Origin of the sequence: Janthinobacterium sp. DSP2-3-3 (assembly GCF_049897325.1) — a bacterium.
Lineage (GTDB): Bacteria > Pseudomonadota > Gammaproteobacteria > Burkholderiales > Burkholderiaceae_D > Janthinobacterium.
This window is the reverse complement of sequence record NZ_JAFCWA010000005.1, coordinates 229,196-286,711: the sequence shown is the minus strand read 5'-3', so window position 1 is coordinate 286,711 and position 57,516 is coordinate 229,196. Positions and strand designations below refer to the sequence as shown.

Genomic DNA, 57,516 nt, shown 5'->3' with positions numbered 1-57,516 from the left:
CTGTCGACCACGCACTGATCAAGCGCCGGGTCAAGGCCGCCATCGAGAAAAAATTGCCTGCCATCAAGAAGGCGGGCGAGAACCAGCTGTTGACCCTGATCAAGGGCGAAGACGAGGGCTTGCCGGGCCTGGTGGTGCAGCTGTTTGGCGGCGTGCAAGGCTACCTGATCTGCGAATTCAACGCGGGCGGCGTCGACGCATGGAAAGTGGCCATCGTGCAATCGCTGATGGCGTCCACCGGCTGCGCCAACGTGTACGAGCGCTGCGACGACCTAATGCGCAAGGGCGAAGGCTTGCCCCTGATTGACGGCGCCCTGGCGGGCGAAGAGCCGCCCGATGAAGTCATGCTGACAGACAACGGCGTGCGCTATGCGCTGGATTTGAAAACGGGGCATAAAAGCAAGTTCCGTTGAGAACGGCAGCCTGACATAAAAAAACCGGCGCTGCCGGTTTTTTTATTTTCGTATGCGCGCTACTCCAGGGGCACGCTGCGATACTTGTTGACCTCCAGCGCCGACACGGCCGGCGCATCATTGCCCCACGAGGCGCGCAGATACGTCACCACGGCGGCCACTTCGGCGTCATCCATGACGGGGCCGAACGGTGGCATGCCATAGGGGCGCGGGTTGCCGCTGGTTCCCGGCGCAAAGCCGCCGTTGAGCACCAGGCGGATGGCATTGACGGCCGAGTCAGTCGTCAGCGCGCGGTTGCCGGCCAGCGGCGGGTAGCCGGGTGGCAGGCCCTTGCCGTCGGCCTGGTGGCAGCTCGCGCAGTGCGCTTCATACAGTTTCGCGCCCAGCGCCAGTTGCTGCCTGGCTTGCTCCGACGTGTCGCGCGGTGCGCGTTGTGCGGGCTGCGCCGGGGCGGGCAAGCTTTTCAGGTACACGGCCATCGCCTGTACGTCGGAGGTGCCCATGTGCTGCAAGCTTTGCCGCACCACCTCGGCCATGGGGCCGAAGACGGTGGCGCGCGGCGAGACGCCCGTTTGCAGCAATTCCACGATATGCGCCGTGTCCCAGTCGCCCAGGCCCGCTTCCGCGTCCGACGTCAGCGAAGGCGCGTACCAGCCCAGCACGGGGATCAGGCCGCCCGACAGGCCGTCGTCGCTGCCGCCCAGGGTGCTGCGGCTGCTATGGCAGGCGCTGCAGTGGCCCAGGCCCTGCACCAGGTAGGCGCCGCGGTTCCATTCCATGCTTTGCGTCGTGAGTGGCTGGTACACGCCCGGCTTGAAGTACAGCGCGCGCCAGGCGGCCAGCGCGATTTGCTGGTCATAGGGGAAGCGCAGCGCGTGCGGCGCGTTTGCCTGCCTGTGCGGCGACAGGCTCTGGAAATACGCATACAGGGCATCGCTGTCTTCGCGCTGCACCTTGGTGTAGCTGGTGTATGGAAAAGCCGGATACAGCAGCCGGCCATCTTTCGACTTGCCGTTGTGGATGGCGCGCCAGAAATCGTCGGCCGTCCAGCTGCCGATGCCCGTTTCCTTGTCGGCCGTGATGTTGGGCGAGAGCACCTTGCCGAACGGCGTTTGCAAGGCCCGTCCGCCCGCGTACGGCACGCCGCCGCGCGTCGTGTGGCACGCCATGCAGTCGCCCGCCTTGGCCAGGTAGGCGCCGCGCGCGACCAGCTGTTCCTGGCTCAGGGTGCTGGCAACGGCAGGCGGGCCCGGGTCGTCGCTTGGGTACAGCACGAACTTGGCGCCGGCCGCGCCGATGGCCGCGATGGCGGCCACGATCATCCATTTTTTCATGGCGCCACCTGCGCGCTGGAACCCGGCACGCCGCCGCAGTGCAGCGGCAAGGGCAGGGCGATGCTGCTGGCGGGACGTGCGTCGGCGCTGGCCACTTGCGTGCCCAGCCAGGCCGAGACGGCGCCCACGTCTGCGTCCGACAGGCGCTGCGCCACTTGCGCCATACAATCGGGGGCATGGGCGCGGCGGATGCCATTCTTCCAGGCGCCCAGCTGGGCGTTGATATAGTCGCGCGGCAAGCCCAGCAAGCCGGGAATGGCGGGCGCCACGCCGGCCAGCTGCTGGCCATGGCAAGCGATACAGGCCGGGATTTTTTTTGCGCTATCGCCTTGCAGCACCAGTTGCTTGCCCCGCGCCAGGGCCGTCGTGCCGGCGCTGCTGGGCTGGGCCGGCGGCGGGGCAGGGTGCTGCGCCGCAAAATAGTCGGCGATTTCGCGCAGGTAGTCGTCCGGCAAGTGCTCGACCATGTAGTTCATCATCGGATACTGGCGCCTTCCCTCTCGAAAATTGAGCAGCTGGTTATACAGGTAGCCGGCCGGCTTGCCGGCGATGCGGGGAAAGAAGGCGTCGTGGCGTTCCTTTTGCGCATGGCAGGCCGTGCACGCCTTGATGCGCTGTTCCAGGCTGTCGTGGCGCGCCGGCAGTACGGCCGGTGCGGCCAGCGCCATGCCGGGCAAGGCGACGGCCAGGGTCAGGGCCAGTATGGAGAAGGAATGCAGTTGCACGGAAATTCGCATGGGAAAATAAGCTGTCTCGTCGGTCAATATGGCGTGCCGGTGTTGCTGCCCGGATGTTGTTACCCTAGCATATACCGGGTACTGTCATTGTGACCGGATCAGTTGTGCAATAAAACTACGGATCAGTTTGAGGAGCAGGGTTGAAACGATATGAAGAATTGGCGGAAGAAGTCGCCGCCATGATCAGCACGCAGCTGTTGTTGCCTGGTGATAAATTGCCCTCCGTGCGCCAGCAGCATGCGCGCAGGGGCGTGAGCCCGTCGACGGTGTTCCAGGCGTATTATTTGCTCGAAGCGCGCGGCATGATCGTCTCGCGCCCCCGCTCCGGCTATTACGTGGCGCCGCAGCGCGCCGCGCTGGCGCCCGAGCCGGACAGCTCGCGCCCGCTCGACGCCAGCACCACCGTCGATGTCAGCGACCTCGTCTTCGAGGTGCTGGGCGCTGTGGGCGCGCGCGATATCGTGCCCTTCGGCTCGGCCTTTCCCAGTCCGCATCTGTTTCCGATGGAACGGTTGGCGCGGGCCGTGTCGGCCAGCATGCGCCGCCTCGATCCGTGGAGCACCGTCACGGATTTATCGCTGGGTAATGCGGAATTGCGCCGCCAGATCGCCTTGCGTTACCAGCTCGATGGCGTGCTCGTCTCCAGCGATGATATCGTCATCACGAATGGCGCGCTGGAAGCGCTGAACCTGTGCCTGCAAGCCGTCACGCGGCCTGGCGACACGGTGCTGATCGAGTCGCCCAGCTTCTATGCCTGTTTGCAGGCGCTGGAGCGGCTGGAGCTCAAGGCCGTCGAGATCGCCACCAGCCCGCGCGACGGCGTCGACCTGGCGGCGCTGGAAGAGTTGCTGCAGCGTCACCAGCCCAAGGCGTGCTGGCTGATGACGAGTTTCCAGAATCCCCTGGGCAGCCTGATGCCGCCTGAAAAGAAACGCGCACTGGTGGAATTGCTGGCGCGCCATGGCGTGCCGCTGATCGAGGATGATGTGTATGGCGAGCTGTACTTTGGCAAGCAGCGCCCCGGCCTGACGAAAAGTCATGACAGCGCGGGGCTGGTGATGCATTGCAGTTCGTTTTCCAAGACCCTGGCGCCCGGTTTCCGGCTGGGCTGGGCCGTGGCGGGCCGCTACGCGCGCCAGGTCGAGCGCTTGAAACTGACCACCAGCCTGTCGGCGCCGATACCGCTACAGATGGCGCTGGCCGATTACCTGGCGCAGGGCGGCTATGACCGGCATTTGCGCCAGCTCCGGCTGACCCTGGCGGCACAGCAAAACACCATGCTGCAAGCCATCGCCGTGCATTTTCCGCCTGGCACGCGGGTCACGCGGCCGCAGGGCGGTTATTTTGTCTGGGTGGAAATGCCTGCCGGCGTCGATGCGCTGGCCTTGCACCGTAGCGCGCTGGCGGCCGGCATCAGCATCGCGCCCGGCCCCATCTTTTCCGCCACGCGCGCGTTTCGCCACTGCATCCGCCTCAATTACGGCCATCCGTGGAGTCCGCAGCTGGAAGACGCCATCGCCACGCTGGGGCGGCTGGCGCTGGCGGCGGCAAGCGGCGCATGAAAAAAAGTCGGCTCTGTCCCCGGCAAATAGGGAAAATGCCGGAATCTTCCCGCTGCGCAGCTGTCTGACTCTGCATACTCACCACGCGGGAGCGAATCATGCGGCCAGCCGAATGGAAGCCCACATTGTGAGAATTCCTACATCTGACGGTGACATAGGCAAAAAAAGTTCCTTGCGCCAGCAAGTGTTTCATTTCAAAAAGAAATATTGCTGTTATATTGAAGTATCTATAACTAATGATGGGAATGATAATGGATAACACGCAGCCGGAAGTGGCTCGTACGCAAGATACGACGATCGCCATCCTGTCCCATGTTGGCGGCCTGTTCACCAGCTGGGTGGCGCCGCTGATCATTTATTTGATCAAGAAAGATGATGCGGATAAATTCTCGGCCGAGAACGCCCGCGAAGCGCTGAATTTCCAGATCACCCTGATCATCTGGTATTTCGCCTGCTTCATCCTGTCGTTCGTGCTGATCGGCCTGTTCCTGTTCTGGGTGGTGGCGCTGGCCAACCTGGTGTGCTCGATCGTCGCGGCCGTCAAGGCCAGCAATGGCATCACCTACCGCTATCCCTTGACCTTGCGCCTCGTCAAATAAGGCAGCGCCGGCTGCCGGGTTTCATCCCAGGCGGCCCGGCAGTGCCAGGAATGCGGCAAAGTTGGGCGCCACAGTGGTGGTGGCGCCAGTTTCGTGCGACCATTGCACGACCGCCGGTGGGTACCGATGGACTTGCTCTTGCTGATGCTGCAGGAAGGCGCGCCGGCTCAGGCGGGTGAGGGCGGCGTGGCCGGCAGCGTGCTGGCGCGCGACGCTTTTTGCGGCGCTACCTTGCCGCCGTCGGCGATCCAGCGGCGGTACACGCGCAGGGCGACTTGCGCATCGTCCGCCGCGTACAGGATCTGCTTTTCCGTCAGGCGCGACGTCGCCCAGTTGGTGGTGGAAATCTTTTTCGACTTCTGCAAGTGCAGGCCGAAGAACTTGGCCACGGCCGTCTTGGCGCCCAGGTCGTTGCGCTGGCCGCCGCGCAGGGCCACGGACAGGTCGAGCACTTGAGCTGGAACAATGCCCAGCTTGTTGCGCAGGCGCTTGACATCGTCGGACAGGCCAAAGCCCACCTTCAGCGTGGTGGTCGATTCAAGGATGGCTTTCAGTTCAGCCAGGGGCGGCGTGGCGCCCACCTGGAACAGGTAGGCGATGTCGTCGGTGGCCAGCTGAATCAGGTGCGGCCCCGTGGATGACTCTCCCTTGACGAACGTCGGCTTCGATTCCGTATCGAAGCCGATGGCGTCCGCTGCCAGCAGGGCGGCCATGGCTGCCCTGGCTTCGTCACTGGTGCGTACCAGCTTAACGTGGTCGAGTGCAATGCCTTGATAGGGGGGCAGTGGCGATGCGGCAGCTGTGTCCATGAAACCGGATCAGCCTTTGCGCGAGAATTTCGCGGTCAGCTGATTCAGTTTTTCCAGGCGTAAACGGCTCGCTTCTTCGGCGGCAGCCGCGTCGCGCTCGGCTTTCTTGCGCTCGGCTTCTTTCTTGAAGCGCTGCTGCAATACTTGCGTGGCGTGGTCGCGGTGCGTTTGCGTCACTTCCGCGCCGGCCGTGCCGTCGAGGTCGTAGCGTACCTTGGCTTTTTCCATCATGCGCAGGTAGCGCAGCGAACCCGTGTGGATGCCCAGTGCCGTGCGCATCAGCTTGCGGTCCAGATCCGGCAGGCGCGCCAGGATCTGCTTGTCGATACCGATCGACAAGGGCAGGCAATCGCGGAATGGCGGGAATTGCTCCTGGAACTGCTTCAGCAGGGCGCGCGCGGTCAGGCCGGCAGGTGCCGGCGTGGTCGCTGCGGCCGCTGGGGCTGCATCGACTGGCGTGTCAGGAGTGGTGGCTTGCTGGTCTGGCGTGGAGCTGGTCATCGACATCATTGGTTGGGCTATAAAAGGGGAGCATAGCACGCGCCACAGGCAAGTGCATTGTCTTTTTTGGCAACTTGCGCTGAGATAAGCGGGGCCGTACTACAGTGCGTGCAGCGCGAAATGCTTGAAATGTGTATAATGTCGGCTTGCGCTGATGACTGGACTCAGTATTTGACGGTCTGGCTCAGGTGTGCAGGGGATAGGAGCAGTGCGGTGCAGGGCCATCATTATTGATATTTTTGATATCAGATATTTTGCTTATCAATTATCCAGATAATTGGCCTTCGTGCATAATCTTGCTCTCCGCTGTGTCTTCACTGAACAACAATAGATTCAAGCCCGTTCTGGTACGGGCTTTTTTTCATTCCGCAATGTACATCGCTTATTTATCTGACCCGGCTTCGGCCCCGCCGCCGCTGGATGCGCGGGCTTTGAACGTCCCGATAGACAGGCGCCGCTGCCTTTGACGGCAGCCGCAACAACACGCTCCATCGAGTCCGGTTTCGCAGGCTTAGGTGGAATCATTCACTTCGCGCCGACACTATCTGGTCTCGCATTAAGAGATATCTCATGAAGAATACGCCTAAAACTTTAACGTTGTCCGCCAAGGCGCCACGCCCAGCCGCGGCACCACTTGCCGTACCCAAAACGACTTTATCTTACTTCATCGATAATGCGCAAGCGAATCCGGAAGCCACCGTCACGACGGCGCCCACCGTCGTCACCGTGGTAAAGAAAAGCCGTTCGCGCCTGGCTGCCGTGCCACCGGCCGAGTCGGCTGCGGAAGCGGTCGTCAGCGCGCCAGACGCGGAGGCCGTTGCCGAGGTCGCCGAGGTCGCCGACGCCGCATCGGCGAAGGCCCCAAGCGTGAAGATCGCCCCTGGCGCCAAGGCCCCGGCCGCGCAACGCAAGGTTAGCGAAAGCGCCGCCACGAATAAAGTGGTGACGGCTGCCCGTTCGAAAGTCGTGCGCGCCAAGCCCGAAGCGGCGCCCGTGACCATCATCACCGGCGCGCAAGTGGTCAGCAAGACCACGGACGCCGATGCCCTGGCCGCCATCGATACCTCGAATTACTTCTTGCCGACCGTCAAGGTGCCGGGCCGCCGTGGCCGCAAACCAAGCGAATTTACGCCGGAAAACGATGAAGTGGCTGCACTCAACGCCGTCGAGCGCGCCGAACTGAAGGCCGTGTCGAAAGCGCGCGACCGCAAGGCCAAGGGCGGCCTGGCGGATGCGCTCGGTGATCCGGAAGCCTCGGCAGCGGACCTGGAACGCCGCCGCAAGCAGATCACGGGCTTGATCAATATGGGCAAGGAACGCGGTTTCCTGACCTATGCCGAGATCAATGACCAATTGCCGGAAAACATCATCGATCCGGAAGCCATCGAAGGCATCATCGCCACCTTCAACGACATGGGCATCGCTGTCTACGAGCGCGCCCCTGACGCGGAAAGCTTGTTGTTGACCGACAACGTCGCCACCGTCACCAGCGACGATGAAGTGGAAGCGGCTGCCGCTACCGCCCTGTCGACCGTCGACTCCGACTTCGGCCGCACCACCGACCCCGTGCGCATGTACATGCGTGAAATGGGCGCCGTGGCGCTGCTGACGCGCGAAGGCGAGATCGAGATCGCCAAGCGCATCGAAGGCGGCTTGAAAGACATGATCCAGGCGATTTCCGCCTGCCCCACCACCATCGGCGAAATCGTTGCCCTGTCGCAAAAAATCGCGCGCGACGAAATCAAGGTCGATGAAGTGGTCGATGGCTTTGTTGACTTGAACGAAAGCAATGCCCCGGCACCAGCCGCTGCCCCAGCGCCCGTCGCCGCCAGCGGTGACGACGAGGAAGAGGAAGAAGAAGCCGAGGAAGAAGACGGCGACGCCAATGGCGGCGCGGCCGGTTTCTCCAGCGAGCAATTGGCGCAGCTGAAAAAGAATGCGCTGGAGAAATTCAACGTCATTTCGACGCAGTACGACAAGATGCGCAAGGCGCCCGAGGGTTACAACTCGAAAGCCTACATCAAGGCGCAGGAAGCCATCTCGCAGGAACTGCTGGGCATCCGCTTCACGGCCAAGGTCGTGGAAAAGTTGTGCGACACGCTGCGCGGCCAGATGGAAGAAGTGCGCCACATTGAGCGCGCCGTGCTGGAGCTGTGCGTGAACAAATGCGGCATGCCGCGCGCCCACTTCATCAAGGTGTTCCCGGGCAATGAATGCGACCTGGAATGGGTCGACCGCGAAGTCGATTGCAAGTATCCGTACAGCGCCATCCTCAGCCGCAACGTGCCTGCCGTCAAGGAACTGCAAAAAAAGATGATCGACCTGCAAGCGCGCGTGGCACTGCCGCTGGCTGACTTGCGCAAGATCAACAAGCAGATGGCGGCCGGCGAAAAGCGTGCGCGTCATGCGAAACGCGAAATGACGGTCGCCAACTTGCGTCTGGTCATCTCGATCGCCAAGAAATACATCAACCGCGGCTTGCAATTCCTCGACTTGATCCAGGAAGGCAACATCGGCTTGCTGAAGGCAGTCGATAAATTCGAATACCGCCGCGGCTACAAATTCTCGACCTACGCCACCTGGTGGATCCGTCAGGCCATCACGCGTTCGATCGCCGACATGGCCCGCACCATCCGCGTGCCGGTGCACATGATCGAAACGATCAACAAGATGAACCGCATCTCGCGCCAGATCATGCAGGAAACGGGCAGCGAGCCGGACTTGGCGACCTTGGCCGTCAAGATGGAAATGCCGGAAAACAAGGTGCGCGAGATCATGAAGATCGCCAAAGAGCCGATTTCCATGGAAACGCCGATGGGCGAAGATGGCGATTCGCAACTGGGCGACTTCATCGAAGACAACACCACCCTGGCACCGCTGGACGCCGCATTGCACGCGTCGATGCGCAACGTGATCAAGGAAGTGCTGGATTCGCTGACGCCGCGCGAAGCGAAAGTGCTGCGCATGCGTTACGGCGTGGAAATGTCGAACGACCACACGCTGGAAGAAGTGGGCAAGCAGTTCGACGTGACGCGCGAGCGCATCCGCCAGATCGAAGCGAAAGCCATGAGCAAGCTGCGCCAGCCTTCGCGTTCGGACAAGTTGAAGACGTTCCTGACGCAAAACTAAGTGCGCGACTAAGCATTTGGCAAGAAAAAAGAGGCGCAAGCCTCTTTTTTTACGTCCGTCGCGTGCCTTGCCTACATAAAACGGGTACGCGCTCCCAGCAGGCCCATGCGATAGTTGCGCTGCAATTTGTACAGCACCACGCCGCTGGCGGAGATGAGGATGGTGATCACCAGCCAGTCCAATGGATTGCTGCGGTGCGGTGCGGGAGCCGCTTGCGACGGTACGGCGAAGGCCTGGAATTTATGTCCCGTATAGATGGCGCCGACCACCAGGCCCGCATCGGTGATCTTGTTGGTCAGGTACAGGCCGTCGTCGCGCCGGCGCACCGTCATCACGCCTTCCTTGTAGACAAAGGTCATCGGTTCAAAGCCGTTGATATTGACGCTGCCGACGACATGTCCGGCCGCGTTGACGGCCGTGGCGTAGCTGTCGCCCTGACCGATCAGGGCGCCCAGGTCGAGCATGCGCTTGCCGTCCCAGGCAAAGGCGTGCCAGCGGCGCTTCGCCGTTTCCGAAGCGCCCACGATCAGGCCAGCGTCATTGATGGCGGTGGCTGAACTGATGCGTCCGCCGGGCAGAGTGCCGATTTCCTGCATGCCCGTGCCGGGGCGGTAGACGAAGGCGCGGCGGTAGCCGTCGCCGCGCTGCGCCGTGCCCACCACCACGCCATGGTTGTTCAGGCCGCTGGCATAGCTGCTGGCGCCGCCCAGGGTGCCCAGGTCCTGCAGGCTGTGGTCGGCTTTCGTGACAAAGGCGTGGAAATCGCCGCCGCTGGTATCGGCATAGCCGGCAATCGAGCCGCCGCGCGTGATGGCCGTGGCATAGCTGCTGGTGCCGCCCAGGGTGCCCAGGTCGCGCATGCCGCCCGCTGCTTCAAAGCGGAATGCATGCCAGGCGCCACTGGGCGTCTGCGCCGAGCCCACCACCACGCCATGGGTATTGATGGCCTTGGTGAAACCTTCATTGCCACCCAGGGTGCCCAGTTCGCGGATGCGGCCATGCTGATAGGTCACGGCGCGGCGCCGTCCTTCTTCCTCCATGATGATGCCGGCCACCAGGCCGGCCGGGTTCAGGTCGGACGCGATGCTGCCATTGCCATCTTTTTCACCAAAGCCGCGTTCGGCATTGATGGTGGCGCTGGAGCTGGGAACGGCGGCTAGCAGGAGCAGGCCGAGCAGTGGAGCGGGAAAGCAGGCGAACCGTGGCGGCATGATAGTTTCCTCAAAGAAAAAACTTACTATACTTTTTTATGGCATAAATACATACCTAATTTACTACTTTTTTTAGTAATTTTTGTATTTCGTCATTATTGGCTGGCGCGGCTGCCTGCTGCGGCAGGTGGATGGCCAGCGCCGTGCCCCGGCCCGCCTGGCTGTCGATGCGCAGTTCCCCGCCCAGCGCGTGGACACGTTCGCGTATGCTTTTCAGGCCGAAGGCGGTCCGCTTGCCGTGGTCGCCCGGCTGCATGCCGATGCCGTTGTCGCTGATGCGCAGCACGATGGCGTCCGTATCTTGCGCCAGCGCCACTTCCACTTCGCTGGCCTGGGCGTGGCGCACGATGTTCGACAGCGATTCCTGCAGCACGCGGAAGATGGCCGACGTCTGGCGCTGGTCCAGGCCCAGGTCGGGCGCCTCGCTGTCGAGCGTGAGCCGGTAGCGGATGGCGCCACGGCCCTCCATCTGGCGGATCAGCCATTCGGCTGCCGGGCCCAGTCCCAGCGCCAGCGCGCTGGGATGCAAGTCATTGATGATGGTGCGCACCGAGCGGATGGTGGCGTCGATGGTGTCGAGCACGCGCTGCGCATGACGGTGCAGGCGCGGGTGGGTCTTAGCCGTGCGCGCGTGCAGCAGCGACACGTCGATGCGCAGCACCATCAGGTTTTGGCCCAGGTCGTCATGAATGTCGAGCGCGATGCGGCGCCTTTCCTCTTCCTTGATGGTCTGCTGGTGGTCGGTCAGTTCGCGCAGCTGGGCCAGGGTGCGCTGCAGGTTTTCCTCGTTGCGCTTGCTTTCCGTGATGTCGATGCCCATGGCGATGATCATCTGCGGCCGGCCTTGTGCATCGAAGATGGGTTTTTTATGCGTCTGCAGCAGACGGTTTTCCTGCAGCCGCGCATTCCACACCAGTTCTTCGCGGATCACCACCTTGCGGCTGGCAAACGCCTCCTGGTCCGCCGCGTGGAATCCCTGCGTCTGGTCCGCAGGAAAGTGCTGCACGTCGCGTCCTTCGGCGATATCCTGGAATCGCACGCCCCATTGCTGCTCGCAGGCCTGGTTCATCAGCAGCATGCGCGAATCGGCATCTTTCAGGAACAGCGACAGGGGCATCATGGAAATGATGTCCTGCAGCCGCTCTTCGCTACGCGCCAGGGCCGCTTCCGTTTGCGCGCGCATGGCGATTTCCGCGGACAGCTGGAGATTGACATCGAGCAGCTGGGCCGTGCGCAGGGCCACGCGGCTTTCCAGCTCCGCATGGGCCAGGCTCAACGCGTGCTCGGCCCGCTTATGTTCCGTGATGTCGCTGGCCATGACCAGTGCGCCTGTCAAGCTGCCGTGCCGGTCGTACAGGCGGCGTCCGCTGAGCATTGCCCAGCGCTCCGTGCCGTCGCCATGCCGGTACTGCAGTTCGCCCATGCAGCTATCCTTCACCGTTTGGCGCAGCGGACACAGGCGCAGCAAGGTGGCCTCGTCGTGGAATTCGTCCATGGAGTGGTCCAGCAGATGTTCGGCGGGAACGCCCAGCATGTCGCACAGGCGCTGGTTGACGTACAGGATGCGGCCGTGCGCATCCGTTTGCCACATGCCGTCCTGCGCCGTTTCGCTCAGGTGCTGGTAGCGCATGAGGCTTTCGTCGAGCTGCGCGCGCGTCATGGCGAGGTGGCTGCGCAGCTTGCGCATGAGCCAGATGACCGCGCCGGCGGCAGCGGCCAGCAGCAAGGCCAGCCAGACATGCTCCCAGAAGTCGAGCTCTTGCCAGGCCACGCCGGCCACCCAGCCCAGCATGATCAGGATAAGGGCGGCGCATGCCGCGCCCAGTGTTTCAATCGACCATTTGCTCATCCGCGTCCCTGGCGTCATGGTTGGCCGCTGCGGTGCGCATGAGGCCGCAGTGGGAAAGGTGTCAACCGCTAGTGTAATACCAATTGTTGCTTTCTTGAGAATATTTTGCCATCGAGCAAGCAAAAGGGCCGGCCCTTGCGGTGCCGGCCCCTGCCTGCCAAAGGTAGCCTGACGCGATCAGCCCGTGTTGCGCAGGCCCGCCGCCACGCCATTGATGGACAGCTGGATGCCGCGGTGGACCCTTTCGTCGATCTTGCTTTCCGCCGACAGGGCGCGGTTGCGCTTGATCAATTCCACCTGCAAGTGGTTCAGCGGATCGAGATAGGCGAAGCGGTTCTGGATCGAACGGGCCAGCAGCGGATTGCCCGCCAGGCGCTCGGTGTTGCCAGTGATCAGCTCCAGGCAGCGCAAGGTGTTGCCATGCTCGTCTGTGATGCTTTTGTAGATGCGTTCGCGCAAGTCCTGGTCTGCCACCAGTTCCGCATAGCGCGAGGCAATCGCCAGGTCCGTCTTGGCCAGCACCATGTCCATGTTCGACAGCAGCGTGGCAAAGAAGGGCCATTCGGCGTACATGGCGCGCAGGGTGGCGATCTTGTCATCTTTCGCGGCGCCCGCGTCATCGTTGATCCACGCCTCGATGGCGCTGCCGAAGCCGAACCAGCCCGGCAGCAGCAAGCGGCACTGGCCCCAGGAAAAGCCCCAGGGAATGGCGCGCAAGTCTTCGATGCGCTGGTTGGCCTTGCGCGAGGCGGGGCGTGAACCGAGGTTGAGTTCGGCGATTTCCGCAATCGGCGTGGCCGAGAAGAAATACTCGGTAAAACCCGGCGTTTCATACACGAGGTGGCGGTAGGCGTGGTAGGCGAGGTCCGACAGCTGCGCCATCACGTCTTCGAACTGCGCCAGTTGGCTCGCGTGCGCGGGATTGGCCGCCTGCGGCGCCAGGCTCGCTTCCAGGGTGGCGGCCACCAGCAATTCCAGGTTGCGCCGGCCGATTTCTGCGTTGGAAAACTTCGAGGCGATGATTTCGCCCTGTTCCGTCAGGCGGATCTGGCCGTTGACGGTGCCCGGCGGCTGCGCCAGGATGGCTTCGTAGCTGGGTCCGCCGCCGCGGCCCACCGTGCCGCCACGGCCATGGAACAGGCGCAGCTTGACGCCGGCCTTCTGGAAGTCGGACACCAGCGCCAGTTCCGCCTTGTACAGTTCCCAGTTCGAGGTCAGGAAGCCGCCATCCTTGTTTGAATCGGAATAGCCGAGCATGACTTCCTGCAACTGTCCCTGCTTGGCGATCAATTGCTTGACCAACGGCAAGGCCATGACCTGGCTCATGATGCCGGCCGCGCGCTGCAGGTCGGGGATGGTCTCGAACAGGGGGATGACCATCAGCTCGCAGGTGCTGTCGCCTTCGCCGCCTACCTTCCAATCGGTGCGCAGCAAGCCCGTTTCCTTTTGCAGCAGCAACACTTCCAGCAAGTCGGACACGGTTTCCGTGTGCGAAATGATGTAGTTGCGGATGGCCCGCGCGCCGTAGCGCTGGCGGATGTCGCGCGCCGCGCGCAGGATCGCCAGCTCGGAATCGGTTTCCGTGGCGTAGCCGATGTAGGGCGAGTACAGCAGGCGCGGCTGTGCCAGTTCGTTCAGCAGCAGCGCTTGCTTGTCTTCCTCGGACAGGCCCGTGTAGTCGGCGGCCACGCCGCTTTTCGCAAACAGGTCGGCCAGCACTCTTTCGTGCACGTCGGACGTCTGGCGCATGTCCAGCGACGCCAGGTGGAAGCCGAAGATGTCGGCCGCGCGCGCCAGGGTGGCCAGACGCGGGCGCACGAGCGCCGCGCCGTGGTGCGATTCGAGCGAGGCGACGATGGTGCGCAAGTCGGCGACAAACGCGGCCGCGTCGGGATAGGCGGCGGCCGGCCCCACTTCCTTGCGCAGGATGTTGGTGGCGCCCAGCGCGCGCGCCGTGGCGGCCAGGCGCGCATAGATGCCGATCAGGGCACGGCGGTACGGTTCGTCGCTGCGGTGTGGCGAGGCGTCCGGCGACTGGTCGGCCAGCGCTTGCAGTTCGGCGCTCACGCCCACCATCAGGGTCGAGACGGACAATTCCGCACCAAGCGTGTGCACTTCGTCGAGGTAAAAGTCGAGGATGGTGGTGGCGTGGCGCGCCAGCGCATGCTGCATGGTGCCGGCGTTGACGTTGGGGTTGCCGTCGCGGTCGCCGCCGATCCAGCTGCCCATCTGCACGTAGGCGGCGTTGATCGGTTCGATGGTGCCGTCGCCATTCGGGTATTCGGCGGCGATATCGTCCTCGATATCGTCATACAGGCCCGGCAGTTCGCGCAGGAAGGTGATGCGGTAGTAGGACAGGGCGTTTTCGATCTCGTCGGCCACCGTCAGCTTCGAGTAGCGCAGCATGCGCGTCTGCCACAGGGTGGAGACGCGTGAGCGCAGCAGTTGCATGTTGGCTTGCCGTTCTTTCGGCGTCTGTGGCAAGTCGCGCTCGGCCAGCAGGCGGGCGATGTCGTGCTCGGCGTCGAGTATGCTCTTGCGCTGCACTTCCGTCGGGTGGGCCGTCAGCACGGGGGCGATCAGCGCGTCCTGGAAGAAGGTGTCGACGGTCTTGCGCGGCACGCCGGCGGCGCGCAGTTTTTTCAGCGCAAAGCTGACGCTGCCCTTTTGCGCTGGCGAGCCGGCCAGCAGGTGAGCGCGGCGGCGGCGGATGTGGTGTTGATCTTCCGCAATGTTGGCCAGGTGCGAAAAGTAGGAAAAGGCGCGCACCACGGAAATCGTCTGTTCGCGGCTCAGTTCCTTGAGCATGGCGTCGAGTTCCAGCGCGGCGCCCGCGTCCGCTTCGCGGCGGAAGCGCACGGACGTCTGGCGTATGGTTTCCACCACATTGAAGACGGCGTCGCCTTCCTGTTCGCGCAGCACGTCGCCCAGCAGGCGGCCCAGCAGGCGGATATCTTCTTTCAGCGGCGCGTCCTTGTCGGAGCCGGCCGCTGTAACTATTTCTGGTGCTACTGCGTCATTGAGCATAATAAAGAACCAAAGTAAGTGTAAAAGCAAGGGAATGTGGATCGCACCGGGCGTTTGGCCGCAGAGGGGAGGGGGCGCATGATAAAATTTGTAGTCTTCAACATGGACGCTAGCCTGACTTGGCCTTCTAGGCAAAGGGATAACGATTATAGCGACGCCGGGCGCCATTTCGATACAAATTGATATCGGACGGGCGAAATGGCAACGCCAATCGCAATGACAATCGCAACGACAATGACAGCGAAAGAACTTGTTTTGAAAGCATCCGAATTGACCTCGAACGAATTGACGCCGAACGAATTGAAGCTCAAGATTCCCGCCCGACTGGTGATCGCCACGCGCGAGAGCCGTCTTGCCATGTGGCAAGCTGAACACGTGCGCGCACGCCTGGCCGCCCTGTATCCGCAGTGTAGCGTTGAAATTCTCGGCATGACCACACGCGGCGACCAGATTCTGGACCGCGCACTGTCCAAGGTAGGCGGCAAGGGCCTGTTCGTCAAGGAACTGGAGGTGGCAATGGAAGAAGGCCGCGCCGACCTGGCCGTGCATTCGTTGAAAGACGTGCCGATGGAGTTGCCGGATGGCTTTGCCCTGGCCGCCATCCTCGAGCGCGAAGACCCGCGCGACGCGTTCGTCTCGAACGATTACGCCAGCCTGGCCGAGTTGCCGCATGGCGCCGTTGTCGGCACCAGCAGCTTGCGCCGCCAGTCGCTGATCGCCGCGCGCTATCCGCACCTGACGATTTTGCCCCTGCGCGGCAACCTCGATACGCGTTTGGGCAAGCTGGACCGTGGTGATTACGCCGCCATCATCCTGGCTGCCGCCGGCTTGAAACGCCTGGGCCTGGCGTCGCGCATCCGCGCCGTGCTGGCGCCGGAAGACAGCTTGCCGGCCGCCGGGCAAGGCGCCATGGCGATCGAGATCCGCAGCGGGCGCGTCGATGGCGCCGACCTGGTACGCCTGCTGGCGCCGTTGAATCACATGGCCACGGCCCAAGCCGTGACGGCCGAACGCAAGGTGTCGAAGATCTTCGGCGGCAGCTGCCAGATTCCACTGGCCGCGTTCGCAACAATCGATGGCGAACAGATGCGTTTGCGCGCCATGGTCGCCACGCCCGACGGCGCGCGCATGGCCAGCGCCGATGTCAGTGGCCCGGCCGTTGCGCCGGAACAGCTGGGCGAACAGGTGGCCGAACTGCTGCGTGGACAAGACGCTGCCGGCATCCTCGCCTCGTGTGCCGTCACGCCCGACAACCATGAAGGCTTGGCGCCGCATGCCTGACACCGTGGTGATCACGCGGCCCGCGGCGCAAGCGGGGCCGCTGGCCGCCAAAATCGCGGCGCTGGGCTGGCCCGTGACCTTGCTGCCGTTGCTGGAAATCCACGCGCTTGACGGCGAAGAGGAATGCGCGCAGTTGCAAGCCGTGCTGGCGCGCCTGGGGGAGTACAACCTGGTGGCGTTTGTCTCGCCCAATGCCATCGACTGCGTCTTTGCGCACCTGCCCGCCTGGCCGTCCGGCCTGCCGCTGGCCGTGGTGGGCGAGGGCAGCCGCCTGGCATTGGCGACGCACAGCGTCACGGACGCGAACGCGACGATTACCAGCCCGCTCGATACGGCGCGCAGCGATTCCGAACATCTGTTACTGGCGCTGGACTTGCCGGCCCTGCGCGGCAAGCGCGTGCTGATCGTGCGCGGCGATGGCGGACGCGACTACCTGGCCGACGGCTTGCGCGCCGCCGGTGCCGAAGTCGAGTTCGTCACTGCCTACCGCCGCAAGGTACCAACGCTGACGCCGGCCTTGCGGGCGACCCTGGAAAAGTTGTTGCAGCATAATAATGACTGGATCATCACCAGCTCGGAAGCGCTGCGCGGTTTACTGGCGCTGCTCGAGGAACTGGATGGCAAAAAGATAGCTGTTGTGAAAATGCAACAGCAGCATCTGATCGTGCCGCACGCCCGCATTGCACAAACGGCGGCGGCCCTGGGTTTTGCCCGTGTCACCTTGACAGGATCAGGCGACGCAGGAGTGCTTGCCGCGTTACAATCACGATCATGAACGAAATGCCTACACTCTCCGAACCGAATGCAACGCCTGGCAGCGCCGTGAAGACGGCGCCGCAGGCGGCCGACCAACCCGCTGGCCGTGCGACTAGCCTGCTCGAACAGCTGCAAAAGCCCATGAGCATTGCCGTCATCGTGCTGGCTGTGCTGCTGGCTGCGCAAAGCTGGTCGACCAGCAAGCAAATCCGCAACCTGCGCGAAGAAGTGGCCAAGCGTCTGCAAAAGGGCGATGTCAGCAACGCCGAAACGGGCGTGCTGGCGCGCAACGTGCAAGAAGGCACGAAAGAGCTGGAAATCAAGGTGGGCGCGCTGGAAAACCGCCAGAGCGAAACGCAAAGCCAGCAGCTGGCCCTGGAACAACTGTATAACGACTTGTCGAAGAACCGCGACGAGTGGGCGCTGACGGAAATCGAGCAAGTACTGTCGACGGCCAGCCAGCAGCTGCAACTGGCCGGCAACGTGCCCGGCGCGCTGATCGCGCTGCAAAATGCGGACCGAAGCCTGTCGCGCTCGGACAAGCCGCAATTCATCACCATCCGCCGCGCCATCGGGCGCGACATGGAAAAACTCAAGGCTTTGCCCAGCGTCGATTCGACGGGCGTGGCCTTGCGCCTCGATGCCGTGATCGCTCAGGTCGACGCCCTGCCGATGCTGTCCGACGAAACGCCGGCCTTGCCGGCCGCGCCGGAAAAACCGGGCAAGGCCAAGCCAGTGCGCGATGCTAGCGGCAAGTTGGTGGGTCCACCGGCACCGGAACCGCTGCTGCAAAAAGTGCGCGACGGCTTCAATACCTGGAGCGGCGACATGTGGGCCGACGTGCGTCAGTTGATCCGCATCCGCCGTGTCGATACGCCGGAAGCGCTGATGCTGTCGCCGACGCAATCGTATTTCTTGCGTGAAAACGTCAAGCTGCGCCTGCTCAATGCCCGCATGGCTTTGTTATCGCGCAATGAAACCGCCTTCAGGAATGATCTGATCGCCGCGCAGGATGCGCTGGCCAAGTATTTCGACACCCGCGCCAAGAGCACGCAGACGGCGCAAGCCTTGCTGCGTCAAGTGCAGGGCAGCAACCTGGCCATCGAAATGCCAACCTTGTCCGACAGTCTGACGGCTGTGCGCAACTATAAAGCGAAGTCCTGAGCCCATGCGTCTATTTCTCTGGTTACTCGCCCTGATGGCCGCGGCGATCGGTATCGCCGTGACGGCCCGTTTCAACCCCGGCAACGTGGTGCTGTTCTATCCACCTTACCGCATCGACTTGTCGCTGAACTTCTTCCTGTTGCTGCAGGTGGTGCTGTTCGTGCTGCTGTACCTGCTGGTGCGCGCCGTGCGCGCCACCGTGCGCATGCCGGCGCAAGTGGCGGCCTACCGCCAGCGCAAGCGTGAGCGCGATGGCAACAAGGGCTTGCGCGAAGCCTTGAAAGCCCTGTTCGAAGGCCGTTTCGGCCATGCCGAGAAGGCCGCCTTGCGTGCCGCTGAACTGGAAGAAAACGCCGGCCTGGCCGCGCTGATCGGCGCGCGCGCCGCGCACCGCATGCGCCAGTCCGAACGCCGCGACAGCTGGCTGGCCCGTGTCGAAGGCGATGCCAGTCTGAAGACGGCCCGTCTGATGACGGTGACGGAATTGCTGGTCGACGACCACCAGCCGGAAGCGGCCCTGGCCGCCGTGCGCGAACTCAATGCCAGCGGCACGCGCCATATCCACGCCCTGCAATGGTCGCTGAAAGCCGAGCAGCAGGCGAAGAACTGGCCGGAAGTGCTGCGCCTCGTGCGTTCGCTCGACAAGCACCGCGCCCTGCATCCGGCCCTGTCGTCGCGCCTGCGCGAGCTGGCCTACGAGCATTTGCTGTCCGACCCATCGCATGACGCTGAATCCTTGATGCGCGTGTGGTCTACCGTGCCAAGCAGCGACCGGGTGAAGCCGTACATCGCCTGCCGCGCCGCCACGGCCCTGAATGCGCGCGGCCTGCATGACGAAGCGCGCCTCGTGTGCGAAGAATCGCTGGCCGCCGACTGGGACGACCGCGTCGTGCGCGCCTACCGCGAAGCGGCGGCCCCAAGTGGCACGCCGGCCCTGCTGCTGCAGATCGAACATTGCGAGCAATGGATGAAACAGCGTCCGCTGGACGCGGAACTGGCCCTTACCCTGGGTACCTTGTGCCTCAAGCAAAAGCTCTGGGGCAAGGCCCAGCGTCACCTGGAGCAAGCCCTGTCGGACGCGAACGAGCCGCCAATGGTACGCGACGCCCACCTGAAGCTGGCGCAGATGCACGATGCCTTGCAGCAGACGGAACAGGCTGCCGCGCATTACCGGCAGTGCGCGCTGGCCACCATTCTGTAAGCCAGTTAGTAAGCTGTTTCTCCAGACGTAAAAAAGCCGTTCAGTGCAGACTGAAGGGCTTTTTTCGTGGTGAGCCCATGCCAGGCGCACCATGAAAAAAGCCCCGGCAATTCACCCGCCGGGGCTTGATCTATTGCTGCAAATTCTGGTGGGCCTCCCGTGAGTTGAACCATGGCACCACGGATTATGGGTGGCAGGGTCAGGTCCGCCATTCAGACACAAGCCCAACCATAGCCGCGTTGAACAACGATGAAGACCTGTCGCGTATTCAATTGCGAATACAAGGTTGACGGCAAGCAAACTACGTAACGTCTCTTACGCGCTCCGTACTGCCATAAATAGGAATGTGTGAAAAGATGCAGCAAGCCTTCTGAACGACCAAACTTTGCGATGCTTGTCTCGCGATCTGCATAGTGCGGGCCGTGCATGGCATTGTTGTTGGCGTGAGGCACAAAACGCAGGCGGGCCGCTGCTGCATCGCACAAACTGCCTGTACTTCGCTATAATTACGCGGTTAAAACACAATCCGCTAATGAGGAACCCCATGAGTTTGAATAACGTCTCTTCCGGCCGCGACCTGCCGAACGATTTCAACGTCGTCATCGAAATCCCGATGAATGCCGATCCGATCAAGTACGAAGTCGACAAGGAAAGCGGCGCGATTTTCGTCGATCGCTTCATGGGTACCGCCATGCATTACCCGTGCAACTATGGCTATGTGCCTAACACCCTGTCGCCGGACGGCGACCCGGTCGACGTGCTGGTCATCACCCCGTTTCCGCTGATTCCAGGCGTGGTCGTGCGCTGCCGCCCTATCGGCGTGCTGAAAATGACCGATGAGTCGGGCGAAGACGCTAAAGTGCTGGCCGTGCCAGTCGACAAGGTCCTGTCGATCTACAGCCACTGGCAAAAGCCGGAAGACTTGAACGAACTGCGCTTGCGCCAGATCCAGCATTTCTTTGAGCACTACAAAGATCTGGAAAAAGGCAAATGGGTCAAGATCGACGGCTGGTATGGTCCTGACGTGGCCAAGGAAGAAATTCTGAACGGCGTCGCTGCGTTCAAGAAAGATGCTGAAAAAGCATAAGAGCACCCAGTAAAAAAACGCTCCCCGCCAGCCATGGCGGGGAGCGTTTTTTTATGCGCGAAACGGACTGTGTTCATTCAATTCATCAAGGTAGGCATCGATGCCGCCCCGCTCGCGCTCAAGGAAGCGCTGCACGGCGTCGGCAAAGGCCGGGCGGGCCAGCCAGTGGGCGGACCAGGTCTTTTGCGGCATGAAGCCCCGCGCCATCTTGTGCTCGCCCTGCGCGCCCCCTTCGAAGGTGGCGATGCCGTTGGCGATGCAAAATTCCAGCGGCTGGTAGTACGCCGTCTCGAAATGCAAACAGGGTACGTGCTCGAGCGCGCCCCAGTAGCGGCCATACAAGGTATCGGCTGTATGGATCACCAGCGAGGCGGCAATGGCCCGGCCTTCGCGCTCGGCGATCACCAGCAGGATGTTCTGCGGCATGCTGGCACCGATGCGCCGGAAGAAGTCCAGCGATAGATAGGGCGACGAGCGGTGTTCCGCATAGGTATTGCTGTAGCAGCGATGGAACAGTTGCCAGTCGGCGTACGTCGCCTCCACGCCGCGCACCTGGCGCAGCGTCACGCCCGCTTCCTGTACCTTGCGCCGCTCGGCGCGGATATTCTTGCGCTTCTTGTGTTCCAGGGTGGCGAGGAATTGCTCGAAATTCGTGTAGCCGGGATTGAGCCAGTGAAACTGCACGCCACTACGCATCAGGTAGCCGGCTTGCTCCAGCTGGCGCGCTTCGCTTTCCGGCGGGAACAGGATGTGGCAGGACGAGACGGTGCTGGCTTGCTGCTGTGCCTGCAGGAAGGCCAGCAGGGCGGCGCGCGCCTCGCCATCGCGTGCCAGCAAGCGCGCGCCGCTGACAGGCGTAAACGGTATCGCGGACAACAGTTTCGGGTAATATTCAAGGCCATGCTGCTGATACGCCTCGGCCCAGGCCCAGTCGAACACGTATTCGCCATACGAGTGCAGCTTCAGGTACAGGGGCAGGGCGGCGGCCAGGGTCTCGCCTTGCCACAGCACCAGGTAATTCGGCTGCCAGCCCGTGTCCGCGCTGGCGCAACCGGACTCGTGCAGTGCGTGCAGAAAGGCGTAGGAAAGGAAGGGATTCGCGTCCGCCTGGCTTGCCAAGAGTTCAGACCAGGCCGCTTCGCCAATATCAGCCAGAGTAGAGACGATAGCCGTGCGATAATTCATTGTTGTAGTGTGCATTCATCACTCTCGGGGCGCCACCGTCGGTCTGCGCGCCCCTGTCTTGTTTAATAGAACGAAATATCCATCATCATCATGACAGTCAAAGTCGCAATTGCTCAAATGAATAGTACGGTCGGCGATCTGGCCGGCAACCGTGCCAAGATCTTCGACCTTTCCCGCCGCGCGTTCGAGGCGGGCGCCGATATCGTGCTCACGCCGGAACTGTCGCTGGTTGGCTATCCACCCGAGGACCTGTTGCTGCGCAATGCATTCTACGCAAAAACGCAGGAAGCGTTTGCGGGGCTGGCCTTGGAACTGGCCCAGTTCAAGGATTTGCACGTGGTGGTGGGCTTGCCGCTGCAAGACGAGAAGGGCGTGCGCCACAATGCCGCCTCCGTGCTGCTGAACGGCGAAGTGCTGGGTACCTACCGCAAGCATGACTTGCCGAACACGACCGTTTTCGATGAAAAGCGTTACTTCACGTCGTCGGACCAGGCTTTCGTGTTTGGCGTGAAGGGCGTGCGCTTCGGCATCAATATCTGTGAAGACACGTGGTTCGAGCATGCACCGATGCGCGCCCGCGCGGCCGGCGCGCAAGTGCTGCTGGTGCCGAACGGCTCGCCGTACCACATGAACAAGCAGCATCTGCGCTATGAAACCATGCGCAAGAATGTCAGCGCGCAAGGCCTGGCCCTGGTGTACGCCAACCTGGTCGGTGGCCAGGATGAGCTGATTTTCGACGGCGACTCATTCGTGATGGATGCGGCCGGCACGATGTGCGCCCAGCTGCGCCATTTCGAGGAAGACTTGCAGCTGGTCGAGTTCGACGGCGCCACGCCCGTGCCGCAGCCGCTGGCCGCGCCGTTGACGACGGAAGCGCAGGTGTACCAGGCGCTGGTGCTGGGCGTGCGCGACTACATAGGCAAGAACGGCTTCCCGGGCGTGCTGATCGGCATGTCGGGCGGCGTCGATTCCGCCCTGACCCTGGCCATCGCCGTCGATGCGTTGGGTGCCGACAAGGTGCGCGCGGTGATGATGCCATCGCAATTTACGGCCGATATCTCGTGGATCGATTCGCGCGACATGGTAAAACGCCTCAATGTGCGCTACGATGAAATTCCGATCAAGCAAACCTTCGATGCCTTCCGCGCCACCCTGGCTGACGAGTTCGCCGGACTGGCGGAAGACGCGACGGAAGAAAACATCCAGGCGCGCATCCGCGGCACCTTGCTGATGGCCCTGTCGAACAAGCATGGCAGCATCGTGCTGACGACCGGTAACAAGAGCGAGATGGCCGTTGGTTACTGCACCCTGTATGGCGACATGGCGGGCGGCTTTGCCGTCATCAAGGATATCGCCAAGACCCTGGTGTACCGCCTGTGCGCCTGGCGCAACAGTGTGTCGGACGTGATTCCCGAGCGCATCCTGACGCGCGGACCGTCGGCCGAGCTGCGCGCCGACCAGCTGGACCAGGATTCGCTGCCGCCATATGAGGTACTCGACGGCATCATGCAGCTGTACATGGAAGAAAACCGGCCGATCGCCGAGATTGTCGAGGCTGGCTATCCGCCGGCCGATGTGGCCCGGGTCACGCGCCTGATCAAGATCAATGAATACAAGCGGCGCCAGTCGCCGGTGGGCATCCGCGTCACGCACCGTGGCTTCGGCCGCGACTGGCGCTACCCCATCACGTCGAAGTTTTACGAATAAGCAGCCATCTGTCCACAATCCAACAATTTTAAGGAGTAGCCATGAAACAGATTACCGCCATCATCAAACCATTCAAGCTCGACGAAGTACGCGAGGCCCTGGCCGATGTGAACGTGACGGGCTTGACCGTGACTGAAGTGAAGGGCTTTGGCCGCCAGAAAGGCCATACCGAGCTGTACCGTGGCGCCGAGTACGTGGTCGACTTCTTGCCGAAAGTCAAAGTCGAAGTGGTGGTGGATGACAGTGTGTCGGAACTGGTGGTCGACGCCATCATCAAGGCGGCCCGCACGGGCAAGATCGGCGACGGCAAGATCTTCGTGCGCGACGTGGAGCAGGTCATCCGCATTCGCACAGGTGAGACCGGTCCGGACGCAGTCTAAGTTTTCTTGCGGGGGCGGCTAGCCGTCAGCGCCCCAGCCGCATGTCGAATTTCCAGCATATCAGGCGCAAGATCGTGATGCCGCTGGCGCTGGTCCACAGCGCGAAGTCGTGCTCGGCGCCGAAGTGCATTTGCAGCAGGTAGGCCCAGCAGCCGAAAAACGCGCAGATGGCGTAGGGTTTGCCGTCACGAAACACCATCGGCACTTCATTGCAGACGATGTCGCGCATCACGCCGCCAAAAATCCCCGTAATCACCCCCATCATCGAGGCGATGAAGAGCGGCATGCCGGCGCGCGTCGCTTCGGCCACGCCCGCGATGGCGAACATGCCCAGGCCGATGGCGTCGGCAATGACGATCAGGCGTTCGGAGACGATTTGCCGCAAATGCTGGATCAAGGGCGCGGCCGTCAGGGCCAGCACGAAGATGAGAATGGCGTATTCCTGGTGCGAGACCCAGAACAGGGGCCGCTTGTCGAGCAGGATGTCGCGCAAGGTGCCGCCGCCAAACGCCGTAATGAACGCCACGACGAACACGCCGACCAGATCCATGCGCTTGCGGCGCGCTTCGATGAAGCCGGAAAACGCGCCCACCAGGATGGCGATGACCTCAATGATCTTGATCAGCGAGCCAGGCGGCAATTGGGGTGGCATCATGGGCGGAGCGCTAGGACAGGAAATAATTGTCACAGGTTAACATGACACGGCCCCGAATGGTGACAAACGGGGCCGTGTGCGGGGGCTAACTTGTTACTGAATTGTAATATCTTGCTGTCAAGGCTAGCGGATGGGCTGCAGGGCCGCTGAAAGTAAGACTACCAGCGCGCCATCGCCCCCTTCGGAGCGGCGCGCCTGGCAAAAGGCGATGACTTCATCCTTTTGCACCAGCCAGCTATGCACCATCGATTTCAAGACCGGTTCCTGGCCTTTCGAGCCGAAACCCTTGCCGTGGATCACGCGCACGCAGCGCAGCTTGCGCCGCGTCGCCTGGTTCAAAAAGGCGCCGATGCCGTCGCGCGCCTCGTCGCGGCGCAAGCCGTGCAAGTCCAGCTCATCCTGGATGGGCCAGTGGCCCTTGCGCATATTCTTCACCACGTCCGGTCCCACGCCGGGGCGGGCGTAGTTCAGCGCAGGATCGTTTTCCAGGTAATGGTCGACCTCGAACAAGTCCGACAGCGACTCGCGCAGCACGGCCGCATCGTCCTCGTCCGGCGTGAGCTTGCGCGCCGGCTGCTGGGTGCCTGTCGTACCCGCCTTGGGCAGGCTGGGCACGTAGCGGTCCGATTCGGGCAGGCGCTTGACGCCGCCGATGCTGGCCTTGAACAGATTGCTTTCCACGGCTTGCACCTTGACCTGCTGGGCGCGCTCAGCCGCGGCTTGTGCGCGCGCGTCCGCCTGCTCCTTGAGCTGCTTGCTGACCGCTTTCAGGTCGGCAAAGTCTTTCATCGACGCCATGCGACGCTTACTCCTGGCCTTCCAGGTAGCGCTGGGCGTCCAGTGCTGCCATGCAACCCGTGCCGGCGCTGGTGATAGCCTGGCGGTAGATATGGTCTTGCACGTCGCCGGCGGCGAACACGCCCGGTGCGCTGGTGGCGGTGGCCATGCCTTCCAGGCCCGTCTTGGTCTTGATGTAGCCGTTGTGCATTTCCAGCTGGCCTTCGAAGATGCCCGTGTTCGGCTTGTGGCCGATGGCGATAAACACGCCATGCACGGAGAGCGCTTCGACCTTGCCGTCGATGGTCGACTTGATGTTCAGGCCAGTCACGCCACCTTCGTTGCCCGTCACTTCGTCCAGAGTGTGGTTATATTTCAACACGATCTTGCCTTCGGCAACCTTGGCGTTCAGGCGGTCGATCAGGATGGCTTCGGCGCGGAACTTGTCGCGGCGGTGGATCAGCGTGACTTTATTGGCGATGTTCGACAGGTACAACGCTTCTTCCACGGCCGTATTGCCGCCGCCGACGACGGCTACTTCCTGGTTGCGGTAGAAAAATCCATCGCAGGTGGCGCAGGCGGACACGCCCTTGCCCATGAATTGTGCTTCCGATGGCAGGCCCAGGTATTGCGCGGATGCGCCCGTGGCGATGATCAGCGTGTCGCACGTGTATTCGTGGCTGTCGCCCTTCAGGCGGATCGGTTTTTCGTTGAGGAAGGTGGTGTGGATGTGGTCAAACACGATTTCCGTATTGAAACGCTCGGCGTGCTGCAGCAAACGCTGCATCAAGTCCGGACCTTGCACGCCCATCGGGTCGCCGGGCCAGTTTTCCACGTCGGTGGTGGTCATCAGCTGACCGCCTTGTTCCACGCCGGTGACCAGCATCGGGTTCAGGTTGGCGCGGGCGGCGTAGACGGCGGCGCTGTAGCCGGCTGGGCCGGAGCCGAGGATCAAAACGCGGGCGTGTTTGGTAGTGGTCATGGGAGGCTTCTCTATGAGTGGGGTCTATCCGAATTGGGGGCGTACGCGCGAAGAACAAGGGCGTATTGCGCTTGCGCAAGCAATCCACGATTATAGACCAAGCCGCCTGTGGCGACGAATCGTGGGGCCGTCCGGGGCATATATGGCTTAGAATACTTCCTTATTATGGGAAATTCCCTTTCAGAAACATTTTCACCTTGCAGCGCTTCCCAGAATGACTAAACCAGCCCAGGCCAATCAAAATAGCTATACCCGTAAACCGGTCGAACGCCGGCCCCTGCCGAACCGGCTGGTACGGCTGTTGTCCGAGGCGCGCTGGTTCGCGCTGGCCGCGTTTGCCCTGTATTTCGTGCTGATCCTGGCCAGCTTCAACAAGCTCGACCCGGGCTGGTCGCATGCGACCTCCGTCGACAAGGTGGCCAACCTCGGTGGCAAGCTGGGCGCGACCTTCTCCGATTTGTTGCTGTATATCTTCGGCTTTTCCGCCTGGTGGTGGTGCGTCTGGCTGCTGCGCACGGTGTGGAATGGCTATCGCCGGTTGAGCCGCCGCTTCCTGCTGGAAGAGGAAGAGGTGGAGCGCGAGCACCATGTCGAGATGCTGATCCGTATCGTCGGCTTCTCCATCATGCTGATCGGCAGCATGGGCCTGGAATACCTGCGCATGGCAAAAAGCCTGCACGTGCAACTGCCGCGCGAGCCGGGCGGCGTGCTGGGCCAGCTGGTGGGGCATTCGGCCCACGTGGCTTTTGGTTTCACTGGCGCCACTTTGCTGCTGCTGTTGCTGTTCGGCCTGGGTTTTAGCTTGTTCTTCCATGTGTCCTGGCTGCAAGTGGCCGAACGCATCGGCGGCGCCATCGAAGACGCATTCAACTGGTTCGTGCTGCGCTACCAGGACCGCGAAGACCGCCGCCAGGGCGAAGTGGCTGCCGTGCGCCGCGACGAGGTTGTGGTGATCGAACGGGCCAAGCATGTGGAGAAACACGTGGCCGCGCCGCCGATGAAGATCGAGCCGCAAGTGGTGACGGTGGTGAAATCGGAGCGCGTGGAAAAGGAGCGCCAGGCGCATTTGTTCGAAGGCCTGGGCGATGGCAAGTTGCCGCCGCTGTCGCTGCTCGATGAAGCGCCGCCCGTGGTGGAAACGGTCTCTGTGGAAACCCTGGAATTTACGAGCCGCCTGATCGAAAAGAAATTGTCCGACTTTGGCGTGGATGCCAAGGTAGTGGTCGCTTACCCCGGCCCTGTCGTCACGCGTTACGAAATCGAGCCGGCCACGGGCGTCAAGGGCAGCCAGATCGTGGGCCTGGCGCGCGACCTGGCCCGTTCGCTGTCCTTGACGTCGATCCGCGTGGTGGAAACCATTCCCGGCAAGAATTACATGGCGCTGGAACTGCCGAACAGCAAGCGCCAGATCGTGCGCCTGACGGAAATCCTCGGCTCCAAGGTCTACAACGATGGCGTGTCCAGCCTGACGATCGCGCTGGGCAAGGATATCGCCGGCAAGCCCGTCGTGGCCGACCTGGCCAAGATGCCCCACTTGCTGGTGGCCGGTACCACCGGTTCCGGTAAATCCGTGGGCATCAATGCGACGATTTTGTCGTTGCTGTACAAATCCGACCCGCTCGACGTGCGTTTGATCCTGATCGATCCGAAGATGCTGGAAATGTCTGTCTACGAAGGCATTCCGCATTTGCTCGCGCCCGTCGTCACCGACATGCGCCAGGCCGGCCACGCGCTGAACTGGGCCGTGAACGAGATGGAGCGTCGCTACAAGCTGATGAGCAAGATGGGCGTGCGTAACCTGGCCGGCTATAACGCAAAGATTGCTGACGCGAAAAAACGCGAAGAACACATCCCGAATCCGTTCAGCCTGACGCCGGATTCGCCGGAACCGCTGGAAAAATTGCCGACCATCGTCATCATCATCGACGAGCTGGCCGATTTGATGATGGTGGTGGGCAAAAAAGTCGAGGAATTGATCGCGCGTATCGCGCAAAAGGCGCGTGCCGCTGGTTTGCACTTGATTCTGGCCACGCAGCGCCCATCTGTAGACGTGATCACGGGTTTGATCAAGGCCAACATTCCCACGCGTATCGCCTTCCAAGTGTCGTCGAAGATTGACTCGCGCACGATTCTGGACCAGATGGGTGCAGAAGCGCTGCTGGGCATGGGCGACATGTTGTACATGCCGCCTGGCACCGGCTTGCCGATGCGCGTGCACGGCGCGTTTGTTTCCGATGAGGAAGTCCACAGAGTCGTCAGTTATTTGAAGCTGCAGGGCGAACCGAATTACATCGAGGGCATCCTCGAAGGCGGCACCCTGGAAGGCGACGGCGCTGAAGGCGGCGCGCCGGGCGAGGGCGGCGGCGAGGCCGATGCCCTGTACGACCAGGCGGTAGCGGTGGTGCTGAAAAACCGCCGCGCCTCGATTTCGCTGGTGCAGCGTCATTTGCGCATCGGCTACAACCGCGCCGCCCGTCTGCTCGAGCAGATGGAGCAGAGCGGGGTGGTATCAACCATGCAATCCAATGGCAACCGGGAAATCCTGGTGCCTGCGGCAAGTAGCGAACAAGGATAAACAGAATGAAGAACACGGCTTTCGCAACAAAAATAATGATCGGCGCGACCAGTGTCGTTTGCAGCCTGCTGTTTGCGGCCAGCGCCTCGGCCAGCGCGCTCGAGCAATTCAAGAGCTTTGCGGCCGGCACCAAGTCGGCCAAGGGCGAGTTCGTGCAGCGCCAGGTCAAGAAGGCGGACGCCAGCGGCAAGGCGAAAGTGTCGACGCCGGCCAGCGGCACGTTTGAATTTGCCCGTCCAGGCAAGTTCATCTGGACCTATCTGAAACCGTACGAACAGCTGCTGCAAGCCGACGGTGACAAGTTGTATATCTACGACAAGGACTTGAGCCAGGTGACGGTGAAGAAACTGGGCGACGCCCTCGGTTCCTCGCCGGCCGCCATCTTGTTTGGCAGCAATGACCTGGAAAAGAATTTCACCCTGGCTGAAGCAGGCACGCGCGACGGCCTGGAATGGCTGAAGGCTACACCGAAGGCCAAGGACACGACCTTCGATGAAATCACCATCGGCCTGCGCAACGGCGTGCCGGAAGCGATGGAATTGCGCGACTCGTTCGGCCAGACCTCGGTACTGGCGTTCAAGAACTTCCAGAAAAATCCAGCCTTGTCTGCCAATCACTTTAAATTTGTCATGCCCAAGGGCGCGGATGTCATCAATAATTGATTCTTGACGTCTTGTTGTTGACCGGCCTCGCAGCGATGCGGGGCCTTTGCATTCTTACCCGGTAAATATTATGGCGGATCTCTTTTCCACCGCACCGCGCCAGCCGCTGGCCGAAGCCTTGCGGCCTGCTACCCTCAACGAAGTCATCGGCCAGACGCATTTGTTGGGCGTGGGCAAGCCGCTGCGCCTGGCGTTCGAAGCGGGCAAGGCCCATTCGATGATTTTATGGGGCCCGCCCGGCGTGGGCAAGACCACGCTGGCGCGCTTGATGGCGAATGCCTTCGACAGCGAATTCATCGCGCTGTCGGCCGTGTTTGCTGGCGTGAAAGATATCCGCGCAGCCATGGACCAGGCGCGTCACAGCCTGGACCAGTTTGGCAAGCACACTTTATTGTTCGTTGACGAAATCCACAGGTTTAATAAATCGCAGCAGGACGCCTTGCTGCCTTTTGTCGAATCGGGCCTCGTGACCTTCATCGGCGCGACGACGGAAAACCCCAGCTTCGAAGTCAATTCGGCATTGCTGTCGCGCGCGCAAGTGTATGTGCTCAAGTCGCTCAACGAAGACGAAATGAAGCTGCTGCTGGTCAAGGCACAGTCGACGGCGCTGACGCATTTGAGCTTCGACGATGCTGCCGCCGACACCCTGATCGGTTACGCGGATGGCGATGCAAGGCGCTTTTTGAACTTGCTGGAGCAGGCCGAGACGGCCGCCAGCTCGACAGGGACGACGAAGATCGACGCGGCTTTTGTCGACAATGCGCTGACCCTGAATTCGCGCCGCTTCGACAAGGGCGGCGACAATTTCTATGACCAGATTTCCGCCCTGCACAAGTCCGTGCGTGGTTCGAACCCGGACGCGGCCCTGTACTGGTTTTGCCGCATGATCGATGGCGGCGCCGACCCGCGCTATTTGTCGAGGCGCATCGTGCGCATGGCCTGGGAAGACATCGGCTTGGCCGACCCCCGCGCCTTGACCATGGTCAATGACGCGGCGGAAACGTATGAGCGCCTGGGGTCGCCCGAAGGCGAGCTGGCCCTGGGGCAGGCGGTGATTTACCTGGCGATTGCTGCAAAAAGCAATGCCGGCTACAACGCCTTCAACACGGCCATGGCTTTCGTCAAGAAGGATAAATCGAAGGAAGTGCCCGTGCACTTGCGCAATGCGCCGACGAAGCTGATGAAGGAACTGGGCTACGGTCACGCCTACCGCTACGCGCATGATGAGCCCGATGCGTATGCGGCCGGCGAAACCTATTTCCCGGACGGCATGGCGGAACCGGGCTGGTACCAGCCCGTGCCGCGCGGCCTGGAAAGTAAAATAGCCGATAAATTGGCCTGGTTGCGCGAGCTGGACAGAAAAGCAGGAAAATCAGCCGGCAAGGGCTGAGGCTACAAGCCCAGCAAACTAAAACCGTCATCCTGCGGCGCGTAGCCGACCAGCTGGCGCGTCGCTGCTATCGACAGGCGTTTATAGCGGTTGTCGGACACCCCATGCACGACGTGGTAGCCGGTCGGCAGCTGTGCACTCACGCTGCGGGCCAGCAATTGCACCACATCGCGCTCGCTGATGAAGGCAGCGATGTCGCGTGCGCTGTGCTGTTGACCTGGCGCAAAGTTGGCCACGTTGGCGATGCGCACGGCTATCGCCGTCATGCCGTGTTGGTGCGCGAAGGCCGAGGCCACGCCTTCGCCGAAGGCCTTGCTGGCGCCATACATGTTGGCGGGCCGGGCCGGCATGTTTTCCTGCACTTGCACGTCCAGCGGATAGCCTTCCACGGCTTGCGCGCTGCTGGCAAATACGACTCTTTTCACACCTTGCGCCTGTGCCGCGCGGAAGATGTTGTGCGTACCGATGATGTTCGGCTGCAGCAATTGCGCATCGAAATCGGCGCTGGCGTGCGGTACGCCGGCCAGGTGCAGCACCACGTCGATGCCGGCGCAGGCGGCCAGGCAGGCGGCATAGTCGCTGACGTCCAGCGCGATAACCGGGCAGGGCGCTGGCGCCATGCCGTCCGTGTGCAGGTCGGCCAGGCGCAGGGAGAATTCCCCGTGCCGGCGCTTCCAGAAAGCGGTGCCGATGATGCCGGCGGCGCCCGTGACGAGGACGCGCAATGGTGTGGCTGCTTGACTCAGTGTTGCTTGACGCAGTGATGTTTGAATCATGTATTCCTTGTATCCACTATGTGAGGCAGTGCCAGGTTCAGCCAGCGCAGCAGGGCGGGGCGGGGTGCTGTGGTCCCATGCACGCGGATGTGTCCGCTACCCACGGCTTCGACCAGCACCAGGCCGTCATTCGGTATCGTGTAGCGTTCGCCGCTGCGCAGTACGCAATCCTCGAACTGGGCATAGGCCGTGATCCACGCCATGCCGGACAGGCATTCGATGACCCTGGCGTGCGCTTTTTCCAGGCGTAAAGGCCGTTCGCTGCGTAATTCATGGTCGGTATGCATGGCATCGCTCCTGTTGTGCTGACAGGAACAGCTTAGGTGCTTGCGGTGAACCATGACAGATGCAGGAAAACGAAATTGTCATGAATACAGTACATTTCGTCGTAGACTGTGCTTGTCAAAAAATCGGGCAACTGTATCTGTGCGGGCCGCGCGCGGCAGCCGCATACTGAAGGGAGGAACATGAGCGCGCATTTGAATCTGTATGAGCACCTGGCCAACGAGCTGGGCGCTTTGATCGACTCGCGCGTGTTTGCTCCCGGCGACCGCCTGCCGTCGATCCGCCACCTGGCGCAGCAAAAACGCATCTCCGTCAGCACGGTGATGCAAGCCTTGCGCCTGATGGAAGACCGGGGGCAAGTCGATGCGCGGCCCCAGTCCGGTTACTTTGTGCGCCACCGGGCGCCGCGCCGCCCGTGCAGTGCCGACGCCCAGCATTTGAAGGAGCCGGCCTTTGTCGGCATCAACAATCTCTTGATGCGCGTGCTGAAGGATAACGAGACGGCGAATATCGTGCAGCTGGGCACGGCCTGGCCGCCCGATGAGATATTGCCCGTCAAGCGCATGCAGCGCACCATCAGCGCCGTGGCGCGGCGCGAGCCCGCTTTATTGAGCAAGGTCAGCTGCTACGACGTCAGCGAAGGCAATTTCTTGCGCCAAGTTAAGCGCCGCGCGCTGGACTGGGGCAAGCTGGACCCGCACGAGATCGTCGTGACGAATTCCTGCACGGAGGCGATCAGCCTGTGCCTGCGCGCCGTCGCCAAGCCGGGCGACACCATCGCCATCGAGTCGGCCACGTATTTCGTGTTGCTGCAGATGATAGAAAGTCTGGGCATGAAGGCGCTGGAAATTCCCACCGACCCGAAGACGGGACCGTCGCTCGATGCGCTCGAGCTGGCCCTGCGCGCCGGCCTCGTGCAAGCGTGTTTGTTCGTGCCGAACGCCAACAATCCCCTGGGTTGCGTCATGCCGGAAGCAAACAAGAAGCGGCTGGCGGGCTTGCTGTCGGAATTCAATATTCCGTTGGTGGAAGACGATGTGTATGGCGACCTGTGCTTTGCCCCACAGCGGCCTTGGCCCGTGAAGGCCTACGACACGAGCGGCAACGTCTTGCTGTGCTCCTCGTTTTCCAAGGCCATCACGCCCGCGTCGCGCGTGGGTTACGTGCTGGCCGGGCGTTTCGCGCAGGAAGTGGCCTTGCTGAAAACCGTGTCGAGCGGTGCCACCAGTCATTTCTTCCAGGCCGTGCTGGCCGACTTTTTGGAAGGCAGTAGCTACGACCAGCAGCTGCGTAAGATGCGGCGCACCCTGGTGCAGCGCATCGCCCGCATGTCCGACGCCGTGGCGGCCAGCTTTCCGGCGGATTGCATGCTGTCCGAGCCGCAGGGCGGTTTCGTGTTGTGGGTACAGATGCCGCCGCAAATCGATGCGCTGGCCCTGCATGGCCAGGCGATCGCCGATGGCGTGGCGTATATGCCGGGCCAGCTGTTCTCGGCGTCGGGCAAGTTCAGCAATTATCTGCGCCTCAATTGCGGCAATGCCTGGACGCCGCGCATCGAGCAAGCGATCGGCCGCCTGGGCCGCCTGGTCAAGGATTCCCTGTAATACCTCTTTTCGCTTCAGCCCCCGTTTTTCACCGTTCGCTCCCTGTTTTTCGCCGCTGGTCGCAAGCCGATGGCGTTGTTTGTCGCCGTTGGCTAAAGTACCACCATACCAGCAGCAGTCAACGACGCAAACTAACCAGGAGTCACATCATGCACGCACTGAAAAACATGGAAATCACCTTTGTCGCCGCCGCCATTATCGCCATCGGCGCCAGCTTTGCCAGCGCCGGCGCGAATACGGTGGAAGTGAGCGCGAACAGCACCGTGATCGCCCAGGCTGCCGACAGCACGATGCCTGTCGTCACCGTCAGCGCCCGCCGCCTGAGTGCTGCCGAAAAAGCCGCCTTTATTTAAGCACTAAGCTAAGCAACAAATGTAAAGCGGGCGCGAGTGCCCAGCCAAGCTGCCATGACGATGGCCAGCCATGTGCAAAACTCCGAATGAACTGAACGGGTCTTGGTACAATGAGTGCTTTCGATACATCGGCACCGCCATCCACCCATGATAGATATCCAACTTCTCCGTAAAGACATCGCCACCGTCGCAGAACGCCTGGCGACGCGCAAATTCCAACTCGACGTGGCAGGTTTTACCGCCCTCGAAGCCGAACGCAAGGCGATCCAGACGCGCACCGAAGAGCTGCAGGGCAAGCGCAATGCGCTGTCCAAGCAAATCGGCATGTTGAAAGGCAAGGGGGAAGACACCTCGGCCGTGATGGCGCAAGTGGCTGGCCTGGGCGATGAACTGAAAGCTGATGAAGCGGCCCTGACCCTGGTGCAAGCCAAGCTGAGCGACTTCATCATGGCCGTGCCGAACTTGCCGCACGAATCGTCGCCCGTGGGTACGGACGAGTCGGGCAACGTGGAAGTGCGCAAGGTTGGCACGCCACGCACTTTTGACTTTGAAGTCAAGGATCACGTCGACGTGGGCGCCCCGCTGGGCCTCGATTTCGAAGTGGCCACCAAGCTGACCGGTTCGCGCTTCTCCGTCATGAAAGGCGGCATCGCCCGCCTGCACCGCGCGCTGGCGCAATTCATGCTGAACACGCACGTGGACGAGCATGGCTACACGGAATGCTATACCCCGTACATGGTCAATGCCGATTCGCTGCGCGGCACGGGCCAGTTGCCGAAATTCGAAGCCGATTTGTTTTCGGTGAAAAAAGGCGGCGCGGAAGGCGAGGGCGAGACCTTCTACCTGATCCCCACCTCGGAAGTGTCGCTGACCAATATCGCCCGCGACGAAATCCTGGCGCTCGATCAACTGCCCCTGAAAATGACGGCCCACACGCCATGCTTCCGCTCGGAAGCGGGCAGCTACGGCCGCGACACGCGCGGCATGATCCGCCAGCACCAATTCGACAAGGTGGAAATGGTGCAAGTGGTGCACCCGGACACTTCGTACCAAGTGCTCGATGAAATGGTCGGCCACGCGGAGAGCATCCTGCGACGCCTGGGCTTGCCATACCGCGTGATGTCGCTGTGCACGGGCGACATGGGTTTTGGCGCCACCAAGACCTTCGACCTGGAAGTGTGGTTGCCGGCGCAAAACACTTACCGTGAGATTTCGTCCCTGTCGAACTGCGAAGCCTTCCAGGCCCGCCGCATGCAAGCGCGTTTCCGCAACGCCGCCGGCAAGCCGGAACTGGCGCACACCCTGAACGGCTCCGGCCTGGCAGTGGGCCGCACCCTGGTGGCCGTGCTGGAAAACTACCAGCAAGCGGACGGCAGCGTCGAAATCCCGCCAGTGCTGCGCCCATACATGGGTGGCTTGACGCATCTGAAGGCGTAAAATAGTCCTTCCATTTTTTCAAGCGGCTGCTATAATCTTGCCTTCTCGCAGCAATGCGGGGAAAGACCGCAGTAAATGGAGAGGTGGCAGAGTGGTCGAATGTACTTGACTCGAAATCAAGCGTACGTTAAATCGTACCGTGGGTTCGAATCCCACCCTCTCCGCCAGAACAAATAGAGAAAGCTCCCGCAAGGGAGCTTTTTTTATTTGTGGCGGCGAAGAGGAGCAAGGCGCCTGCGCGCCTTGCGAGTGGGATTCGAAGCTCCGCGCATATTTGCGCGGAGCTTTCCGAATCGTCAAATTGGTTTTGACGCGTGCGCCAAGGCGGCAGATTCGAAGACGAGCGCGTACTCGCGCGAGGCTCCCCGAATCGCCCAAGTGGTTTTTGCTTTTCTAAAGCAAGATTAGCAATAACCCCCTACCCAACCCAACAACACCCATGCTAAAATAGCGCCTCGTTCAAACCGGCATGCCAGTTTGAACGAATAGACCGCAGTAAACGGAGAGGTGGCAGAGTGGTCGAATGTACTTGACTCGAAATCAAGCGTACGTTAAATCGTACCGTGGGTTCGAATCCCACCCTCTCCGCCAGAATACATAAGAGAAGCTCCCGCAAGGGAGCTTTTTTTATTCCTGCAATGCCAGAAAATCACCAGCGCATCAAGGCCAGGTAGAAAAACCGCCCAAAGCGCGCAGCGCAAGGCAGTTTTTCCTCCATTCAAGCTCTAATGGCCAGCGCCCCCGCCACCTTGATCTCCCTCAGCCATGGTAATCTACCCGATCACTATCCTGCCCCCATACCAAAGTAATGAGCAAAGCAATGAGCCGATTCTGGAGCAACATCGTCAGCGAGCTGACCCCCTACATCCCCGGCGAGCAGCCCAAACTGCCCGACCTGGTCAAACTCAACACCAACGAAAATCCCTACGGCCCGTCGCCGCACGTCCTGGCCGCGCTGCACGAAGCAGCCAACGACAGCCTGCGCCTCTACCCTGATCCTTCGGCCAGCGAACTCAAGCAAACCCTGGCCGACTACCACGGTTTGAACAGCGCGCAAGTGTTCGTCGGCAATGGTTCCGACGAAGTGCTGGCGCTGGCCTTCATGGCCTTGCTCAAGCACGATGCGCCGCTGCTGTTCCCCGACATCAGCTACAGCTTTTATCCCGTGTATTGCAAGCTGTATGGCATCGATTACCGTACCGTGCCCCTCGACGAGTCCATGCGCATCCGTCCGCAAGACTACCAGGGGCCATGCGGCGCCATCATCTTCCCGAATCCCAATGCGCCGACAGGCGTGAACTTGCCGCTGGCCGGCGTGGAAACCCTGCTGCGCGACCATCCAGACGCCGTGGTGGTGGTCGATGAAGCGTATGTGGATTTCGGCGGGGAAAGTGCCGTGGCCCTGGTCGACCGTTATCCGAACTTGCTGGTGGTGCAGACGTTCTCGAAATCGCGCTCGCTGGCGGGCTTGCGCGTGGGTTGCGCCTTCGGGCATGCAGACCTGATCGAGGCGCTGGAAAGAGTGAAGAACAGTTTCAATTCCTATCCGCTGGACCGGCTGGCGCTGGCCGGCGCCGTTGCCTCGCTGCACGACGAAGCGTATTTCCAGCAGACGCGCCAGGCCGTCATCGCCAGCCGCGAACAGCTGACGGCGGATTTGACGGCGCTGGGCTTCGAGGTGCTGCCCTCGGTGGCCAATTTTATCTTCGCCCGCCACCCGCAGCATGACGCGGCGCAACTGGCGGCCGGCTTGCGCGCCCGTTCCGTGATCGTGCGCCATTTCAATGCACCACGCATCAGCCAGTATTTGCGCATCAGCATAGGCAACCCGGCCGAGTGTGCAGCCTTGATGGCAGCATTGCGCGAAGTGCTTTGATCTTGTGCAAGGTAATGCAACAATCATCGGATTCATTCATCGACAGGACGGACAATATGGCAAAAGTGGCATTCATCGGTTTGGGCGTCATGGGTTTCCCCATGGCAGGTCACCTGGCGGCGGGCGGGCACGACGTCACCGTGTACAACCGCAACCCGGCCCGCGCGGCTGCCTGGCTGGAACAATACAAGGGCAGCAGCGCCGCCACGCCAGCCGCCGCGGCTGCGGGCGCCGAGTTCGTCTTCACCTGCATCGGCAACGATAACGACCTGTATCAAGTCATCCTGGAAGAGGGCGGCTTGCTGTCCGCCATGGCGCCGGGCAGCATCCTGATCGACCATACGACAGCTTCCGCCGAAGCGGCGCGCACCATCCACGCAGCGGCGCAAGAGCAGGGCGTATTCTTCCTTGACGCGCCCGTGTCCGGCGGCCAGGCGGGCGCGGAAAACGGCAAGCTGACGGTGATGGTGGGCGGCGATGCGGAAGCTTATGCACGCGCCGAACCTGTCATCGCCCTGTTCGCGCGCGCCGTCACCTACATGGGCGCGTCCGGTTCGGGCCAGCTGACGAAAATGGTCAACCAGATCTGCATCGCGGGCCTGGTGCAAGCCTTGAGCGAAGGCATTGCCTTTGCGGAAAACGCGGGCCTGGACGCGGCCCTGGTGGTCGACGTGATTTCCAAGGGCGCGGCGCAGTCGTGGCAGCTGGAAAACCGGGGCAAGACCATGATAGCGCGCAAGTTCGACTTCGGTTTCGCCGTCGATCTGATGCGCAAGGACCTGGGCATCTGCCTCGCCGAAGCCAAGCGCAACGGCAGCGATTTGCCCGTGACGACCTTGACGGACCAGTTCTATGGCGAAGTGCAGCAGGCAGGCGGCAACCGTTATGACACGTCGAGCCTGATCACTCGCCTCAGCAAGAAATAGATATTTACAACGTCACTTGAGCGGCGCGTCCCTGCAGAGGGCCGCGCCGCTTATCGTTTACGCCAGTATTAACCTTAAAACGTCAGTTTCCGGAACATCCGGTTTCGATTTTCATGGAAAAGCATGGACTTCGCTAGTTCATCGTGTATTATTAAAAAACGAGATGAAATGTCCCAATTTTTAAAACATTATGAGCGGACCCGCATGAAAACCAACTCCTCAGCGATAACACGCGTTGTCGACAAGAACATTCCCTACTTGTCATCCGCCGTTGCCATCTGGCGCCCCCGCGCCGTGCTGCGCAGCTGGCCCGGCGTGGCCATCGCGCTGGTAATCGCCCTGTCGGCCACCTTTATCTCCAGCAACTATGGCGGCCCGCAACTGCTGTACGCGCTGTTCTTTGGCCTGGCCTTCCACTTCCTTGCGTCCGACCCCACCTGCAAGCCCGGCATCGAGTTTTGCAGTAAGGTGTTGCTGCGCATGGGCGTGGCGCTGCTGGGGGCGCGCATTACCTTCAACCAGATCGCCTCGGTTGGCGTGACGCCCCTGCTGATCGTCGTCGGCGGCCTGGTGGCGACTTTGGGCTTCGGCTACCTGCTGGCCAGGTGGCTCAAGCGGCCCCTCACGGAAGGCATTTTGTCGGGCGGCTCCGTGGCCATCTGCGGCGCCTCGGCCGCACTGGCCATCTCGGCCGTACTGCCGCAAACCAAGGAAAACGAAAAGTTCACCCTGCTGACGGTGGTGGGCGTGACGTCGCTATCGACCCTGGCCATGATCGTCTACCCGCTGCTGGTCAAGCTGCTGGGCTTTGACCCCACCGAGGCGGGCGTGTTCATCGGTGGCACCATCCATGACGTGGCGCAAGTGGTGGGTGCCGGCTATCTGGTGAGCAACCATACGGGTGACGTGGCCACCTTCGTGAAACTGACGCGTGTCGCTTGCCTCGTGCCCGTCGTGCTGGGCCTGTCGATCATGTTCAAGCGCAAGGATGGCAAGAGCGAGGTCGACGCGCCGCCGCTGGTGCCCTTCTTCCTGATTGGCTTTGTCTGGCTCGTCATTACCAATAGCCTGGGTCTGATTCCGCAGGAAGTGAATGGCTGGATCAACCATGCCTCGCGCGCCTGTCTCGTCATCGCCATTGCCGCGCTGGGCGTGAAAACGTCGTTCCAGTCGCTGGCCTCGCTGGGCTGGCGTCCCGTCATCATGCTGGTGATGGAAACGGTGTGGATCGCCGCCTTCGTCGCCATCGCCGTGCTGCTGACGCGTTAAGCCGCCATCGTCCGCCATGAAGATCCTTGTCCTCGGCGCCGGCGTGGTCGGCACGGCATCGGCCTGGTACTTGCGCCAGGCTGGCCACGATGTGCGCGTACTTGAGCGCCAGGCGGGCGCCGCGCAGGAAACCAGCTTTGCTAACGGCGGGCAGATTTCCGTCTCGCACGCGGAGCCGTGGGCGAATCCCGCCACCCTGCGCAAGGTGCTCACGTGGCTGGGCAAGGACGACGCGCCGCTGCTGTTCCGCCCCCGCCTGGACCCGCTGCAATGGCAATGGGTGCTGCACTACCTGCGCGAATGTTTGCCGTCGAGGGTGTCGCGCAATATGCGTCAGATCGTTGCGCTGGCCGACTACAGCCGGCAGAGCTTGCAAGCCTTGCGCCGCGAGACGGGCATAGCCTACGACCACCTGGAGCGGGGTATCTTGCATTTCTATACGGACCAGCAGGAATTTGAACAATCGCAAACGGGCTGCGCGCTCTTGCGCGAACTGGGCTGCCCGCGCAACACGGTCAGCGCCGACGAAGTGATCCGCATCGAGCCAGCCCTGGCCTCCGCGCGCAGCCGCATCGTGGGCGGCGACTTCACGGCCAGCGACGAGTCGGGCGACGTGCATTTGTTTACCACGGCGCTGGCCGCGCGCGCCGCCGCAGCCGGCGTGGATTTTCGCTTTGGCACGACGGTGACGCGTCTGCTGGCGGATGGAGAATGCATCACGGGCGTGGAATGCATCGATGCGCAGGGCCGTCACCGCCTGGAGCATGCGGACGCCGTGGTGGTGGCCATGGGCAGCTTTTCGGCACCGCTGCTGCAGCCGCTGGGCATCCGCCTGATGCTGTATCCGGGCAAGGGGTATTCGGCCACCTATCCGATTGTCGACCCCGTCAGCGCGCCTTCCGTGTCACTGACGGACGATGGCCATAAACTGGTGTTTTCACGCCTGGGCGAGCGCCTGCGCGTGGCGGGTACGTGCGAGTTGAACGGCTATACGCGCGAACTGAACCCCGTGCGCTGCGCCGCCATCACGCGCCGCGTGCAAGCCCTGTTTCCCCACGCCTGCGATTACAGCGACCCCGTCTACTGGGCCGGCCTGCGTCCGCTGACCCCCTCGAACGTGCCGTACATCGGCGCCACGCGCTACCGTCAGCTCTATCTGAACACAGGCCACGGCACCCTGGGCTGGACCATGGGCTGCGGCGCGGGCCGGGCAATCGCCGACTTCGTGTCGGGGCGGCGACCCGACGTCGATTTTGCGTTTTGCGGCGAATCCTCCCGGCAAGAGGCCGCTTTGGTTCAACTTAGGAGAGCACCACGATGAGAGACGCCACCACCCCCAGCCAAGCACCGACCGGCCTGACCCTGGCAGGCACCACCTACCAATCGCGCCTGCTGGTGGGTACAGGCAAATACAAGGATTTCGAGGAAACGCGCCTGGCCATCGAGGAAAGCGGCGCCGAGATCGTCACCGTCACCATCCGGCGCGTGAATATCGGCCAGGAAAAGGGCGAGCCGAATCTGCTCGATTTCATTCCACCGTCGAAATACACGATTCTGCCCAACACGGGCGGCTGCTATAACGCGCGCGACGCCGTCTACACTCTGCAACTGGCGCGCGAGCTGCTGGGCGGGCACCAGCTATGCAAGCTGGAAGTGCTCGGCGATGAAAAGACCCTGTTCCCGAACATGCCGGAAACGTTAAAAGCGGCGGAGCAGCTGGTGAAGGATGGCTTCCAGGTGATGGTGTATTGCAGCGACGACGCCATCCAGGCGCGCATGCTGGAAGAGATCGGCTGCATCGCCGTCATGCCGCTGGCGTCACTGATCGGCTCGGGCATGGGCATTTTGAATCCGTGGAATCTGTCGCTGATCATCGAGCAAGCCACGGTGCCCGTGCTGGTCGATGCCGGCGTGGGCACGGCGTCGGACGCGGCCATCGCCATGGAACTCGGCTGCGACGGCATCTTGATGAATACCGCCATCGCGGCGGCGCGCGAACCGATACGCATGGCGCGAGCCATGAAACTGGCAGTGCAGGGCGGACGCGAGGCTTACCTGGCCGGACGCATGCCCCGGAGAGCGGGCGCCATGAGCGCGACGCCCTCGTCGCCGATGGCCGGGCTGATCGCCTGAGCCGCCGCATTTGCGGCAATGTGCAGCACCGTTGTTGATTTCTGTTGATTTCTTTTGATTTTTTTCTTGAAGAACGCACCCATAAAAACCACAATACCTGGAGATGACATGAAACACACACTCGTAGCGGCGGCCATCCTGGCCTCCTTCTTCGCCGGCAGCGCCAGCGCCCAATCGTCCGTCACCGTGTACGGCTTGCTCGACGCGGGCCTGACGTCCGAACACGGCGGCGCGGACGGTTCCGTCACCAAGCTGGCCACCGGCGTGCAGTCGGGCAGCCGCATCGGCTTCAAGGGCACGGAAGACCTGGGCAATAATTTAAAGGCCAACTTCTTGCTGGAAAATGGCCTCGACCTCGATACGGGCGCCAACCGCCAGGGCGCCCTATTCGGGCGCAAGGCGTATGTGGGCCTGTCCGGCGGGTTTGGCGCCGTGAACCTGGGCTTGCAACACAATCCGCTGTTTACCGCGCTGGACAATATCGACCCCTTCGAGACCGGCATGACGGGCGCCTCGATCAACCTGATGAGCGTGGCCAGCCTGCGCACGAAAAACTCCATCATGTACGAAACGCCGAAGGTGAACGGCTTGTCGGCTGCCGTCATGGTTGGCCTCGGTGAAAAGCCGGACAGCAACACCCTGGGCCGCACCATCGATTTTTCCATCGATTACGCCAACGGCCCGCTGGTGCTGACCCTGGCGCATGACAAGCGCAAGGACACGCCGCTGAATACGGCAAAAGTGACCTTGCTGGGCGGCACCTACGACTTCGGCCCCGCCAAGTTGCACGCCGCCTATGAGACGGACAAGGACGATGCGGGCACGGATTTCCGCAACGTCATGCTGGGCGTATCGGCCCCCGTGGGCGCGGCGGGCAGCGTGATGGCGTCGTACATTCGCAAGGATGACCGCACGAACGCGCGCCGCGGCGGTCGCCAGCTTGCCATCGGCTACACCTATGCCTTGTCCAAGCGCACGAATCTGTACACCTCGTACGGGCGCATCAACAACGATGGCGCGGGCACCAACTTTGTCGGCGACGCATCGAGCGGCGGCAGCGTGCCCTTGCCAGGCCATAACTCGAGCGCCTTCACGGCCGGCATGCGCCTGAAGTTCTAGGACGCAGCGCAGGAGGTATCGATGGCGGGCTGTCTGTTGCGGATAGCCCGCCATTGTTGTTTCAGGAATGGCGCAAAGTCACGGATTCCGGATTCAGGAATGAAACAGTCCGATTTTTCATGAATTTTTATTGACAGCGCATTTCGCAACCGTTAAATTGAACACGTATTTCAAATATCGGAACAAAATATACCGATTTTTTATAAAACCGTAAGGAGACTGAGCCATGACCGATTTGTCCGACCAAAAAGCCGCCGCCGCTGCCGCAGTGAATCCTCCCGCTTCTGTAGGCCCGCAAAAGATGACGCCTTCCGAAGCGTTCGTGGAAACCTTGGCCGCCAATGGCGTGACCGACATGTTCGGCATCATGGGCTCGGCCTTCATGGACCCGATGGATATCTTTGCGCCCGCCGGCATCCGTTTGATCCCCGTCGTGCACGAGCAGGGCGCCGGCCACATGGCTGACGGCTATGCCCGCGTCTCGGGACGCCACGGCGTGGTCATCGGCCAGAACGGCCCCGGCATCAGCAATTGCGTCACCGCCATCGCCGCCGCCTACTGGGCGCATACCCCGGTCGTGATCATTACTCCTGAGACCGGCACGATGAGCATGGGCCTGGGCGGTTTCCAGGAAGCGAACCAGTTGCCGATGTTCGAGGAATTTACGAAGTATCAAGGCCACGTCACCCATCCAGCCCGCATGGCCGAATACACGGGTCGCTGCTTTGACCGCGCCATGTCGGAAATGGGACCGACGCAATTGAATATCCCGCGCGACTATTTCTATGGCGAAATCAAGGCGGAAATCCCCAAACCGAATCGCCTGGACCGTGGCGCCGGCGGCGAGCAAAGCCTCAACGATGCGGCGGAACTGCTGGCGAAAGCCAAGTTCCCCGTCATCATCTCGGGCGGCGGCGTTGTCATGGGCGAGGCGATCGAGGAATGCAAGGCGCTGGCCGAGCGCCTCGGTGCGCCCGTCGTCAACAGCTATCTGCATAACGACTCCTTCCCTGCCAGCCACCCGCTGTGGTGCGGCCCGCTCGGTTACCAGGGTTCGAAAGCGGCCATGAAACTGATCGCCCAGGCCGACGTCGTCGTGGCCCTCGGTTCGCGCCTGGGACCGTTCGGCACCTTGCCGCAGCACGGCATGGATTACTGGCCGAAAAACGCCAAGATCATCCAGATCGATGCGGACAACAAGATGTTGGGCCTGGTGAAAAAGATATCGGTGGGTATCTGCGGCGACGCCAAGGCAGCCGCGAAAGCCATCCTGGCCCGCCTGGATGGCAAGAGCCTCGATTGCGATGCCACGCGCGACGAGCGCTATGCCACCGTGCAAGCGGAAAAGACCGCGTGGGAAGAGGAATTGACGAACTGGACCCATGAAAAAGATGCGTACAGCCTGGACATGATCGAAGAGCAAAAGAAAGAACCGGGCAGCTATCTGCACCCGCGCCAGGTCTTGCGCGAGCTGGAAAAAGCCATGCCGGAAGACGTGATGGTGTCGACCGACATCGGCAACATCAACTCGGTGGCAAACAGCTACTTGCGCTTTGAAAAGCCGCGCAGCTTCTTTGCGGCGATGAGCTTTGGCAATTGCGGTTATGCGTTTCCGACCATCATCGGCGCGAAAGTGGCCGCACCGCACCGTCCGGCCGTGTCGTATGCGGGCGATGGCGCCTGGGGCATGAGCTTGATGGAAACGATGACTTGCGTGCGCCACAACATTCCCGTGACGGCCGTGGTGTTCCACAACCGCCAGTGGGGCGCGGAAAAGAAAAACCAGGTGGATTTCTACAACCGCCGCTTCGTTGCCGGTGAACTCGACAACCAGAGCTTCGCGGAAATTGCGCGCGCCATGGGCGCCGAAGGCATCACGGTCGACAAGCTGGAAGACGTGGGGCCGGCCTTGAAAAAAGCCATCGCCATGCAGATGGATGAAGGCAAGACCACCATCATCGAAATCATGTGCACGCGCGAGCTGGGCGACCCGTTCCGCCGCGATGCGCTGAGCAAGCCTGTGCGTCATCTGGACAAGTACAAAGACTACGTGTAATCAGTCAGAGCTATCCTTGTATGACCCCGGCTTGCCGGGTTTTATGTGCCAGAATCATCTGCATGCTTCCATGGTTCCGGCACTTTTTTACCGAATTGGAGTCGTCATGAAAGCCCTGCACCGCATCATTGCGCAAGCCTGCACCGTGCCGAAAAATATCGTCTTGTGCGAGGGCGACGATGTGCGCGTGCTGCAGGCGGCCGCGCGCGCGGCAAGCGAAGGTTTGGCGCACATCATCATCGTCGGCAAGCCGGTCGTCATCCTGGCGCTGGCGCAGGAACATGCGCTGGACCTGGACGCCGTGCGCCTGGTCGACCCGGCAGAGTCAAGCGAGTCGGAACATTACGCCCAGCAATTGTTTGTGCTGCGTCAAGCCAAGGGCATGACGGTGGAGCAGGCCAGGCTCGCCGTGCAAGACCCCTTGTGCTACGCCAACCTGATGGTGCGTTTGGGCGACGCCGACGGCTGCGTGGCGGGGGCCGTGCACACGACGGCCGACGTGGTGCGCAGCGCCATCCAGATCATTGGCGTCGATCCCGCCTTCAAGCTGGTGTCGAGTTTTTTCCTGATGATGCTGTGCGAACCTTTCCACAGCCTGAAGGGCGGCTTCATTTTTTCCGACTGCGCCCTCGTCGTCGATCCGAAAGCGGACGAGCTGGCCGACATCGCCATGGCAGCCGCCGACAGCGCGCAAGCCTTGCTGATGGAAGAACCCCGGGTAGCCATGCTGTCGTTTTCCACCAGCGGCAGCGCCCATCACGCGGCCGTCGACAAGGTGCATGCGGCCACGGACCGGGTCAAGGCCCAGCGTCCGTTGCTGGCCATCGATGGCGACGTGCAGCTCGACGCGGCCATCGTGGCCGAGATTTCGCAGCGCAAGGTCAAGGATTCAGTCGTCAACGGCCGCGCGAATGTGCTGGTGTTTCCGAACCTCGATGCGGGCAATATCGGCTATAAATTGGCCGAGCGCATGGGCGGCGCCGTCGCTATCGGCCCACTGCTGCAAGGCTTGAACAAGCCGGCCAATGATTTGTCGCGCGGTTGCAGCGCGATGGATGTGTACAACGTCATTGCGGTCACGGCCGTGCAGGCCCAGGGTGGGCGCTGAGTTGTTCAGCCTGCCCGTGCTGGCGCTGCTGGGCGTGGTGGCGGCGGGCACGTATTTCCAGACCGTCACGGGCTTTGGCCTGGGCATGATCGTCATGGGCGTGGCCAGCGGACTGGGCCTGGCGCCCGTGCCTGCGCTGGCGGCCCTCGTCAGCTTGCTGTCCCTGGCAAATTGCCTGGTGGCCTTGCCGGGTGCCTTGCACCACCTGGACTGGCGCGCCATCCGCGCCGCCAGCATCGGCTTGCTACCAGCCATGGCGGCCGGCGTCTTGCTATTGGGATATCTGGACCAGGCGTATGCGCCCGTCCTGAAACTCTTGCTGGGCGCGGCCATCGTGTATGGCGGCGTCAGCATCCTGCTGCAGGCGCCGCCGGGACCGGGCGCGGCCGATAAACGCAGCTTTTTCATCAGCGGCGTATGCGGCGGCCTGTTCTCGGGCCTGTTTTCACTGGCCGGGCCACCGCTCGTGTACCAGTTTTACCGCCAGGAAATGAGCCTGACCGCCATCCGCTACAGCCTGATCTTTTTGTTTGCCATCAGCGCGGGTGGACGCTCGCTGATGGCGGGCAGCCAGGGCCAGCTGGACGCGAAAGTCTTGCTGCTGTGCATGTTGGCCTTGCCCGTCGGCGTGCTGGCCACGATGGCTGGCAAGCGCTACCCGCCGCCTATCGCACAGCGCGGCATGCGCCGCATCGCGTTTGCCGTGCTGACCGCCATCGGCATTTCGCTGATGGTCAGAAGCGGCATTCCGATATACAATATTTTATGAAAAAGATAATTTATCTGATGGTTTGCGCCTTCTCACTTGGAGGGGTAAGCCAATCTGTGCTGGCACAAATCGTTGTGCAGGCGGCTTCCGCCAAGCTCCAGCCTCAAATTGGTCGAGATGATAAAGGCTACTCGACATGTGGTATCCATGCCGTTGTACTCAATATCCAAGGCCAAAGTGTGGAGGTTTATGATTTTTCTATTAATATCCGCGCAAATATGCATGTGGGATTAATCAAAGCTGGGAAGATGCAGACATCTACAAAAGAAATGTTGGCGAACAAATCGCTGCCGATTGCTGTCCAGCCTGCTCCTATTAACTTCTGGATTGCAAAAGAAGCTGAAGGAAGCGCTCTCAGGCTACAGAAGATTATCCCTGTTGATACCCTGGCTATATTCTAGCTGGAGCGGACCTCGTAAAAACTTACGACATTCTGCTTGGGATGGCTAACGGCGAACGCATCCAGTTCGCAACAAGATACAAAAGCCAGCGGTTAGATACTGTGGTCAGTTTTGGTACCGCGTTGCAAGATGTGGAGTTTCAACCCCTTATTACATGTCTAAACGGCGTCACCGATCGGCTCCAAAACGAGGCTGATTCTCAGGATTGACCGTTCAGCGTTGACGCCTCTTCCACACGGTCATTTACACCCTCAGCGCCACTTGCAAAATATGCAAAAAGCCTTTATATTCCCCGTTCTTTCTCGAACCTCTTCCTTATTGGAGTCAAAAGTGCCTCGCTACTTCGCCATCACCTGCTAACGCTGACGAAATGCTCTTTGCAGCATCGTTCGGCGCGTTGACGCCCCCGATTGCTGCGGCACTGCTCTTTCCGCACACGCATCCGTGACGCTAGTCTTGATCGTCCACGCCCGAACACGTCGTCAGCACCCCTGACCCTGTATGGACACGCCCCGGTGAACGCGGCGTGGGACGCTATGTTTTTACAATCTTTACCCTTATTCAAATACCCGCGTACGCCGCACCTGGAAGGCTCGCGCCTGCAGGATGGCGACGACGGTTCCGACCAGATGCCCCTGAAGAAGCTGGCCGGCCAGTACGTCGTCATCGAGGAAAAAATCGATGGCGCCAACTCCGCCGTGTCGTTCAGCGATGCGGGCGAGGTGCTGCTGCAGTCGCGCGGCCATTACCTGGCTGGCGGCGGCAGTGAACGCCAGTTCAACCTGCTCAAACCGTGGGCGCACGCGCATGAACACGCCTTGCTGCATCTGCTGGAAGATCAATTTGTGCTGTTTGGCGAATGGTCTTACAGCAAGCATTCCGTGTTTTACGACCGGCTGCCCCATTACTTCAACGAGTTCGACGTGTATTGCCGCCGCAGCCAAATGTTTTTGTCGACGTCGCGCCGCCACGCCATGTTGGCCGGCTCGCCCGTGCTGTCCGTGCCCGTGCTGTATGCGGGTTTGATGCCCACGTCGCCAAAACAACTGTGGCAGCTGCTGCGCCATTCGCTGGCCAAGTCCCGGCTGTGGCGCGACGCATTCGAGGGCGTGGTGGCGCGCGAACGCTTGCCGCTGGACCTGTGCTGGAAACAGACGGACAAGTCCGACCACGCGGAAGGCCTGTACCTGAAAGTGGAAGACGACGAGCAAGTGCTGGCCCGCTACAAGCTGGTGCGGCATGACTTTACGCAAACCATCCTCGACAGCGGCTCGCACCACAGCACGCGGCCCCTGATCCCGAATCTGCTGGCCGACGGCGTCGACCTGTACGCGCCGCAGCCGCTGGTCACATGGGAAAGCCTGGGCTTGCATACCTGCGAGTCGCTCGATGAACTGGCAGCACGCTCAGGGAACACAACAAGGAGTACAAAATGATGCACTGGAAAACCCTGCAACAACTGGTGCCGCAAGCGGGCCAGTCGCCCGATTTCAGCGCCTGCCTGGCCGCTTTTCCGCAGTTGGAGCTGGCGAAGACGACGCCGCAAAATCCCGTGTACCACGCGGAAGGCGATGTGTGGACGCATACGATGATGGTGGTGGCATCCCTGCTGGCCATGCCCGACTACCAGCACGCCACGCGGGCGGAACAGGAAATCGTGTTCCTGGCCGCCTTGCTGCACGACGTGGCCAAGTGCAGCACTACGGTGATCGACCCGGTCACGGGCGCCATCGGCCAGCCCGGCCATTCGCGCAAGGGCGCGCTCGATGCGCGCATCGCCTTGTGGGATTGCGACGTGCCGTTTGTCGTGCGCGAGGAAATCTGCCGCCTGATCAATGTGCACCAGGTGCCGTTCTTCGCGCTGGAAACCTCGCGGCGCGGCGTCACGCCTGAATTTACCGTGCGCGAACTGTCGTGGCAGGTCGATATCCGCCTGCTGGCCATGCTGGCCGAGGCCGACATCCGTGGACGCATCTGCCCGGACCCGCAGCGCATACTCGATGCCATCGAGCTGTTCCGTGAACTGGCGCGCGAAGAAGGCTGCTATGGCCAGCGCAGGGTTTTTGTCGACGATCACACGCGCGTGAAATACTTTCGCGGCGCCGAGGCGCATCCCGATTACTCCCTGTTCCAGGAACCGGGATCGCACGTGATTGTCATGTCGGGCTTGCCCGCGTCGGGCAAGAATACGTGGGTGGACAAGCACCATCCGCGCCTGCCCGTCGTCTCCTTCGACGATGCGCGTACGGCCTTGGGCTTGAAGCATGGCAAGAACGAGGGGCAGGTGGGCGACTACGCGGAAGAGCGGGCGCGCGAACTGTTGCGCAAGGGCGAATCATTCGTGTGGAACGCCACGCATCTGTCAAAACTGATGCGCGAAAAGACGCTCAACCTGCTGTACAAATACCACGCACAGGTGGAACTCGTGTACCTGGAGCAGCCGCGCAAGGAGTTACTCCGGCGCAACGGCCAGCGCGATACCTCGCTCAGTAACAAGAAGCTGCAAGCGATGCTGTGGAACTGGGAAATCCCCTTGCCGATGGAAGCGCATGCCGTGCGTTACTGCGTCGATTGAAGTACTGTGGAAAGCGGCTTGTTCGCTGTTTTTTATGCGCGCATAAGCAATCAAAATAATAATTTTTATTTTAAAAATTGCAACAAACTGAGTATATTGCGACTCTTTCATTTATTACAATGAATGGCCTGGGTAGCTGAATGGCCAGGCTGTGGCGCGAGGGCCCTCCCTCGCGTTTCTTGTGTGAATCACTGCGTGATCCACTCTTCCTCATTGAATGAATAGGAGTCACCGATGCAAAAATCTCTCATCGCACTGGCTGCAGCCGCCTTGCTTGGCATTGGCGCTGCGTCTTCCGCTCAGGCGGCCACCCAGACCATCACTTTCAGCGCCGACCGCGCGCTGGGCGCCACCAACTGGACCGACACTTTGGGATTAGGAAAGTTCGATAGCAAACTGGGGACATTGACGTCGATCAAGTTCCACCTGGAAGGCGCCGTACAGGGCGGTGGCAAAGCGGAAAGCCTCGATGCAAGCGCATCCGACGTGACCCTGAGCCTGGCGTCGCTGCTGACCTTATACCGTCCCGATAATTCCACCTTGCTGGTGGCCAACCCGCTGTTCACGCAGACGTTTGCTCTGAGCGCCTTCGATGGCAGCATCGACTTTGCCGGCACCTCGGGCGCCAATACGGGACCCCGGTCGAGCACGGGCGCCAACTCCTACACAAGCGGCAGTGCCAGCGACTTCGCGCTGTTTTCCTCGGAGGGTGGTGGCTTGATCCAGCTGGGCCTGAACGCCATCGGTTCCTCGACGGGCAGCGGTTCCGGTAATTTGCTGACCCAGTTCCAGACGGCCGCTTCCGGCCGCGTGGCAGTGACGTATGAATACATCAGCGCCGTGCCGGAACCGGAAACCTATGTGATGCTGCTGACAGGCCTGGCGCTGGCCGGCGTGATGACGCGCCGCCGCAAGTCTACGGTGTGATCAGCGGTTCCCGCGTCCGGCGAGCAGCTGCGCGATCTCGCTGAATAGCTCATTGTTCAGCGAGGCGGGCAGGGTGGTGGCCAGGCTGCGGCTGTAGTAGGCGCCCAGGTCCAGGCCCAGCCCCAGCCCGCAGATTTCCACGGCGCCCTGCGCTTCGCGGCGCGCCACCACTTGTTTCAGATGTTGCGCCAGGTAAAACTCGTCGTTGGCCAGATTCGTGGCCGTATCCATCGGGCAACCGTCAGACACGACGAGCAGGATGCGCCGCCGTTCCGGGCGCGCCAGCATGCGCTGGCAGGCCCAATCCACGGCTTCGCCATCGACGCCTTCGCGGTACAAGTCCGCTTTCAGCAGGGCGGCGATGTCGGGCCGCGCGCGGCGCCAGCTGGTGTCGCCATCCTTGAAGACCATGTGTACAAGTTCGTTCAAGCGGCCCGGGTTGGCGGGCGAGCGGGCGCGCATCCAGTCGCGTCTGACTCTTCCCCCATTCCAGGCGCCCGTCGTAAAACCCAGCAACTCCGTGGTGATGCCCGCCTGGTCCAGCGCGCGCAGCAGAATGTCGAGCAGCACGGCCACGGATTCCGCATGCGTCTTCATGGAACCGGAGCAATCGACGAGAAAGGTGACCAGGCAATCGGCCTGCGGCAAAAATTGTTCCTTGCGAAACAGCCTGCGCTCGGAAGGCGAGCTGATCAGTTGAGCCAGGCGGCGGCCATCGATAGTGCCTTCTTCCTCGCCGAACGACCAGCCATCGCGCTGTGGCGCGGCCAGCAATTGCGTAAAGTGCCGCGCCAGGCGGGCCGTGTTGATGCCCAGGCTGGCGATGCGCGCATCCATGCGCTCACGGTATTCGAGCAGCAGGGCGCGGCGCACCAGTTCGCCCGCGTTTTCTTCGCGGTCATACGCCGTGCTGTAAGTCCGGTAGGCACCATCGCCATCGCTGAAGGCGCGGCTTTCGCCCAAGGGAGCCGCATCGGGCAGATGGTCGTTGTCGCTGTCGAAATCGAGCAGCAGCTTGAAGACTGCCTGGGCTTTCGCGTCGTCGGCCGCGTTTTGCTGGTCATCCTGCGCCGCCTGCGCCTCTTTCAGCATGCCATCGACGGCGTGGGCGATGGCCAGCGCGTGGCGCGCAAACGCAGCCTGGGCCAATCGGTGGCGGCGCAGACCCGCCAGGTCGCCGCTCAGCGCGGAGGAAACCGACCAGCGCGTGGCTTCGATGAAATCTTCTGTCTTTTCCAGCACGGGCCTGGCCGTCAGGCGCGACCAGCACATTTGGAATACCGTGTACAGCAGCAAGCCGGAAGCGCCTTCGGCCAGGCCGGAATCGTAAAACGCGTGCGACCAGGCCGTAAAGCGGTGGCGCAGGTTGTTGATCACACCGGCATGTTGATCAGGCGCAAGCGTTTCTACCCGCAATTGCTCCAGCAGCTCGAACACCAGACGCGCCACGGGCTCGACCGGACACAGCGACTTGTGCAGGGCCGCGTCCGTGTGCAGCAAACGCAAGGCCACGCTGTCGGCCGCGCCGCGCAGCGATGGCAAGTCTTGCAGCGCTGCATCGGGCTGCAGATGGGCTGCGTGGATGGACAGGGGACGGTGGCCGTCGTGCAGGCGCCGGCCCCGGTAACGGATGCTGGAAACCCCACTCAGCGCGCGGATGGCGCCCGCGCACAGCTCATCCGTTTCCTGCTGTTCGCGCGTGTAGGGGGCTGGCGCGGTCGCTTCGGCGTTCATGGCGCCGTCGCCAGCAATTCCTCATTGAAACAGCGCTGGTAATACTCGGCCACCATGGGCCGCTCGGCCTCGTCGCATTTGTTGAGGAAGGATAGGCGGAAGGCCAGCGCCGGGTCGCGGAAGATCTGGCAATTTTCCGCCCAGGTGATGACGGTGCGTGGCGACATCAAACAAGATAGGTCGCCCGCCGCATAGCCGTGGCGCGTGAGGCTGGCCACGGCCACCATGCTGCTCGCCAATTGGCGGCCCGCCTCGTCGTTCATGGCCGGGACACGCGCCAGCACGATTTCCATTTCTTCCGTCTGGGGCAAGTAGTTCAGGCTAGCAACGATATTCCAGCGGTCGATCTGCGCGTGATTCAGCACTTGCGTGCCGTGGTACATGCCGTTCAAGTTACCGAGGCCCACCGTATTCGAGGTGGCGAACAAACGAAAATGGGGATGCGGCGTGATGACGCGGTTCTGGTCGAGCAGGGTGAACTTGCCGTCGCGCTCGAGGATGCGCTGGATGACGAACATCACGTCGGGGCGGCCCGCGTCGTACTCGTCGAAGATCAGCGCCACGGGCCTTTGCAGCGACCAGGGCACGATGCCTTCCTGGAATTGCGTCACCTGCTGCTGTTCGCGCAGCACGATGGCGTCCTTGCCCACCAGGTCCAGGCGGCTGATGTGGCCATCGAGGTTGACGCGCACGCAAGGCCAGTTCAGGCGTGCCGCCACCTGCTCGATATGTGTGGACTTGCCCGTGCCATGCAAGCCTTGCACCATCACGCGGCGGTTGTGTGTGAAGCCGGCGAGTATCGCCAGGGTCACGTCCTGGTTGAAGCGGTAGGCGGGGTCGATGTCGGGCACGTGCGCGTCGCGTTCCGTGAAGACGGGCACGAGCAGGTCGCTGTCGATATTGAACAGGCTGCGCACGGACTGCAAGGTTTGCGCCGCTGCGGCGGGGGGATGTTGGCGTGAATCTGGCACCTTGTTCTCCTGGTCTAGCCGCAGCATGGGTGCCGCAGCGGTTATGAATGACCGGCCGAATGACCGGCTTGTAATGCGGCGTCGTCGTCCCCGCCCGTCGTCGGCATGGTTTCCGATTCGATGGCGGCCAGGGCTTGTGCGGCGCGCTGCAATGCTGGCAAGAAATGTAAAGCCTTGTCGTGCGTCAAACGGATGATGGGCGCCTGGATCGCCACGGCCAGATTCGAGCGGCCGTTCGGGTTCGGCACCAGCACGGCGACGCATAGCAGGCCGGGCAGGAATTCCTCGTCGTCCAGCGCATAGCCGTTGCGGCGCACCAATTCCAGTTCGCGTTCCAGCTTGACGGGGTCGGTCTCCGTCTTGTCCGTAAAGCGCGTCAATTCCATGTGGCCCAGCAGGCGGCGCCGCTGCACGGGCGTCATTTGCGCCAGGAACAGCTTGCCGCTCGACGAGCAGTGGGCCGGCACGCGCGAACCGGGATGCAGATAGAAGCGCAGCGGGGCCGCCGTTTCCACCCGGTCCAGGTACACCACTTCGCTGCCGCTGAAGGCCGTCAGGTTGCAGCTTTCGCCCACTTCCTCGACCAGCTGGCGCAAGACCATGCGGCGGGCACCATGGAAAGTGTTGTTAATCAGCAGGTTCGACGCCAGGCGGCGCAGGCGCACGCCCGTGCTGTAGTGGCGGCCATCGCTTTCGCGCTGCAGCACGCCCACGCTTTCCAGTTGTTGCAGCATGCGGTGCAAAGTGGGCTTGGGCAGGCCCGTTTCTTCCACCAGCGCTTGCAGCGACAGCAACTGGTCTTTCTCGGCAATCACTTCCAGCAAGGCAAACAAACGCATCGTGGGCGTGTCGCCTTCCAGTTTTTCCGGCTCAAGTTTTGGGGATGAAATCATGTCCATGGTGGCCTCGGTTGGGTAGCGATGAGTGTTACTTCAGCTTATTTCATTTTCGAACTCAAATTGTACCGTTTCCTTGAAAATCTGTTTGACTTTTGATTCCCGAACGCTTAAATTGAATTGTATATCAAATTTCGGAACAAAATATACCGATTTTTGATAATTTCACAGCAATTCATCACCACAGACCAGGAGACACCCATGAATGACATGACCGAGCAAAAAGCCGCCGCCGCAGCGGCCATTCCCACCGGCCCGCAAAAGATGACGCCTTCCGAAGCGTTCGTGGAAACCTTGGCCGCCAATGGCGTGACCGACATGTTCGGCATCATGGGCTCGGCCTTCATGGACCCGATGGATATCTTTGCGCCCGCCGGCATCCGTTTGATTCCCGTCGTGCACGAGCAGGGCGCCGGCCACATGGCCGACGGCTATGCCCGCGTCTCGGGACGCCACGGCGTGGTCATCGGCCAGAACGGCCCCGGCATCAGCAATTGCGTCACCGCCATCGCCGCCGCCTACTGGGCGCATACGCCCGTCGTGATCATCACGCCTGAGACCGGCACCATGAGCATGGGCCTGGGCGGCTTCCAGGAAGCGAACCAGTTGCCGATGTTCGAAGAATTTACGAAATATCAAGGCCACGTCACCCATCCAGCCCGCATGGCCGAATTTACGGGCCGCTGCTTCGACCGCGCCATGTCGGAAATGGGACCGACGCAATTGAATATCCCGCGCGACTATTTCTATGGCGAAATCAAGGCGGAAATCCCCAAACCGAACCGCCTGGACCGTGGCGCCGGCGGCGAGCAAAGCCTCAACGATGCGGCGGAACTGCTGGCGAAAGCCAAGTTCCCCGTCATCATCTCGGGCGGCGGCGTCGTCATGGGCGAAGCGATCGACGAGTGCAAGGCCCTGGCCGAGCGCTTGGGTGCGCCCGTCGTCAACAGCTATCTGCATAACGACTCGTTCCCCGCCAGCCACCCGCTGTGGTGCGGCCCGCTCGGTTACCAGGGTTCGAAAGCGGCCATGAAGCTAATTGCCAAGGCCGACGTCGTCGTCGCCCTCGGTTCGCGTTTGGGACCGTTCGGCACCTTGCCGCAGCACGGCATGGATTACTGGCCGAAAAACGCCAAAATCATCCAGATCGATGCGGACAACAAGATGCTGGGCCTGGTGAAAAAGATTTCGGTCGGCATCTGCGGCGACGCTAAGGCAGCCGCGAAAGCCATCCTGGCGCGCCTGGATGGCAAGAACCTCGATTGCGACGCCACGCGCGACGAGCGCTATGTCACGGTGCAAGCGGAAAAAGCTGCGTGGGAAGAGGAATTGACGAACTGGACCCATGAAAAGGATGCGTACAGCCTGGACATGATTGAAGAGCAAAAGAAAGAACCGGGCAGCTATCTGCACCCGCGCCAGGTCTTGCGCGAGCTGGAAAAAGCCATGCCGGAAGACGTGATGGTGTCGACCGACATCGGCAACATCAACTCGGTGGCGAACAGCTACTTGCGCTTTGAAAAGCCGCGCAGCTTCTTTGCGGCGATGAGCTTTGGCAACTGCGGTTATGCGTTTCCGACCATCATCGGCGCCAAGGTTGCCGCACCGCATCGTCCGGCCGTGTCGTATGCGGGCGACGGCGCCTGGGGCATGAGCTTGATGGAAACGATGACTTGCGTGCGCCACAACATTCCCGTGACGGCCGTGGTGTTCCACAACCGCCAGTGGGGCGCGGAAAAGAAAAACCAGGTGGATTTCTACAACCGCCGTTTCGTGGCCGGTGAGCTCGACAACCAGAGCTTCGCGGAAATCGCGCGCGCCATGGGCGCCGAAGGCATCACGGTCGACAAGCTGGAAGACGTGGGGCCGGCCTTGAAGAAAGCCATCGCCATGCAGATGAATGAAGGCAAGACCACCATCATTGAAATCATGTGCACGCGCGAGCTGGGCGACCCGTTCCGCCGCGATGCGCTGAGCAAACCGATCCGTCACCTGGACAAGTACAAAGACTACGTGTAAGTCAGCCAGCCTGTGGGAGTGGGCTGTGACCAAATTCTCACAGATTGTCACGGAAACATCATAATTTCATTAAAGAATACGAGGCGTCCCGTTTTTTCGATTATTTGATTTGACAAGGCCATGCTTAAGGCTTAAATTCAATAAAAGACAAAAAACGGAACGTATCGTATCAAAAACGATTTACGGAGACAACCATGAACCACCCTATACCGCACACCGACGCCGTTACTACTGATTTCCTGCAAGCGTACGGCGATGCCTGGAACCGCCACGATATCGAGGCCCTGATGGCCGCCATGGCTGACGACTGCGAATTCCACGCTGTGGCCGGTCCTGACTTGCTGGGCAAGAGTTTTATTGGCCGCGACGCCGTGCGCGCCGGTTTCGAGCTGGCCTGGCAAACCTTCCCCGATGCCGCCTGGCACAACCCCGTGCATTTTGTCAGCGGCGAGCGCGGCGTGACGGAGTCGACCTTTGCTGGCACCAAGGCGGACGGCACGCGCATCGAAGCGCGCATGGTCGACATCTTCACTTTCCGCGACGGCAAGATCGCCGTGAAGAATGCCTTCCGCAAGGATCGCCCACCGGTCGTCACGGCCAAGCAAGCCGCCTAAGCCAGCACGTTCACCAGGAATGACCATGAACAAACCTGTCGACACCCCGCCTGGCGTAATGGGCAGCAACAGCACCGCCGCCCGCACGCCCTACGATCCCGCCTTCGATCCTCTGGTGGCCCAGCGTCCCGGCCACGGCAATGCCTACGCGCCCACCTACTGGATCGGCACGGCCGGCGAACCGCCTGCCGACGACGGCCCCATCACGCATGACATCGACGTCGACGTGGCCATCATCGGTTCCGGCTTCACTGGCCTGAGCTGCGCCATCTTCCTGGCCCAGGAACACGGCATCAAGGCCACCGTGCTGGAAGCGAACCGTGTCAGCTGGGGCTGCAGCACGCGCAACGGCGGCCAGGCCCAATGCACGACGGGTCGCCTGAAGCGCTCGCAGTGGATAGACCGCTATGGGCTGGACACGGCCCTGAAACTGCACGCGGAAGTGTGCGACGCGATGGAAACGTTCAAGAAGATCACGGCCGACATCGATTGCGACCCGCAGCCGGGCGGCCACCTGTATATCGCTCACAAGGCGAAAGCCATGCCTGCGCTGGAAAAAGAAGCCAAGGTGATGCGCGAGATCTTCCAGTACGACGCCCGCATCCTCGACGCCGACACCGTCAAGCGCGAATTTGTCGATGACAAGGAAGCGGCCGGCGCGCTGCACGAGCCGGAAGGCATCGGCATCCATGCGG

Annotated in this window: 49 protein-coding genes and 2 tRNA genes (2 of these 51 only partly in view); 35 read left to right on the top strand and 16 right to left on the bottom strand. The window is 61.7% G+C overall.

Annotated elements, in window-relative coordinates; translation table 11 throughout:
* Positions 1-413: the 3' portion of an SAM-dependent methyltransferase gene (locus ACP7DE_RS12565; RefSeq protein ID WP_102122529.1), read on the top strand. Its footprint begins 223 nt before the window's first position; 413 of the gene's 636 nt are visible here — the last part of the coding sequence; its start codon lies beyond the left edge, outside the window; the stop codon is at positions 411-413.
* Between the two features lie 59 nt (positions 414-472).
* On the opposite strand, the gene ACP7DE_RS12560 is transcribed toward ACP7DE_RS12565, so the two are convergent.
* Entirely contained in the window at positions 473-1,747 is a 1,275-nt protein-coding gene (locus ACP7DE_RS12560) for a c-type cytochrome (RefSeq protein ID WP_426072401.1), read from the bottom strand.
* Positions 1,744-2,484, bottom strand: a complete 741-nt coding sequence (locus ACP7DE_RS12555) for a c-type cytochrome (protein ID WP_426072400.1) — start codon at positions 2,482-2,484, stop codon at positions 1,744-1,746. The genes ACP7DE_RS12560 and ACP7DE_RS12555 overlap by 4 nt, the downstream gene beginning before the upstream one ends.
* 140 nt (positions 2,485-2,624) lie before the next feature.
* Between ACP7DE_RS12555 and ACP7DE_RS12550 the strand changes: the two genes are divergently transcribed.
* Positions 2,625-4,046, top strand: a complete 1,422-nt coding sequence (locus tag ACP7DE_RS12550) for a PLP-dependent aminotransferase family protein (protein ID WP_426072399.1) — start codon at positions 2,625-2,627, stop codon at positions 4,044-4,046.
* Between the two features lie 251 nt (positions 4,047-4,297).
* Positions 4,298-4,645 carry a DUF4870 domain-containing protein gene (locus ACP7DE_RS12545; protein ID WP_426072398.1) on the top strand — a complete coding sequence of 116 codons (348 nt, stop codon included), beginning with the start codon at positions 4,298-4,300 and terminating at the stop codon, positions 4,643-4,645.
* Positions 4,646-4,812: 167 nt separating this feature from the next.
* On the opposite strand, the gene ACP7DE_RS12540 is transcribed toward ACP7DE_RS12545, so the two are convergent.
* The gene (locus tag ACP7DE_RS12540; RefSeq protein ID WP_426072397.1) at positions 4,813-5,454 is read right to left on the bottom strand and encodes a 3'-5' exonuclease; all 642 of its coding nucleotides are present in this window, start codon (positions 5,452-5,454) and stop codon (positions 4,813-4,815) included.
* A 9-nt stretch (positions 5,455-5,463) separates the two neighbouring features.
* Positions 5,464-5,964, bottom strand: a complete 501-nt coding sequence (locus tag ACP7DE_RS12535) for a ProQ/FINO family protein (RefSeq protein ID WP_426072396.1) — start codon at positions 5,962-5,964, stop codon at positions 5,464-5,466.
* A gap of 561 nt (positions 5,965-6,525) precedes the next feature.
* On the opposite strand from ACP7DE_RS12535, the gene rpoD reads away from it, so the two are divergent.
* Positions 6,526-9,084, top strand: a complete 2,559-nt coding sequence (rpoD, locus tag ACP7DE_RS12530; RefSeq protein ID WP_426072395.1) for an RNA polymerase sigma factor RpoD — start codon at positions 6,526-6,528, stop codon at positions 9,082-9,084.
* A 71-nt stretch (positions 9,085-9,155) separates the two neighbouring features.
* Here rpoD and ACP7DE_RS12525 read toward each other — a convergent pair whose 3' ends face one another.
* The 3 genes from ACP7DE_RS12525 to ppc form a co-directional block, all read right to left on the bottom strand.
* On the bottom strand, positions 9,156-10,295 hold the full coding sequence (locus tag ACP7DE_RS12525) for an HAF repeat-containing protein (RefSeq protein ID WP_426072394.1): 1,140 nt from the start codon (positions 10,293-10,295) through the stop codon (positions 9,156-9,158).
* Between the two features lie 55 nt (positions 10,296-10,350).
* Positions 10,351-12,144, bottom strand: coding sequence for a PAS domain-containing sensor histidine kinase (locus ACP7DE_RS12520; RefSeq protein WP_426072393.1), 1,794 nt, complete (start codon positions 12,142-12,144; stop codon positions 10,351-10,353).
* 177 nt (positions 12,145-12,321) lie between these two features.
* Positions 12,322-15,171 carry a phosphoenolpyruvate carboxylase gene (gene ppc / locus ACP7DE_RS12515; protein ID WP_426072392.1) on the bottom strand — a complete coding sequence of 950 codons (2,850 nt, stop codon included), beginning with the start codon at positions 15,169-15,171 and terminating at the stop codon, positions 12,322-12,324.
* Positions 15,172-15,471: 300 nt separating this feature from the next.
* Here ppc and hemC point away from each other — a divergent pair, with 300 nt between their 5' ends.
* From hemC to ppa, 5 genes are all read left to right on the top strand, one after another.
* A complete protein-coding gene (gene hemC, locus ACP7DE_RS12510; protein ID WP_426072553.1) occupies positions 15,472-16,452 on the top strand; it encodes a hydroxymethylbilane synthase in 981 nt (326 codons plus the stop codon).
* Positions 16,445-17,227 (top strand): uroporphyrinogen-III synthase, encoded by a 783-nt coding sequence (locus ACP7DE_RS12505; protein WP_426072391.1) that lies wholly within the window; start codon positions 16,445-16,447, stop codon positions 17,225-17,227. Before hemC ends, ACP7DE_RS12505 begins: the two co-directional genes overlap by 8 nt.
* A complete protein-coding gene (locus ACP7DE_RS12500) occupies positions 17,224-18,372 on the top strand; it encodes a uroporphyrinogen-III C-methyltransferase (RefSeq protein WP_426072390.1) in 1,149 nt (382 codons plus the stop codon). Before ACP7DE_RS12505 ends, ACP7DE_RS12500 begins: the two co-directional genes overlap by 4 nt.
* Before the next feature lie 4 nt (positions 18,373-18,376).
* Positions 18,377-19,573 (top strand): heme biosynthesis protein HemY, encoded by a 1,197-nt coding sequence (locus tag ACP7DE_RS12495; RefSeq protein WP_426072389.1) that lies wholly within the window; start codon positions 18,377-18,379, stop codon positions 19,571-19,573.
* A 544-nt stretch (positions 19,574-20,117) separates the two neighbouring features.
* Complete coding sequence (gene ppa / locus ACP7DE_RS12490) at positions 20,118-20,660, top strand: inorganic diphosphatase (protein ID WP_101480430.1); 543 nt, start codon at positions 20,118-20,120, stop codon at positions 20,658-20,660.
* Between the two features lie 51 nt (positions 20,661-20,711).
* Here the strand turns inward: ppa and ACP7DE_RS12485 are convergent, their stop codons facing one another.
* Entirely contained in the window at positions 20,712-21,845 is a 1,134-nt protein-coding gene (locus ACP7DE_RS12485; protein ID WP_426072552.1) for a GNAT family N-acetyltransferase, read from the bottom strand.
* A 90-nt stretch (positions 21,846-21,935) separates the two neighbouring features.
* Between ACP7DE_RS12485 and ACP7DE_RS12480 the strand changes: the two genes are divergently transcribed.
* Both ACP7DE_RS12480 and ACP7DE_RS12475 read left to right on the top strand, forming a co-directional pair.
* A complete protein-coding gene (locus tag ACP7DE_RS12480; protein ID WP_426072388.1) occupies positions 21,936-23,552 on the top strand; it encodes an NAD+ synthase in 1,617 nt (538 codons plus the stop codon).
* Positions 23,553-23,593: 41 nt separating this feature from the next.
* Positions 23,594-23,932, top strand: a complete 339-nt coding sequence (locus ACP7DE_RS12475; protein ID WP_034758685.1) for a P-II family nitrogen regulator — start codon at positions 23,594-23,596, stop codon at positions 23,930-23,932.
* A gap of 25 nt (positions 23,933-23,957) precedes the next feature.
* On the opposite strand, the gene ACP7DE_RS12470 is transcribed toward ACP7DE_RS12475, so the two are convergent.
* The 3 genes from ACP7DE_RS12470 to trxB form a co-directional block, all read right to left on the bottom strand.
* Positions 23,958-24,587 carry a trimeric intracellular cation channel family protein gene (locus ACP7DE_RS12470; RefSeq protein WP_034758680.1) on the bottom strand — a complete coding sequence of 210 codons (630 nt, stop codon included), beginning with the start codon at positions 24,585-24,587 and terminating at the stop codon, positions 23,958-23,960.
* 123 nt (positions 24,588-24,710) lie between these two features.
* Positions 24,711-25,385 (bottom strand): Smr/MutS family protein, encoded by a 675-nt coding sequence (locus tag ACP7DE_RS12465; protein WP_426072387.1) that lies wholly within the window; start codon positions 25,383-25,385, stop codon positions 24,711-24,713.
* A gap of 7 nt (positions 25,386-25,392) precedes the next feature.
* On the bottom strand, positions 25,393-26,346 hold the full coding sequence (gene trxB, locus ACP7DE_RS12460) for a thioredoxin-disulfide reductase (RefSeq protein ID WP_101480433.1): 954 nt from the start codon (positions 26,344-26,346) through the stop codon (positions 25,393-25,395).
* Positions 26,347-26,560: 214 nt separating this feature from the next.
* Between trxB and ACP7DE_RS12455 the strand changes: the two genes are divergently transcribed.
* The 3 genes from ACP7DE_RS12455 (at position 26,561) to ACP7DE_RS12445 (ending at position 30,973) form a co-directional block, all read left to right on the top strand.
* The gene (locus tag ACP7DE_RS12455; protein WP_426072386.1) at positions 26,561-28,921 is read left to right on the top strand and encodes a DNA translocase FtsK; all 2,361 of its coding nucleotides are present in this window, start codon (positions 26,561-26,563) and stop codon (positions 28,919-28,921) included.
* Between the two features lie 5 nt (positions 28,922-28,926).
* A complete protein-coding gene (lolA, locus tag ACP7DE_RS12450) occupies positions 28,927-29,583 on the top strand; it encodes an outer membrane lipoprotein chaperone LolA (RefSeq protein WP_426072385.1) in 657 nt (218 codons plus the stop codon).
* Positions 29,584-29,653: 70 nt separating this feature from the next.
* The gene (locus ACP7DE_RS12445; RefSeq protein ID WP_426072384.1) at positions 29,654-30,973 is read left to right on the top strand and encodes a replication-associated recombination protein A; all 1,320 of its coding nucleotides are present in this window, start codon (positions 29,654-29,656) and stop codon (positions 30,971-30,973) included.
* A 2-nt stretch (positions 30,974-30,975) separates the two neighbouring features.
* Here ACP7DE_RS12445 and ACP7DE_RS12440 read toward each other — a convergent pair whose 3' ends face one another.
* Positions 30,976-31,749, bottom strand: coding sequence for an NAD-dependent epimerase/dehydratase family protein (locus ACP7DE_RS12440; RefSeq protein WP_426072383.1), 774 nt, complete (start codon positions 31,747-31,749; stop codon positions 30,976-30,978).
* On the bottom strand, positions 31,746-32,036 hold the full coding sequence (locus ACP7DE_RS12435; protein WP_426072382.1) for a DUF2917 domain-containing protein: 291 nt from the start codon (positions 32,034-32,036) through the stop codon (positions 31,746-31,748). The genes ACP7DE_RS12440 and ACP7DE_RS12435 overlap by 4 nt, the downstream gene beginning before the upstream one ends.
* Positions 32,037-32,216: 180 nt before the next feature.
* Between ACP7DE_RS12435 and ACP7DE_RS12430 the strand changes: the two genes are divergently transcribed.
* The 18 genes from ACP7DE_RS12430 (at position 32,217) to ACP7DE_RS12345 (ending at position 50,587) form a co-directional block, all read left to right on the top strand.
* On the top strand, positions 32,217-33,638 hold the full coding sequence (locus ACP7DE_RS12430) for a PLP-dependent aminotransferase family protein (RefSeq protein ID WP_426072381.1): 1,422 nt from the start codon (positions 32,217-32,219) through the stop codon (positions 33,636-33,638).
* Positions 33,639-33,787: 149 nt separating this feature from the next.
* Positions 33,788-33,991 (top strand): hypothetical protein, encoded by a 204-nt coding sequence (locus ACP7DE_RS12425; protein WP_426072380.1) that lies wholly within the window; start codon positions 33,788-33,790, stop codon positions 33,989-33,991.
* Between the two features lie 147 nt (positions 33,992-34,138).
* Complete coding sequence (gene serS, locus ACP7DE_RS12420; protein ID WP_426072379.1) at positions 34,139-35,428, top strand: serine--tRNA ligase; 1,290 nt, start codon at positions 34,139-34,141, stop codon at positions 35,426-35,428.
* Between the two features lie 77 nt (positions 35,429-35,505).
* Positions 35,506-35,595: transfer RNA gene (locus ACP7DE_RS12415), tRNA-Ser, on the top strand.
* Between the two features lie 334 nt (positions 35,596-35,929).
* Positions 35,930-36,019, top strand: a tRNA-Ser gene (locus ACP7DE_RS12410).
* Positions 36,020-36,248: 229 nt separating this feature from the next.
* Positions 36,249-37,304, top strand: a complete 1,056-nt coding sequence (hisC, locus tag ACP7DE_RS12405) for a histidinol-phosphate transaminase (RefSeq protein WP_426072378.1) — start codon at positions 36,249-36,251, stop codon at positions 37,302-37,304.
* Between the two features lie 56 nt (positions 37,305-37,360).
* A complete protein-coding gene (locus tag ACP7DE_RS12400; protein ID WP_426072377.1) occupies positions 37,361-38,230 on the top strand; it encodes an NAD(P)-dependent oxidoreductase in 870 nt (289 codons plus the stop codon).
* 204 nt (positions 38,231-38,434) lie between these two features.
* Positions 38,435-39,499, top strand: coding sequence for a YeiH family protein (locus ACP7DE_RS12395; RefSeq protein WP_426072376.1), 1,065 nt, complete (start codon positions 38,435-38,437; stop codon positions 39,497-39,499).
* Positions 39,500-39,515: 16 nt separating this feature from the next.
* A complete protein-coding gene (locus ACP7DE_RS12390; RefSeq protein WP_426072375.1) occupies positions 39,516-40,820 on the top strand; it encodes a D-amino acid dehydrogenase in 1,305 nt (434 codons plus the stop codon).
* Positions 40,817-41,632: a thiazole synthase gene (locus ACP7DE_RS12385; RefSeq protein ID WP_426072374.1), complete on the top strand. Its 816-nt coding sequence runs from the start codon at positions 40,817-40,819 to the stop codon at positions 41,630-41,632. Before ACP7DE_RS12390 ends, ACP7DE_RS12385 begins: the two co-directional genes overlap by 4 nt.
* 108 nt (positions 41,633-41,740) lie before the next feature.
* Complete coding sequence (locus ACP7DE_RS12380; RefSeq protein WP_426072373.1) at positions 41,741-42,751, top strand: porin; 1,011 nt, start codon at positions 41,741-41,743, stop codon at positions 42,749-42,751.
* Positions 42,752-42,977: 226 nt separating this feature from the next.
* Positions 42,978-44,807, top strand: coding sequence for a sulfoacetaldehyde acetyltransferase (gene xsc / locus ACP7DE_RS12375; RefSeq protein ID WP_426072372.1), 1,830 nt, complete (start codon positions 42,978-42,980; stop codon positions 44,805-44,807).
* Between the two features lie 106 nt (positions 44,808-44,913).
* Positions 44,914-45,915, top strand: coding sequence for a phosphate acetyltransferase (gene pta, locus ACP7DE_RS12370; protein WP_426072371.1), 1,002 nt, complete (start codon positions 44,914-44,916; stop codon positions 45,913-45,915).
* Positions 45,905-46,684, top strand: a complete 780-nt coding sequence (locus tag ACP7DE_RS12365) for a TSUP family transporter (protein ID WP_426072370.1) — start codon at positions 45,905-45,907, stop codon at positions 46,682-46,684. Before pta ends, ACP7DE_RS12365 begins: the two co-directional genes overlap by 11 nt.
* Positions 46,681-47,085: a hypothetical protein gene (locus ACP7DE_RS12360; protein ID WP_426072369.1), complete on the top strand. Its 405-nt coding sequence runs from the start codon at positions 46,681-46,683 to the stop codon at positions 47,083-47,085. The genes ACP7DE_RS12365 and ACP7DE_RS12360 overlap by 4 nt, the downstream gene beginning before the upstream one ends.
* Positions 47,086-47,621: 536 nt before the next feature.
* On the top strand, positions 47,622-48,521 hold the full coding sequence (locus ACP7DE_RS12355) for an RNA ligase family protein (RefSeq protein ID WP_426072368.1): 900 nt from the start codon (positions 47,622-47,624) through the stop codon (positions 48,519-48,521).
* Positions 48,518-49,660, top strand: a complete 1,143-nt coding sequence (locus ACP7DE_RS12350) for an AAA family ATPase (RefSeq protein ID WP_426072367.1) — start codon at positions 48,518-48,520, stop codon at positions 49,658-49,660. The genes ACP7DE_RS12355 and ACP7DE_RS12350 overlap by 4 nt, the downstream gene beginning before the upstream one ends.
* 234 nt (positions 49,661-49,894) lie before the next feature.
* Positions 49,895-50,587, top strand: a complete 693-nt coding sequence (locus tag ACP7DE_RS12345) for a choice-of-anchor E domain-containing protein (RefSeq protein WP_426072366.1) — start codon at positions 49,895-49,897, stop codon at positions 50,585-50,587.
* Here the strand turns inward: ACP7DE_RS12345 and ACP7DE_RS12340 are convergent, their stop codons facing one another.
* Genes ACP7DE_RS12340 through ACP7DE_RS12330 form a run of 3 tightly spaced genes read right to left on the bottom strand, consistent with a single transcriptional unit; the run spans position 50,588 to position 54,185 of the window.
* On the bottom strand, positions 50,588-52,321 hold the full coding sequence (locus tag ACP7DE_RS12340; protein ID WP_426072365.1) for a cobaltochelatase CobT-related protein: 1,734 nt from the start codon (positions 52,319-52,321) through the stop codon (positions 50,588-50,590).
* Entirely contained in the window at positions 52,318-53,292 is a 975-nt protein-coding gene (locus ACP7DE_RS12335) for an AAA family ATPase (protein ID WP_426072364.1), read from the bottom strand. The genes ACP7DE_RS12340 and ACP7DE_RS12335 overlap by 4 nt, the downstream gene beginning before the upstream one ends.
* A 41-nt stretch (positions 53,293-53,333) precedes the next feature.
* On the bottom strand, positions 53,334-54,185 hold the full coding sequence (locus ACP7DE_RS12330; RefSeq protein ID WP_426072363.1) for an IclR family transcriptional regulator: 852 nt from the start codon (positions 54,183-54,185) through the stop codon (positions 53,334-53,336).
* Positions 54,186-54,398: 213 nt separating this feature from the next.
* Between ACP7DE_RS12330 and xsc (ACP7DE_RS12325) the strand changes: the two genes are divergently transcribed.
* The 3 genes from xsc (ACP7DE_RS12325) to ACP7DE_RS12315 all read left to right on the top strand — a co-directional run.
* Positions 54,399-56,207: a sulfoacetaldehyde acetyltransferase gene (xsc, locus tag ACP7DE_RS12325; protein ID WP_426072551.1), complete on the top strand. Its 1,809-nt coding sequence runs from the start codon at positions 54,399-54,401 to the stop codon at positions 56,205-56,207.
* Positions 56,208-56,401: 194 nt separating this feature from the next.
* Complete coding sequence (locus ACP7DE_RS12320; protein ID WP_426072362.1) at positions 56,402-56,821, top strand: nuclear transport factor 2 family protein; 420 nt, start codon at positions 56,402-56,404, stop codon at positions 56,819-56,821.
* A gap of 58 nt (positions 56,822-56,879) precedes the next feature.
* Positions 56,880-57,516, top strand: the beginning of a protein-coding gene (locus ACP7DE_RS12315) for an NAD(P)/FAD-dependent oxidoreductase (RefSeq protein ID WP_426072550.1). It continues 773 nt past the right edge of the window; only the first 637 of its 1,410 coding nucleotides appear in the window; the start codon lies at positions 56,880-56,882; its stop codon lies off the right edge, out of view.

Coding starts and splice junctions, on each gene's coding strand:
- ACP7DE_RS12560 (WP_426072401.1), bottom strand. CDS start 1,747: ATGAAAAAATGGATGATCGTGGCCGCCATCGCGGCCATCGGCGCGGCC.
- ACP7DE_RS12555 (WP_426072400.1), bottom strand. CDS start 2,484: ATGCGAATTTCCGTGCAACTGCATTCCTTCTCCATACTGGCCCTGACC.
- ACP7DE_RS12545 (WP_426072398.1), top strand. CDS start 4,298: ATGGATAACACGCAGCCGGAAGTGGCTCGTACGCAAGATACGACGATC.
- ACP7DE_RS12540 (WP_426072397.1), bottom strand. CDS start 5,454: ATGGACACAGCTGCCGCATCGCCACTGCCCCCCTATCAAGGCATTGCA.
- ACP7DE_RS12535 (WP_426072396.1), bottom strand. CDS start 5,964: ATGATGTCGATGACCAGCTCCACGCCAGACCAGCAAGCCACCACTCCT.
- rpoD (WP_426072395.1), top strand. CDS start 6,526: ATGAAGAATACGCCTAAAACTTTAACGTTGTCCGCCAAGGCGCCACGC.
- ACP7DE_RS12525 (WP_426072394.1), bottom strand. CDS start 10,295: ATGCCGCCACGGTTCGCCTGCTTTCCCGCTCCACTGCTCGGCCTGCTC.
- ACP7DE_RS12520 (WP_426072393.1), bottom strand. CDS start 12,144: ATGAGCAAATGGTCGATTGAAACACTGGGCGCGGCATGCGCCGCCCTT.
- ppc (WP_426072392.1), bottom strand. CDS start 15,171: ATGCTCAATGACGCAGTAGCACCAGAAATAGTTACAGCGGCCGGCTCC.
- ACP7DE_RS12505 (WP_426072391.1), top strand. CDS start 16,445: ATGCCTGACACCGTGGTGATCACGCGGCCCGCGGCGCAAGCGGGGCCG.
- ACP7DE_RS12500 (WP_426072390.1), top strand. CDS start 17,224: ATGAACGAAATGCCTACACTCTCCGAACCGAATGCAACGCCTGGCAGC.
- ACP7DE_RS12495 (WP_426072389.1), top strand. CDS start 18,377: ATGCGTCTATTTCTCTGGTTACTCGCCCTGATGGCCGCGGCGATCGGT.
- ppa (WP_101480430.1), top strand. CDS start 20,118: ATGAGTTTGAATAACGTCTCTTCCGGCCGCGACCTGCCGAACGATTTC.
- ACP7DE_RS12485 (WP_426072552.1), bottom strand. CDS start 21,845: ATGAATTATCGCACGGCTATCGTCTCTACTCTGGCTGATATTGGCGAA.
- ACP7DE_RS12480 (WP_426072388.1), top strand. CDS start 21,936: ATGACAGTCAAAGTCGCAATTGCTCAAATGAATAGTACGGTCGGCGAT.
- ACP7DE_RS12475 (WP_034758685.1), top strand. CDS start 23,594: ATGAAACAGATTACCGCCATCATCAAACCATTCAAGCTCGACGAAGTA.
- ACP7DE_RS12470 (WP_034758680.1), bottom strand. CDS start 24,587: ATGATGCCACCCCAATTGCCGCCTGGCTCGCTGATCAAGATCATTGAG.
- ACP7DE_RS12465 (WP_426072387.1), bottom strand. CDS start 25,385: ATGGCGTCGATGAAAGACTTTGCCGACCTGAAAGCGGTCAGCAAGCAG.
- trxB (WP_101480433.1), bottom strand. CDS start 26,346: ATGACCACTACCAAACACGCCCGCGTTTTGATCCTCGGCTCCGGCCCA.
- ACP7DE_RS12455 (WP_426072386.1), top strand. CDS start 26,561: ATGACTAAACCAGCCCAGGCCAATCAAAATAGCTATACCCGTAAACCG.
- lolA (WP_426072385.1), top strand. CDS start 28,927: ATGAAGAACACGGCTTTCGCAACAAAAATAATGATCGGCGCGACCAGT.
- ACP7DE_RS12445 (WP_426072384.1), top strand. CDS start 29,654: ATGGCGGATCTCTTTTCCACCGCACCGCGCCAGCCGCTGGCCGAAGCC.
- ACP7DE_RS12440 (WP_426072383.1), bottom strand. CDS start 31,749: ATGATTCAAACATCACTGCGTCAAGCAACACTGAGTCAAGCAGCCACA.
- ACP7DE_RS12435 (WP_426072382.1), bottom strand. CDS start 32,036: ATGCATACCGACCATGAATTACGCAGCGAACGGCCTTTACGCCTGGAA.
- ACP7DE_RS12430 (WP_426072381.1), top strand. CDS start 32,217: ATGAGCGCGCATTTGAATCTGTATGAGCACCTGGCCAACGAGCTGGGC.
- ACP7DE_RS12425 (WP_426072380.1), top strand. CDS start 33,788: ATGCACGCACTGAAAAACATGGAAATCACCTTTGTCGCCGCCGCCATT.
- serS (WP_426072379.1), top strand. CDS start 34,139: ATGATAGATATCCAACTTCTCCGTAAAGACATCGCCACCGTCGCAGAA.
- hisC (WP_426072378.1), top strand. CDS start 36,249: ATGAGCCGATTCTGGAGCAACATCGTCAGCGAGCTGACCCCCTACATC.
- ACP7DE_RS12400 (WP_426072377.1), top strand. CDS start 37,361: ATGGCAAAAGTGGCATTCATCGGTTTGGGCGTCATGGGTTTCCCCATG.
- ACP7DE_RS12395 (WP_426072376.1), top strand. CDS start 38,435: ATGAAAACCAACTCCTCAGCGATAACACGCGTTGTCGACAAGAACATT.
- ACP7DE_RS12390 (WP_426072375.1), top strand. CDS start 39,516: ATGAAGATCCTTGTCCTCGGCGCCGGCGTGGTCGGCACGGCATCGGCC.
- ACP7DE_RS12385 (WP_426072374.1), top strand. CDS start 40,817: ATGAGAGACGCCACCACCCCCAGCCAAGCACCGACCGGCCTGACCCTG.
- ACP7DE_RS12380 (WP_426072373.1), top strand. CDS start 41,741: ATGAAACACACACTCGTAGCGGCGGCCATCCTGGCCTCCTTCTTCGCC.
- xsc (WP_426072372.1), top strand. CDS start 42,978: ATGACCGATTTGTCCGACCAAAAAGCCGCCGCCGCTGCCGCAGTGAAT.
- pta (WP_426072371.1), top strand. CDS start 44,914: ATGAAAGCCCTGCACCGCATCATTGCGCAAGCCTGCACCGTGCCGAAA.
- ACP7DE_RS12360 (WP_426072369.1), top strand. CDS start 46,681: ATGAAAAAGATAATTTATCTGATGGTTTGCGCCTTCTCACTTGGAGGG.
- ACP7DE_RS12355 (WP_426072368.1), top strand. CDS start 47,622: ATGTTTTTACAATCTTTACCCTTATTCAAATACCCGCGTACGCCGCAC.
- ACP7DE_RS12350 (WP_426072367.1), top strand. CDS start 48,518: ATGATGCACTGGAAAACCCTGCAACAACTGGTGCCGCAAGCGGGCCAG.
- ACP7DE_RS12345 (WP_426072366.1), top strand. CDS start 49,895: ATGCAAAAATCTCTCATCGCACTGGCTGCAGCCGCCTTGCTTGGCATT.
- ACP7DE_RS12340 (WP_426072365.1), bottom strand. CDS start 52,321: ATGAACGCCGAAGCGACCGCGCCAGCCCCCTACACGCGCGAACAGCAG.
- ACP7DE_RS12330 (WP_426072363.1), bottom strand. CDS start 54,185: ATGATTTCATCCCCAAAACTTGAGCCGGAAAAACTGGAAGGCGACACG.
- xsc (WP_426072551.1), top strand. CDS start 54,399: ATGACCGAGCAAAAAGCCGCCGCCGCAGCGGCCATTCCCACCGGCCCG.
- ACP7DE_RS12320 (WP_426072362.1), top strand. CDS start 56,402: ATGAACCACCCTATACCGCACACCGACGCCGTTACTACTGATTTCCTG.